Source organism: Mesorhizobium sp. M0048 (assembly GCF_040323405.1).
Lineage (GTDB): Bacteria > Pseudomonadota > Alphaproteobacteria > Rhizobiales > Rhizobiaceae > Mesorhizobium.
Genome location: NZ_JAMYUV010000010.1, coordinates 109,951 through 151,203, shown reverse-complemented (window position 1 = coordinate 151,203; position 41,253 = coordinate 109,951). Strand labels below are relative to the sequence as shown.

37 protein-coding genes and 3 pseudogenes are annotated in these 41,253 nt (G+C 59.8%); 30 read left to right on the top strand and 10 right to left on the bottom strand.

All coding sequences use genetic code 11. The features are described from left to right. The 6 genes and pseudogenes from NKJ84_RS13310 to NKJ84_RS13285 all read right to left on the bottom strand — a co-directional run. A pseudogene (locus tag NKJ84_RS13310) lies at positions 1 to 503 on the bottom strand (hypothetical protein); the annotation flags it as partial. After that, positions 496 to 780: a hypothetical protein gene (locus tag NKJ84_RS13305; RefSeq protein WP_352506808.1), complete on the bottom strand. Its 285-nt coding sequence runs from the start codon at positions 778 to 780 to the stop codon at positions 496 to 498. The pseudogene NKJ84_RS13310 and the gene NKJ84_RS13305, both read right to left, overlap by 8 nt. A gap of 177 nt (positions 781 to 957) precedes the next feature. Further along, positions 958 to 1,542, bottom strand: coding sequence for a nitrogen fixation protein NifQ (locus NKJ84_RS13300; RefSeq protein ID WP_352506811.1), 585 nt, complete (start codon positions 1,540 to 1,542; stop codon positions 958 to 960). 323 nt (positions 1,543 to 1,865) lie between these two features. Next, the gene (locus tag NKJ84_RS13295) at positions 1,866 to 2,066 is read right to left on the bottom strand and encodes a ferredoxin (protein ID WP_352491466.1); all 201 of its coding nucleotides are present in this window, start codon (positions 2,064 to 2,066) and stop codon (positions 1,866 to 1,868) included. Positions 2,067 to 2,106: 40 nt separating this feature from the next. After that, positions 2,107 to 3,324, bottom strand: coding sequence for a cytochrome P450 (locus NKJ84_RS13290; RefSeq protein WP_352506807.1), 1,218 nt, complete (start codon positions 3,322 to 3,324; stop codon positions 2,107 to 2,109). A gap of 851 nt (positions 3,325 to 4,175) precedes the next feature. Beyond that, on the bottom strand, positions 4,176 to 5,243 hold the full coding sequence (locus tag NKJ84_RS13285) for a hemin-degrading factor (RefSeq protein WP_352506806.1): 1,068 nt from the start codon (positions 5,241 to 5,243) through the stop codon (positions 4,176 to 4,178). 723 nt (positions 5,244 to 5,966) lie between these two features. Between NKJ84_RS13285 and NKJ84_RS13280 the strand changes: the two genes are divergently transcribed. From NKJ84_RS13280 to NKJ84_RS13200, 17 genes are all read left to right on the top strand, one after another. After that, on the top strand, positions 5,967 to 6,287 hold the full coding sequence (locus NKJ84_RS13280; protein WP_352506805.1) for a HesB/IscA family protein: 321 nt from the start codon (positions 5,967 to 5,969) through the stop codon (positions 6,285 to 6,287). Between the two features lie 456 nt (positions 6,288 to 6,743). Continuing rightward, on the top strand, positions 6,744 to 7,961 hold the full coding sequence (gene nifS / locus NKJ84_RS13275; RefSeq protein WP_352506804.1) for a cysteine desulfurase NifS: 1,218 nt from the start codon (positions 6,744 to 6,746) through the stop codon (positions 7,959 to 7,961). After that, positions 7,958 to 9,166: a homocitrate synthase gene (gene nifV, locus NKJ84_RS13270; RefSeq protein ID WP_352506803.1), complete on the top strand. Its 1,209-nt coding sequence runs from the start codon at positions 7,958 to 7,960 to the stop codon at positions 9,164 to 9,166. Before nifS ends, nifV begins: the two co-directional genes overlap by 4 nt. Continuing rightward, positions 9,163 to 9,543: a nitrogenase stabilizing/protective protein NifW gene (nifW, locus tag NKJ84_RS13265; protein WP_352506802.1), complete on the top strand. Its 381-nt coding sequence runs from the start codon at positions 9,163 to 9,165 to the stop codon at positions 9,541 to 9,543. The genes nifV and nifW overlap by 4 nt, the downstream gene beginning before the upstream one ends. A gap of 188 nt (positions 9,544 to 9,731) precedes the next feature. Further along, a complete protein-coding gene (locus tag NKJ84_RS13260) occupies positions 9,732 to 10,583 on the top strand; it encodes an electron transfer flavoprotein subunit beta/FixA family protein (protein WP_352506801.1) in 852 nt (283 codons plus the stop codon). An 18-nt stretch (positions 10,584 to 10,601) separates the two neighbouring features. Beyond that, the gene (locus tag NKJ84_RS13255) at positions 10,602 to 11,711 is read left to right on the top strand and encodes an electron transfer flavoprotein subunit alpha/FixB family protein (protein ID WP_352506800.1); all 1,110 of its coding nucleotides are present in this window, start codon (positions 10,602 to 10,604) and stop codon (positions 11,709 to 11,711) included. 9 nt (positions 11,712 to 11,720) lie between these two features. After that, positions 11,721 to 13,028, top strand: a complete 1,308-nt coding sequence (locus NKJ84_RS13250) for an FAD-binding protein (protein WP_023678244.1) — start codon at positions 11,721 to 11,723, stop codon at positions 13,026 to 13,028. A gap of 11 nt (positions 13,029 to 13,039) precedes the next feature. After that, the gene (locus NKJ84_RS13245; protein WP_023678245.1) at positions 13,040 to 13,339 is read left to right on the top strand and encodes a ferredoxin family protein; all 300 of its coding nucleotides are present in this window, start codon (positions 13,040 to 13,042) and stop codon (positions 13,337 to 13,339) included. 181 nt (positions 13,340 to 13,520) lie between these two features. Further along, a complete protein-coding gene (gene nifA / locus NKJ84_RS13240; protein ID WP_352506799.1) occupies positions 13,521 to 15,284 on the top strand; it encodes a nif-specific transcriptional activator NifA in 1,764 nt (587 codons plus the stop codon). A 238-nt stretch (positions 15,285 to 15,522) separates the two neighbouring features. Further along, positions 15,523 to 17,001 (top strand): nitrogenase cofactor biosynthesis protein NifB, encoded by a 1,479-nt coding sequence (gene nifB, locus NKJ84_RS13235; RefSeq protein WP_352506798.1) that lies wholly within the window; start codon positions 15,523 to 15,525, stop codon positions 16,999 to 17,001. A 32-nt stretch (positions 17,002 to 17,033) separates the two neighbouring features. Then, positions 17,034 to 17,228: a 4Fe-4S dicluster domain-containing protein gene (locus tag NKJ84_RS13230; RefSeq protein ID WP_023678248.1), complete on the top strand. Its 195-nt coding sequence runs from the start codon at positions 17,034 to 17,036 to the stop codon at positions 17,226 to 17,228. Positions 17,229 to 17,327: 99 nt separating this feature from the next. Further along, positions 17,328 to 17,648 (top strand): nitrogen fixation protein NifZ, encoded by a 321-nt coding sequence (locus tag NKJ84_RS13225; protein WP_352450751.1) that lies wholly within the window; start codon positions 17,328 to 17,330, stop codon positions 17,646 to 17,648. Then, positions 17,645 to 17,857 (top strand): putative nitrogen fixation protein NifT, encoded by a 213-nt coding sequence (gene nifT / locus NKJ84_RS13220; protein ID WP_352506796.1) that lies wholly within the window; start codon positions 17,645 to 17,647, stop codon positions 17,855 to 17,857. The genes NKJ84_RS13225 and nifT overlap by 4 nt, the downstream gene beginning before the upstream one ends. A 36-nt stretch (positions 17,858 to 17,893) precedes the next feature. Beyond that, positions 17,894 to 18,799, top strand: coding sequence for an SIR2 family NAD-dependent protein deacylase (locus NKJ84_RS13215; protein WP_352506795.1), 906 nt, complete (start codon positions 17,894 to 17,896; stop codon positions 18,797 to 18,799). Between the two features lie 73 nt (positions 18,800 to 18,872). After that, positions 18,873 to 20,741, top strand: a complete 1,869-nt coding sequence (locus tag NKJ84_RS13210) for an ABC transporter ATP-binding protein (RefSeq protein WP_352506794.1) — start codon at positions 18,873 to 18,875, stop codon at positions 20,739 to 20,741. Further along, on the top strand, positions 20,741 to 22,636 hold the full coding sequence (locus tag NKJ84_RS13205) for an ABC transporter ATP-binding protein (RefSeq protein WP_352506793.1): 1,896 nt from the start codon (positions 20,741 to 20,743) through the stop codon (positions 22,634 to 22,636). The genes NKJ84_RS13210 and NKJ84_RS13205 overlap by 1 nt, the downstream gene beginning before the upstream one ends. 159 nt (positions 22,637 to 22,795) lie before the next feature. Then, positions 22,796 to 22,999, top strand: coding sequence for a hypothetical protein (locus tag NKJ84_RS13200; protein WP_352457028.1), 204 nt, complete (start codon positions 22,796 to 22,798; stop codon positions 22,997 to 22,999). A 247-nt stretch (positions 23,000 to 23,246) separates the two neighbouring features. Here NKJ84_RS13200 and NKJ84_RS13195 read toward each other — a convergent pair whose 3' ends face one another. The 3 genes from NKJ84_RS13195 to nifA (NKJ84_RS13185) all read right to left on the bottom strand — a co-directional run bounded on the left by NKJ84_RS13195 (position 23,247) and on the right by nifA (NKJ84_RS13185) (position 27,526). Beyond that, positions 23,247 to 24,287: an LLM class flavin-dependent oxidoreductase gene (locus tag NKJ84_RS13195; protein WP_352506792.1), complete on the bottom strand. Its 1,041-nt coding sequence runs from the start codon at positions 24,285 to 24,287 to the stop codon at positions 23,247 to 23,249. A 91-nt stretch (positions 24,288 to 24,378) separates the two neighbouring features. After that, positions 24,379 to 25,518, bottom strand: coding sequence for a histidinol-phosphate transaminase (gene hisC / locus NKJ84_RS13190; protein ID WP_023678255.1), 1,140 nt, complete (start codon positions 25,516 to 25,518; stop codon positions 24,379 to 24,381). A 235-nt stretch (positions 25,519 to 25,753) separates the two neighbouring features. Then, complete coding sequence (nifA, locus tag NKJ84_RS13185) at positions 25,754 to 27,526, bottom strand: nif-specific transcriptional activator NifA (RefSeq protein WP_352506791.1); 1,773 nt, start codon at positions 27,524 to 27,526, stop codon at positions 25,754 to 25,756. A gap of 735 nt (positions 27,527 to 28,261) precedes the next feature. Here nifA (NKJ84_RS13185) and NKJ84_RS13180 point away from each other — a divergent pair. The 3 genes from NKJ84_RS13180 to NKJ84_RS13170 all read left to right on the top strand — a co-directional run bounded on the left by NKJ84_RS13180 (position 28,262) and on the right by NKJ84_RS13170 (position 31,187). After that, positions 28,262 to 28,471, top strand: a complete 210-nt coding sequence (locus NKJ84_RS13180) for a hypothetical protein (protein WP_156937379.1) — start codon at positions 28,262 to 28,264, stop codon at positions 28,469 to 28,471. Positions 28,472 to 28,525: 54 nt separating this feature from the next. After that, a complete protein-coding gene (locus NKJ84_RS13175; RefSeq protein WP_352506790.1) occupies positions 28,526 to 29,854 on the top strand; it encodes a dicarboxylate/amino acid:cation symporter in 1,329 nt (442 codons plus the stop codon). A 301-nt stretch (positions 29,855 to 30,155) separates the two neighbouring features. Further along, positions 30,156 to 31,187, top strand: a complete 1,032-nt coding sequence (locus NKJ84_RS13170; RefSeq protein ID WP_352506789.1) for a LacI family DNA-binding transcriptional regulator — start codon at positions 30,156 to 30,158, stop codon at positions 31,185 to 31,187. 578 nt (positions 31,188 to 31,765) lie between these two features. Here the strand turns inward: NKJ84_RS13170 and NKJ84_RS13165 are convergent. Beyond that, positions 31,766 to 32,695, bottom strand: a complete 930-nt coding sequence (locus NKJ84_RS13165) for a LysR family transcriptional regulator (RefSeq protein ID WP_352506788.1) — start codon at positions 32,693 to 32,695, stop codon at positions 31,766 to 31,768. Between the two features lie 266 nt (positions 32,696 to 32,961). Here NKJ84_RS13165 and NKJ84_RS13160 point away from each other — a divergent pair, with 266 nt between their 5' ends. From NKJ84_RS13160 to NKJ84_RS13115, 10 genes and pseudogenes are all read left to right on the top strand, one after another. Beyond that, positions 32,962 to 33,555, top strand: a complete 594-nt coding sequence (locus tag NKJ84_RS13160; protein ID WP_352483781.1) for a NodA family N-acyltransferase — start codon at positions 32,962 to 32,964, stop codon at positions 33,553 to 33,555. Continuing rightward, positions 33,552 to 34,211: a chitooligosaccharide deacetylase NodB gene (nodB, locus tag NKJ84_RS13155; RefSeq protein WP_352506787.1), complete on the top strand. Its 660-nt coding sequence runs from the start codon at positions 33,552 to 33,554 to the stop codon at positions 34,209 to 34,211. Before NKJ84_RS13160 ends, nodB begins: the two co-directional genes overlap by 4 nt. A gap of 14 nt (positions 34,212 to 34,225) precedes the next feature. Further along, positions 34,226 to 35,551, top strand: coding sequence for a chitooligosaccharide synthase NodC (gene nodC, locus NKJ84_RS13150; protein WP_352506786.1), 1,326 nt, complete (start codon positions 34,226 to 34,228; stop codon positions 35,549 to 35,551). Between the two features lie 80 nt (positions 35,552 to 35,631). Further along, entirely contained in the window at positions 35,632 to 36,228 is a 597-nt protein-coding gene (nodS, locus tag NKJ84_RS13145; protein ID WP_352450799.1) for a nodulation methyltransferase NodS, read from the top strand. Positions 36,229 to 36,263: 35 nt separating this feature from the next. Next, positions 36,264 to 36,509: pseudogene (locus NKJ84_RS13140) on the top strand (carbamoyltransferase N-terminal domain-containing protein); the annotation flags it as partial. Between the two features lie 43 nt (positions 36,510 to 36,552). Further along, positions 36,553 to 37,464 (top strand): nodulation factor ABC transporter ATP-binding protein NodI, encoded by a 912-nt coding sequence (nodI, locus tag NKJ84_RS13135; protein WP_023719311.1) that lies wholly within the window; start codon positions 36,553 to 36,555, stop codon positions 37,462 to 37,464. A 3-nt stretch (positions 37,465 to 37,467) separates the two neighbouring features. After that, a complete protein-coding gene (locus NKJ84_RS13130) occupies positions 37,468 to 38,256 on the top strand; it encodes an ABC transporter permease (protein WP_352483783.1) in 789 nt (262 codons plus the stop codon). A 67-nt stretch (positions 38,257 to 38,323) separates the two neighbouring features. Then, positions 38,324 to 39,286, top strand: coding sequence for a LysR family transcriptional regulator (locus NKJ84_RS13125; RefSeq protein ID WP_352506785.1), 963 nt, complete (start codon positions 38,324 to 38,326; stop codon positions 39,284 to 39,286). 8 nt (positions 39,287 to 39,294) lie between these two features. Further along, a pseudogene (locus NKJ84_RS13120) lies at positions 39,295 to 39,557 on the top strand (hypothetical protein); the annotation flags it as partial. 891 nt (positions 39,558 to 40,448) lie between these two features. Further along, the gene (locus NKJ84_RS13115; RefSeq protein WP_352483785.1) at positions 40,449 to 41,240 is read left to right on the top strand and encodes a calcium-binding protein; all 792 of its coding nucleotides are present in this window, start codon (positions 40,449 to 40,451) and stop codon (positions 41,238 to 41,240) included. Positions 41,241 to 41,253: the final 13 nt, after the last annotated feature.

Here is a 41,253-nt window from a genome sequence, read left to right as displayed (position 1 = left end):
TGTCCCAGAATCCAGCCTGGCCTCGCATCCAACGCCTCCGTGCAAATCACCAGGCGAAGTGAATCAAAATGCGGTCTCGATTGCCAGGTTTTTCGAGGTGTCCAATCGGCTATCACCTGTCGTATCGCTGGTTTCGGCGTTGCAGAGTGGTAGTGCTCAAAGTCATTCCGGAGCTTCTGGAGGCCTTTGATGTCGCCAGCAGGCCATGTGAGCTTGAAACCCTTGAAGCGCTCACGGAGTTCCGCAAGGTCAATAGTCTGCTGGCCCTTCGCTGCATATGCTACCTCGCCGTCGTCGTCCAAAATGGGGGCGAACTTCGATGCAAGGATTTCCATGGGGTCGGCGTCGTCTGGCGCAGCATTCAAAAGACACTGTTTTCCAAGAAGTAGCACCCCCGCGTAGAAATTCCGCAGCGCGCTTATCGGCCGAAGTTCGTCGTTGGATTGAAAATCCTGGATACCAAGCCTGATCGAGGCGATGGCGTTCTCGTAGATGTCACTCATCGCCTATGAATCCTTGGTCCGCGTGGACAGCCATTGCGGCCACGTGGTCGAACATCTTCTTCAGATGCTTGCTCATGAGCACTTGTACGGTCTTCGGAGCCTGTCCGCTATCGTAGACGGAGCCTTCGATAGCTTCTCGGAACTGCTTCACGGCGGCGCTGGGTGTGGTTCCCGCGAGATGGGCGTAGTTGCTTGCTGACAGCAGGGCAAGCGCATGAAAGGCGTGCTCAAGAGCCAGCAGCCTCGCCAAGTCATCTTCGCCCCAATTGATGCTCATTGTTCGCTCGCTCCGCCCTGCGCGATCTCTGACCGATTCCCCCTCGCTTCTCAATGTTGACAACGGAATCCTTGGCGCTGTACACCCTTGCGTACACCAATCAGGTGTACGTTTCTTGATTCTGGCGATTTCGGTCAACGCTATTCGCGCTTTAGAATTCAATGACTTAAGGGTGGACTACTCGCAAAGTCCCTCCGGGCCGAAGCAGCTTTCGAAATCATTGCATTCCAAGCAACTGGGCGCGCTGCAGAGCGAAAAACCTTCGGCCTCGCAGAGCTTGCGGTAAAAGTATTTCTTCCATTTCATGTTTTGGGTGTTGCCGGCCGCCAGCGTCGGAAAATGCGAGGCGAGCAGGCGGCCGAGGTCGGTTCGATTAAAAAGGCCAAGGTCCTGCCAGAGGTGGTCATTGCGCATGGCACGCCGGGCGATGATCTTGGCGAAGCGGGCGCTCGCCGGGTCGCCATGTCGGGCATGCGCCAGCAGCAGTCCATGCAGAAGTTCTTCTTCCAGATCCGGCTCGGGCTCGCTCACCTCTTTCAAGGCAAACGCGTTGATAGGAAAAGCAGGGAAACAGCGGACCAGGACATCGCGCAACTCGGCGCGCGAAAGTCCGGTTGCCTCCGTCGCCGTCGCCTCGCCGGCCTCGATCTCCTCGAGCGCACGTGAAAGCACACAGGCAAGCACATGCTGGTCGAACCTCCTCTCCAGCTCGATGTGCGGCCATTGGCCGGTGCTGAGCCGGGCATAATGTTGGGCAAATATGGTGCGTTCTCCTGGTTTCGTCCTATCAAATCATGCAGAGACCCGGCCTGCCGCAACATGGGTCGGGCAGTTCTTCGGTATGGCACTCCGGGTCGCCTCGCGTCGAGTAGTTCGGCAATTCTCGTCTGGTCCATCGGCTCTGACGCAAATTCTGTGATTGGAAGAGGTGTTCGCGAACCCCTGCCCTGCCGTTTGCGCCTCACGGGGAACACTGGCGCCGGAAATGCCCCTGCAGAGTTGGACGTGAACCGTGCGGGACAGAGGTCGCGTGCTGAGTGCGGCCACATGGTTCAAGCCCGCCAGACTCTCGGTTGAATGAGTCCTCAAAGCGCGCAGCGGGTGAGTTCCAGCGCACGTTCAGGACAGGATCGCGCGCCCCGCGATGCAGGCAGTTCCTCCCCTTCCGCAACTTCAATGTCACCAGGCAGGATGTAGCCCTCGTCATCAAGCTTGAAGATGTCCGGCGCTTGCGCCGCGCATCGCGCGTGACCCTGGCATTTGGCCTTTTGGACGATGATGCGCATGGCGCTGCCTCCATTGTCTGTGCCCCGGGTCGGGGCGGGCCTAAGACCAGTCCAGGATCAAATTTTCGATCCCGAACACATGGCCGCCAGAAGTTATCGGTGCCGTACCCTGCTTGATCCTGAAAGCCGGGATGCGCGCCAACCACTCCTCCAGGCCAATGACAATCTCCCGCCGGGCAAGGTGTGAGCCAAGGCAACGGTGGGGACCATAGCCAAACGCTGCGTGGCGGTTGTCCTCCCGCTCCAAATCGATTGTGTTGGGGCATTCGAATTCCGCCGGGTCACGATTGGCAATCATCGTGGCGCAGGAAACATAGTCCCCCTTCCGGATCGGCGCGCCTTCGAAGTCGATATCTTTCGTAGCCACGCGGATCAACTGAATGGGCGGATAGGCCCGCAGCAATTCTTCGGTTGCGAGCGGGATGCGGTCCGGTTCGCTCCGCAGCAATTGCTGATCTTTGAGGTTGCGCGCGAGGTACGCCAAGTCAAAGCCTATAGCTGCTGCGACCGTGTCGAGCCCAGCGACGAAGACAAGCACGCCGATGCCGCGGACTTGGGTGTCCGTCAGCCGGCGGCCCTCGACCTGTGCCTGCACGATAAAGGTCATGAAATCGTCAACCGCCTCCTGGCGGCGCATGGCTGCAAGTTCGTCGATGAATGCCACGATCGTCTGGGCAGCCACAGGTCGTTCCTTATCGTCGCCGTGGAGCAGATCTTTCCCCCAGCCGACGAATGTATCGAGTCGGTCATCGGGCAACCCCAGAAAGCGAAGAAAGGTGCTCACCGCGAAAGGAAAGGCAAAATCCTTCATCACGTCGCAGCTTGTGCCCGACGCGGCGATCCTTTCGATCAGCTCGACCGCCCGTTCGCGGACAGCCGGTTCCAAAGCCAACACCCGCTTTGGCGAAAGCAGCGGATTGAGCAGTGAGCGAAAGACGCCATGGGCCGGTGGATCGAGCTCAAGCGGGATCGTCGGCCAGTTTTCACCCAGTATGGAGGAGAAGATGCTGCGATGGCTGGAAAAAGTCTCTGCGTCCTGCAGCACCTTCCGCTGGTCCGCGGCACGGGTGATGACCCAGGTACCCCGGCCATCTTGCGTGTTGTAGCGGGAGTAAAAGATCGGAGGCCCGTCATGTACGCAAGCGACAGCTGCGTGTGGATCCCCGTTGGGTGTTGGTGGCATCCCTGGCGATGTAAACAGGCTGAAGTCCCTCACCATTTCGGGCGGGACATGATCTGGAACGGGGTTGGTCGCCATTTTGTTTTCTCTACATTGGCGTTCATGGCTCGATTGAGATTGCACCGCTGTTCATAAAGTCGATTTCCAGCATGGGCACGTCTCTTGTCGGGCGCCTTCTAGATTCTGTCGCCTGATACAGCCCACCTGCACCAGCGCGGATGAGATCGGTTGCGAAGTCGATCAGAAGGGGCATCTCCGCCGCGCTGCGGTCATGAAGCAAAGCCGCCGCTTATCCCCGTTAGGGTTGAGAGGCTGGTCAATCACCTCTGAGCTCCGTGACGCACTGCTGATGCCCTGCTGATCAAATTGTCGAAGCAAGTCGCGTGCCGGATAGGCGTACCCATGGCGCTGCACCAAGCAATGCCAGCCTGCACTAGGCCCGCCGCTGATGATCACCTGTCCATCATTCTTAGGACAACGTCCGACAACCGACATCCGTGGTCGGTTTTGTCGAGTCCGCGACATCGGGCTGTTCGGCTTGGCTGCTGCTGCACAGCCTTCCGGTCGACGAGCGAGGAGATCGCTCGCACGGCCCGGATTGAGCAACGACGCGATCCAGCGCAAGGTTCGGGTGCGGTCCGACAAGACCCGGCCGCGCTTCCGCTCGGTTCGGCGCTGATGGCATATGCGTTGTTGTAGCCGCTGCAAGATTTCCGGTCAGACGAGCGATGCACTCGTGCGCAGCGATCCGGCCGGCGACGAGCCTGACTGTATCGATGCGGTCAATTCCGGCGTGCACACCTGACCGTGCGTATGCGCTAACACGGCAAGCTCTATCGCACATGGACCTATATTTCCTCGCGAGCCGCTGTCGGAACGTGGTGCCGAGTCCTATGGCGGCCGGTTCAATCCGAGGGCCTGTCGGCACTCTACACATCCCGGTCGGTCGGACCGGGAACGCGTGGCAGACTCTCGGCCAGAAACCGCCAGTCGCTGCGCTCGCGTTCGCCTTCCTTGCGCGTGCCGAAGAACTGGACGATCATCTTGCCGTCGGCGCCATAGGCTTCAACGGACGTGACGTGACTGTCCCTCGTCGGCTTGCGCACGGCCCAGACCTCGCGGATGTGATGAGTCCTAAGATGGAGATGGAAGTTCTCGTCGAGCACATTGATCCGCGGCCCGATCTGCTTGACCGACTTGATCGGGCCGGAATGGATCTGGATGCAACCACGATTGCCGACAAAGCACATAATCGGCATCTCGTCTTCGGCCGCCTGTTGGAACAGGGCGCCAACGGCATCATTGTCGAGCAGCCAGGCGTAATCCTCGTCGGCCATACGCATCGCCTGGCAGCGGCTGAGCTTCAGGGTCTTCAACATATGGTAGAACTGATGCACGTCGCTCAGCCGGCTCCAGTGCTCGCGTAGGTCGTCGACCGTGGCGGCTTGGTCTGGACTCACTGCATTATCGAGCGCCCCGCTCGCCTCGACCGATATGATCGGCTCCTGGTCGGAGGATACAAGCTCTGCCGCCAGATTCTGATAGGCGTGCAGGTTCGAGGCGGGCCTGAGATGTACTTTGTGCATCGCCTCGCCGGTGGCATCAAAGAATTGCAGGCTGCGGCGGATCTCGGCTCCCTCGCGCTTCTCGACGGCGAAGCCATACGCCCACGCTTTCGGGAAGATGCGCAGGTCGATCTCGTCGCCGAGCACCATGGCATGCGGGTTGCCGGTGACCACTTTGTCGTAGACGCCGATCTTTTGGTGCACGGCACTTTGGTTGCGGGTGACCGCCATCACCTCGCCGACCGCTTCGAGGCCGGTCAGCAGATCATCGACGCGCGGCTCGATGCGCACCGCTCCGTGACCACAATGCGCCGCGACCAATTCGGCTTCCGAAATGCCCAATCGAGCGGCGAGATCATGCTCCCGGATTTTCGGATTGTCTTCGCACGCCCGCCGGATTTCGTCCGGCGACGGTTTCTCGCGCTGGTCCATGTCTTACCCCTGCTTCCACCTACGTGTGAGGATCAGCTGCCCTGCCGGTGAATCTTCAGCCGATCGGGCGCGCCGTAATGCTCGACCCTGATCTGCTGCTGGCCCGTGAACAAAGTGTCGCTGGACAGCGTGCGCACGTCGTCGCACCCGCGCGAAAACCGGGGGTGCTATCGGAGCGGCGAGACCCGAGTGACACGAGCAGGCACATGCCGATGGAATCTCATCGAGCCGGTCGGTGGCCACCGGGCGGTGGTGAGCGATTGTGGGTGTTGTCGCAATCGGCCAATCGGTCATTCGGATGCCACGGGCGGCGCTGCTTCGCCAAACAAAGCGTGTCTGACCCAGTCCTGACATGTTGCTCCCTTGCTTCGCCGCATCGATCGCGAGGGCACCCACGACACGATTGTGGATCGGCAGTCTCTTGCCACCTCGCCAGTGGAGCTTCAAAAACCGTGCCAATTGCGCCGAAGCAAGCTCAGAAGGAGTCTTCTGTAATGGTCATTGGTTTAATGTGAGTTCAGCCAACAACTCAGGCCCAACATCCCGCGTGGCGGACCCGACAAACCCGACAGTACGTGTCGGTTGGCCGACACCTTCGCAGCAATGACTCACAAGAATCACCGCAGGGTCAGAGATGCCGCGCTGTGTTGAAACGGTTTTCGCTTTGGCACGGTGCATGCAGCGTGATGCGCAAGCAGGTCCCGGACTGAGGAGAATGGAGCCATGATTACGCTCACCGACAACGCTGTTGCCGCCATCAAGACTGCTCTTTCCCGCGCCCAAGAGCCGGCGGAAGGCTTTCGCATCATGGTCCAGGCCGGCGGCTGCGCCGGCTTCAAATACTTAATGGGCCTGGAGAGCGTGTCGCGCGAGGGCGACGCGATCACCGAGACAGATGGGATCAAGCTGTTCGTGGACGCGGGCTCCCAACCGCATGTTGCCGGCATGACCGTCGACTTCCTCACCGGGCTCGAATCTTCCGGCTTTGTCTTCGATAACCCCAACGCGCGCGAGAAGTGCGGCTGCGGCAAGTCCTTCAGTTGATCGCCCGAAGCGCCTGTGCGGGTCCATGAAGCGATTGCCGCCGACGCACTCATTTGCGGCAGAGGAGGCTTATATGGCCGGCACAACAGATGTCCCTGTCCTCAAGAACAAGGCAAGGTCGAAGCCGATCTTGGGACCGGCAATCGCTTCAGGTAGGATGCAAAGAACGTCGCCTCCCGAAACAGTTCGGTTCCTGGTGGCACCCAAGCTGGCGGCCAAATCGCGCCGCTGCGCCAAATTCGGCTTATCGATAACGTTGTCGTGTTCGGGCGTCCTTACCTGCGGGCTGACGGCGGCCACTGCGGACTTGGCCATGTCGACGCCGATCCGGTCTACTCAAACTCTCGGGCGTCCGCGCCGGCTGCCAGTTCGGGCCCATCATCATCAACGGCATACGCCAGAGGCTCAATGAGGCGGTCGCGCGCTCGCGTCATTCCGGTCAACTGAGGATCGCACATGAAACCTGTCTACCTCGACAACAACGCAACCACACGGGTCGATCCTGAGGTCGTCCAAGCGATGTTGCCGTTCTTTAGGGATCAATTCGGCAACCCTTCGTCGACGCACGCTCTTGGCGCCTCAGTCAGTGCGGCGGTGAGAAAGGCGCGGAGGCAGTTGCAAGCTCTGATCGGCGCGGAGTTCGACGATGAGATCACCTTCACCTCGGGTGGGACAGAAAGCGACAATGCAGCGCTTCTTTCGGCGCTCGAGGCGGCGCCCAACCGAACCGAGATCGTGACGTCCGCGGTCGAGCATCCCGCCGTGCTGACGCTCTGCGCGCATCTTGAGAAGACCCGCCGCGTCAAGGTGCACAGGATCCCGGTGGATTGCCGTGGCCGGCTCGACCTCGACGCCTATATGGCCGCCCTCACCGCACAGGTGGCAATCGTCTCGATAATGTGGGCGAACAATGAGACTGGTGTGATCTTCCCCGTGGCCAGGCTTGCCGAGTTGGCCAAGGAAGTGGGCGCCCTTTTCCATACCGATGCTGTGCAGGCGGTCGGCAAGCTTCCGATGAACCTGAAGTCGGCCGCAATCGACATGCTGTCGCTCTCCGGCCACAAGCTGCACGGGCCGAAAGGGATCGGCGCGCTTTTCGTAAAACGTGGCGTCAATTTCCACTCGCTGATCAAGGGGGGCCACCAAGAACACAACCGGCGTGCTGGCACCGAGAATACGCCCGGCATAGTCGGGCTCGGCATGGCGGCCGAACTCGCCTTGAAATTCATGGACGACGAGACCACACGGGTAAAGTCGCTCCGCGACCGTTTAGAGGACGGGATTCTCCAGCGCATCCCAAGCACCTGTGTCACTGGTGATCCCCTGGAACGGTTGCCCAACACCGCAAACATCTCCTTCGAACATGTCGAAAGTGATGGAATTCCACTTCTCCTCAGCCGCGTGGGCATCGCGTGTTCCTCCGGCTCCGCCTGCACCTCCGGCTCGCTGGAACCGAGCCATGTCCTGAGCGCGATGAAAACGCCACACGCGGCAGTCCGCTTCTCCTTGGCGCGGGACAACGGCGAAGCGGACGTCGACCGGGTGCTCGAGGTCATGCCGGCAATCGTGGAGAAGCTGCGTGGCTTTCCCAGTTCTGGGCCGGGTAAGCGAAGCTCCGAAGACGTTCAATCCGGTCTGTGCCTGAGCGGCAGCAGAACAGGCTACCGTTCATGACCCGTCATGTCTTTCTCAACGATACGACCTTGCGCGATGGCGAGCAGGCGCCCGGCGTCGCCTTTACCACGACGGAAAAGCTGGAGATCGCCGAGTCTCTTGCGGCGGCCGGCGTCACAGAGATCGAGATCGGCACGCCGGTCATGGGCGCCGACGAGATCGAAACAATTCGCGCCGCGGTCGCGCGGCGTCTCCCGGTTCGGCTCATGGCCTGGTGCCGGATGACGTCGTTGGATCTCGATGCAGCGATCGAGAGCGGCGTCCACGCCGTCAATCTATCGCTGCCTGCGTCGGACATACAACTTGCCGCCAAGCTCGGCCTCGATAAGGCGGGAGCGCTCCAAGTCATCGAGCATATGGTCAGGCGCGCAGCCGCCGCCGGCTTCTTCGTCGCGGTGGGCTGCGAGGATGCCTCGCGGGCCAATCGGGATCATCTCGCCCGCGTCATCGAGACGGCTGCACGCGCCGGCGCAAGCCGCGTCAGGCTAGCCGACACAGTCGGCGTTCTCGACCCGTTTTCGACCTTCGAACTTGTCGCCCAGCTCGTGGCGCAGTCTCCAATCGACCTTGAAGTTCATGCGCACAACGATCTCGGACTTGCTGCCGCCAACACGCTGGCCGCGATCCGCGCAGGCGCGCGCCATGCCTCCGTCACCGTCCTGGGGCTCGGCGAGCGTGCGGGCAATGCCGCGCTGGAAGAGGTGGCCGCCGCGATGGCGGTCCTCGACGGCGCGGATACCGGCATCGAGCTGACCGCATTGCCCGACCTCGCCGCCCAGGTGGCTTGGGCCGCCCGCCGGCAGACCGCGGCCATTAAGCCGGTCGTCGGCGCCGATGTTTTCACCCACGAATCCGGCATTCACGTCGCAGGGCTGCTGAAGGACTCGCGTACTTATCAAGGGCTCGATCCGGCTCTCGTGGGCCGCTGCCGGCGTATCGTTATCGGCAAGCATTCCGGCGCCACTGCGATTGCCCATGTGCTGAGCGAAAGCGGTCGCGATCTCGACCCGGATCTGGCAGCCGCGATGGTGGCCCGCGTCCGGCGCGAGGCGGCCGAGACCAAATCGACCGTCACTGCAACTCAACTGGTCGAGCTCTACGATGGAATGTGCAGCGAGGCATCCCTCGCGGAGCTGTGCGGGTCCAGGTCAGCCGTGCGCGAGCGCACCGACACCACAGTTTTCCGACCAGGGAGAATGCAATGAATTGTTCCGCTGACAGCCGCCCCATCAATGTCACCGACATCCTAGCACGACTGAAGCGCCTGTCGGCTGCGGAGGAGTTCTTCGCAGTCCTTGGCGTCTCCTATGATCCGAAGGTGCTGAATGTCTCGCGGCTCCATATCATGAAGCGCGTGGGCCAATACCTTGCCGAAGAAGATTTCTCCGGTCTGCCCGACCAGGTGATTGCCGCGCGGGTGCGCGCGACGCTCGAACGCGCTTACGAGGACTTCGCGGTTTCCTCGCCGCTCACCCATCGGGTCTTCAAGGTGCTCAAAGACCACGATCCGAACAAACCTGCCACGCCGGGCCGCACCTTTGTCCCGTTCGACTCCGTACTGAAGCGGTTCGGACAGGAATGACCGCGACACGGGTTGCGACGCGACAATGTCGAGAAGCCGACAAATCCGGTCATCACCACGGCGCCCTCAGAAGCAACCAAGCTAAGTTCTAGGAATAGGGGGCAGCGCAAAACAGTTGGCACGAATGATGCGCACCAAAGAGATAACCGCCAAGCCCGCATCCGGACAGGAGCCTAGAGAAACCGCCAATGCACATCGTAATCTGCATCAAGCAGGTGCCGGACTCGGCACAGATAAGGGTCCATCCGGTGACGAACACGATCATGCGCCAGGGTGTTCCGACCATCATCAACCCTTACGACCTGTTCGCCCTCGAAGAAGCCCTCAGACTGCGCGACGCCTATGGTGGCGAAGTCACCGTGCTCACTATGGGTCCGCCCATGGCAGAGGACGCGCTGCGCAAGGCGCTCGGTTACGGCGCCGACCGAGCGGTGCTCTTGACCGACCGCTATTTTGCCGGCTCCGACACGCTGGCGACCTCGTTCGCCCTTTCCCAGGCAATCGCGAAGGTTGGCGAGACGTTCGGCACGCCAGACCTCGTCTTCACCGGCAAGCAGACGATCGATGGCGACACCGCCCAGGTCGGGCCCGGCATCGCCAAGCGCCTCGGACTCCTGCAACTGACCTATGTCGCGAAGATCGCCTCTATTGACCTTGCTGCACGCGAGATCAGGGTCGAGCGCCGCTCCGAAGGCGGCACACAGATGCTGAAGAGCAGGCTCCCTTGCCTCATCACCATGCTGGAAGGCACAAACGAAATCCGCCGGGGCTCGATCCAGGACGCCCTGTGCGCCGCGCGCAGCCAGGTCTTGAAATGGAGTGCGGCCGACGCCGGCATTGAGGATCTCACCAAATGCGGCCTGCGCGGTTCACCGACGGTGGTCAAGCGCGTTTTCGCGCCTCCTGCGCGAGCGGAAAAGGCGACAAAAATCGACACCGCCGAGATGGCCTTGCGCGATGTCGCTGACGAACTCATCACGGCAATCTTCACCCGCCAGCCGGCATTGGAACATGAGCTCGCCTTCAACGGCGGCGCGTGAGAGGGCAAGGAGCAGACGATGTCGACCGCGAACCGAGAAACCCCTCGCCCTGCCGCCGGCCGTGCCGGCATAAAGAAGGAGCTGCCCGCGCATTTCAAGGACTACCGGCACATTTGGGTTTTCATCGAGCTCGAACGCGGTCAGGTCCATCCCGTATCATTCGAACTGCTCGGCGAAGGCCGCAAGTTAGCAGACAAGCTTCAGGTCCAGCTTGCAGGCGTCGTGCTTGGACCGCCGGGAGAGGCCATCGGGAACGCCGTTGCCGAAGCGTTCGCTTATGGCGCCGACCTTGTCTACATCGTCGAGGCGCCGTTGCTCGCCGACTATCGGAACGAGCCATTCACCAAGGCGATGACGGATCTGGTCAATACCCACAAACCCGAGATCCTTCTTCTCGGCGCCACCACACTCGGCAGGGATCTTGCCGGTTCCGTGGCGACGACCTTGCAGACAGGGCTCACGGCCGACTGCACCGAACTTGATGTGGATACCGACGGTTCGCTCGCCGCCACCCGTCCGACTTTCGGCGGTTCCTTGCTGTGCACGATCTATACGCTCAATTTCCGCCCCCAGATGGCGACAGTGCGACCGAGGGTCATGCCCATGCCACCGCGGGCGGATAAACCGGTCGGGCGTGTCATCCGGCACAAGCTCTCGGTAGCCGAGGACGAGATCGTTACCAAAGTCCTGGGCTTCCTGCCGGATAGTCAGTCGGCAAAGGCAAATCTTGCCTATGCCGACGTCGTGGTTGCGGGAGGCCTGGGTCTAGGCGCGGCGGAGAACCTGCAGCTGGTGAAGAATCTCGCGCGGGCAATTGGTGCCGAGCATGGCTGTTCGCGCCCGTTGGTCCAGAAGAGCTGGATGCCGGCTGATCGGCAGATCGGCCAAACTGGCAAGACCATCCGGCCGAAGCTTTACATAGCGGCTGGGATTTCCGGCGCCGTCCAGCATCGGGTTGGCGTGGAGGGGGCGGATCTCATCGTGGCCATCAACACCGACCCGAACGCGCCGATTTTCGATTTCGCTCACCTCGGGATCGTCACCGACGCGATCCGCTTCCTGCCCGCACTGACGGAAGCCTTCACCCGGCGGCTGTCGCCCCACAGTCGCGATAAGCTTGCGAGCTAAGGGATGGACATGATTGAGGAACAATTCGACGCCATTGTTATTGGGGCCGGCATGTCCGGAAACGCAGCTGCTTACACCATGGCCAGCCACGGCCTGAAGGTGCTGCAGTTGGAGCGGGGTGAATATCCGGGCTCCAAGAATGTCCAGGGTGCCATCATGTACGCGAACATGCTGGAGAAGATCATCCCGGATTTCCGGGACGATGCGCCTCTCGAGCGGCATTTGGTTGAACAGCGGCTTTGGGTGATGGACGACACATCCCATACCGGGATTCACTATCGGTCGGACGACTTCAATGAGGCGAAGCCCAACCGCTACACGATCATCCGTGCCCAGTTCGATAAATGGTTTTCGCGTAAGGTGCGCGAGGCCGGCGCGACGGTTCTGTGCGAGACGACCGTGACGGAACTCATCCGTGACGCCAAGGACAGGGTGATCGGCGTCCGCACAGACCGGGCCGGCGGAGCCATCTACGCGGACGTGGTCGTCCTCGCAGAAGGTGTATGCGGACTCCTTGGCACGCGGGCCGGCCTGCGCGAGATGCCGAAGCCGCAAACCGTGGCGCTCGCCGTCAAGGAAATGCATTTCCTGCCCGAAGAGGTCATTGAGCAGCGGTTCGGCCTCAAAGGCGATGAAGGCTGCGTGATCGAGGCGGTGGGCACGACCTCCCGCAGCATGGCCGGGCTCGGCTTCCTCTACACCAACAAGGAGTCGATCTCACTGGGCATTGGCTGCCTCGTCTCCGATTTCGCCGCGATGGTCGAGAGCCCTTACGTCCTCCTCGACGCCTTAAAAACCCATCCTTCGATCCGGCCGCTGATCGCCGGCTCGGAAGTGAAAGAATATTCCGCGCATCTCATTCCCGAAGGCGGCTACAAGGCTATTCCGCAGCTCTTTGGCGACGGCTGGGTCGTGGTCGGCGATGCCGCGCAACTGAACAACGCCATTCACCGCGAGGGTTCGAACCTCGCCATGACCTCCGGCCGCATCGCGGCTGAGGCAATCATCGAGGTCAAGAGCCGCAACGGTCCTATGACCAAACGGAATCTCGCCCTTTACAAAGCCATGCTGGACAAGTCCTTCGTGGTCAAGGACCTAAGGAAATACAAAGACATGCCGGCCTTGCTCCACACCAATTCCTGCAATTACTTCACGGCTTATCCGCGGTTGATGTCGCAAGCCGCGCAGAACTTCATGCGTGTCGACGGCACGCCGAAGATCGAGAAGGAAAAGGCGACCACGGCGGCCTTCATCAAGGCGCGCTCGCGCTGGGGGCTGGTCAGCGACGCGGTTCGCCTTGCATTGGCGTGGCGCTGAGGGGAGACGAAATGACGATCGCAGTGACGAAGTCACGTGTCGAGGACAAGCTTTACCAGAACCGCTACTTGGTGGATTCCGGCCGTCCGCATATCAAAGTGCGGCCGCACGAGAGGCCAAGCGCGAACTTGCTCGCGCTGACCCACGTCTGCCCGGCGAAATGTTATGAGTTGAACGACAAAGGTCAAGTGGAGATCACTGCCGACGGCTGCATGGAGTGCGGCACCTGCCGGATTTTGTGTGAGACCAGTGGCGAGATCGAGTGGAACTATCCACGCGGCGGCTTCGGAGTCCTCTTCAAATTCGGATGAGGACGCACGCACCGTATCAAGAGGGTCAATCTTGGTACACCTGAGGTCGCGACCAACGCCAAGTCTATCTTTGCTTGAATTGCCGCGCCACGAAGAGAAGCTCGTGAATACTGTGCTTTCAGAATTCAGACTCAGACACAAAAGGAGGAGCACTCTGGACGACAACCGCTGAGGTGTTTCCATGGCTCACGTACCGCAAGATCGGGTCGACGAGGTAGCACCTCGGGATACCCGCCCTGAACCGCCCATCAAAAGCATGCCCCAAGCAGATATCGCGCTCAGGGGACTCTACGAGATATCGAAGGTGCTGACCGCCCCCAGCGTGCTGGAGATTACGCTCGCCAATGTCGTGAACATCCTGCCTTCGTTTCTGCAGATGCGTCACGGAGCAATCGTCGTCCTGGACGCTGAAGGAGAGCCGGAGATAGCCGCAACTGCCGGCAATACCCACGCACCTCAATCAGGCACTCGCCGCGTCATACCACAGGCCATAACAGATCAAATCGTCGCTACGGGGACGCCACTCTTCATACCGGACGTCCGCAAGTCCCAACTATTTCAGGCTGACCTTCAAACATCTTCGAGCAGCGGCACCATCCCAATTGCCTTTATCGGTATCCCGCTAAAGGCTGATCATAAAATCCTTGGGACATTGTCGATCGACCGCGCCGGAGACGGCGCCACCGACTTTCGCGACGACGAGGACACATACTTCCTGACGATGGTCGCCAACCTTGTCGGCCGGACGATTCGTCTCCATCGCATCCTGAGTACAGATCGTCAGCGGTCTGTCCATGAGCAATGGAGACCGGAGAAATCGCCCAACGAGGGGAGGACCAACGACCCTGCCCGGCATGCGGATGTCAAAATCGACGGGATCATCGGGGAAAGCCCCGCACTCAAGCAGGTGCTCGAAACCGTCTCGGTCGTAGCAGGGACCAATTCCACCGTGCTACTGCGGGGTGAAAGCGGCACCGGCAAGGAATTCTTTGCGCAAGCCATCCATAAGCTCTCACGTCGGAGGAAGAAGTCTTTCGTCAAATTGAACTGCGCCGCACTGTCTGAAAGCGTTCTGGAGTCAGAACTGTTTGGGCATGAAAAGGGCGCTTTCACGGGTGCTATCTCCCAGCGCGCCGGTCGTTTTGAATTGGCAAATGAGGGAACGCTGCTACTTGATGAAATCGGCGAGATTTCGCCGGCCTTTCAAGCCAAGCTGTTGCGTGTCTTGCAGGAAGGCGAGTTGGAGCGAGTCGGCGGCACCAAAACGCTACAGGTCGACGTGCGCCTCATATGCGCCACCAACAAGGACCTCGAGACGGCCGTCATAAAAGGGGAGTTCAGGGCCGACCTTTATTACCGCATCAATGTGGTGCCAATTATCCTGCCTCCGCTCAGAGAGCGACCCGGCGATATTCCACGCCTTGCGAACGCCTTCCTCAATCGATTCAACAAGGAGAACGATCGCGCACTCGCCTTCGCGCCGTCGGCGCTTGACCTGATCTCGCAATGCTACTTCCCTGGTAACGTCCGCGAGCTGGAGAACTGCGTCCAAAGGACGGCAACACTTGCGCGTTCAAGGACGATCACGCCATCCGATTTCGCCTGTAAGAAGAGCCAGTGCCTTTCCTGGCTCCTCTGGAAGCGAGCCGACCGCTCGAATGGCGGCAATACCATCGACGATCTCGCACGGGTCAACGCAGTGCCGGTCGGATTGCGGCTGCCGGCCAGTCGCATCGGTGCCTCCGCAGGCAACGTATCTCCCCTTGCGGCCGGCGATCCAAACGATCCCGCTTGTCCCCCGCGTCTGACGGAACGCGACCGGCTGATCGACGCGATGGACAAGGCCGGTTGGGTTCAGGCCAGGGCGGCTCGTATCCTCGGCCTCACGCCGCGGCAAATCGGCTACGCGCTGCGCCGATATGGCATCGAGGTGAAGAAATTCTAGACGCCGTGATGACGTCAAACGTAAGCCCGGAGTAGTCTCCCTCACACCCTTCGCGCCCAAGGCTGGTAGCCTTCGCGACCCGATTTGCTTGTCCACTGTCGGAAGCCCGACAAAGGTGTGTCGGAGCAATCCGACGGAATCCGACACGAAAGCCAATTCGTGAACCAAAACCGCTCTTTGAGCTGGCATAGCTCTTGCGGTTTGAACTGCGACATTCACCCAGCAACGGAGCCGTTCGATGTCCGCACCGGCAATTTCGCTTGAGAGCCTCAGCACGACATTCGGTGACCAGTTGCTTGCCACCGTGAAAGCCGGTGGCTGCGCGTCTTCGTCCTGCGGCTCGTCGATAAAGCCGGACGACACGGATCCGGCTATCTGGGAGAAGATCAAGGATCACCCCTGCTTTTCAGAAGAGGCGCATCACTATTTCGCGCGCATGCACGTCGCGGTCGCGCCCGGCTGCAATATCCAGTGCAACTACTGCAATCGCAAATATGACTGCGCCAACGAAAGCCGGCCTGGGGTGGTCTCCGAAAAGCTGACGCCCGACCAGGCGCTACGCAAGGTGATCGCGGTCGCCAACGAGGTGCCGCAGCTTTCCGTGCTCGGCATCGCCGGACCTGGCGATGCCTGTTACGACTGGAAGAAGACGAAGGCAACGTTCGAACGAGTCGCCAGGGAAATCCCAGACATCAAGTTTTGCATCTCCACAAATGGGCTCGCGCTGCCGGACCATGTCGATGAGCTTGCCGACATGAATGTCGATCACGTGACGATCACCATCAACATGGTCGACCCTGAGGTCGGTGCAAAGATCTATCCTTGGATCTTTTACGACCATCGCCGCTACGTCGGCATCGAAGCCGCCCGGATCCTGCACGAGCGGCAGATGTTGGGTCTGGAGATGCTGACCGCGCGCGGCATCCTCACCAAAATCAATTCGGTGATGATCCCCGGCGTGAACGATGAGCATCTGATCGAGGTGAATAGATGGGTCAAGGAGCGAGGCGCGTTCCTGCACAACCTCATGCCGCTGATTTCGGACCCGGCGCACGGCACGCACTACGGACTGAGCGGGCAACGCGGCCCAAACGCAATGGAGATGAAGGCTCTTCAGGATCGTGTCGAAGGCGGCGCCCAGTTGATGCGCCACTGCCGGCAGTGCCGGGCAGATGCCGTCGGCCTGCTCGGTGAGGATCGTGGCCAGGAATTCACACTCGACCGGATTCCCGGCGAGGTCACCTACGATGCCAGCAATCGCAAGGCCTATCGGGAGTTGGTCGTGGAGGAGCGCCGTGATCACGTGGCGGCTAGGAGAGAAGCGATCGGATTGGTCAAGGCAGCGAGCCCCGGCAAGTCCCTTCTCTTCGCGGTGGCGACCAAGGGCGGCAGCCGCGTCAATGAACATTTCGGCCATGCGAAGGAATTCCAGGTTTATCAAGCCTCGCCGAGAGGGATCAGTTTTGTCGGGCATCGGAAGGTGGAGCAGTATTGCCTCGGCGGCTGGGGCGGAGAAGCCGCCCTCGATGGCGTCATCGCAGCGCTTGAAGGCATAGATATCGTGCTGTGCGCCAAGATCGGAAACTGCCCGCAGGATCAGCTCGCCGACGCTGGAATCCAAGCCACCGACGCATATGCCCACGACTATATCGAGACCGCAATCAGCGCGATTTGCGCGGCCGCGTCTGGGACCCCCGCACTCGCGGCGACGGCCTGAGCGCGTCTCATCCATTCGGACCAGGAGTTAAAATGGCTTTCAAGATCATCGCATCCCAATGCACCCAATGCGGCGCCTGCGAATTCGAGTGTCCCTCCGGCGCGATCAAGTTCAAAGGCGAGAGCTATGTGATCGAGCCGCAAAAGTGCACCGAATGCGAGGGGGTCTTCGATGCGCAGCAATGTGCCTCGGTATGCCCGGTGCCGAAGACCTGCGTTCCTGCGTGACGGACATTGGGCCGCCGACATGGTCGGGGATGCCTTCGCAGGACGCCTGGAACGCCTTTGTTCACAATCTGCAGCCTCAAGAGAAATCAGGGAACGGACATGTCGCTCGGACGCGAAGAGGAGGTCGAAATCCGCAGGCCGCCACGATTCATGCCGGGAGAGCGGGTACGTGCCACTCGCCACATAAAAAATGACGGCACCTATCCTGGCAGGGAGATCGGCGAAAATCTCGTGCGGAAGGGCGACGAGGGATATGTGCGCGACATTGGCACCTTTCTCCAGCAGTTCTTCATCTATGCGGTCGAATGGATCGACCGTGGCACAGTCGTCGGCATGCGAGCGCGTGAACTGATGAGCCTCGACAAAGCCGAGGTGCCCTGCAGTGCTGATAGCAATACCAATGAAGGGACGGCCAGATGAAAGTCATGATCCGCAGGACCGATGCTGGCTTGTCGGCGTATGTCCCGAAGAAGGACCTCGAAGAGCCGATCATCAAGCTCGAGAAGGAAGAGTTGTGGGGCGGAACTGTGACGCTCAGGAACGGGTGGCGGCTCCTCCTACCCGATCTTCCACGGGATACGCGTCTGCCGATCACCGTCGAGGCAAGGAAGATTTCCGAAGAGGACTGATGCTGCCCCTTGATAGGTGCGTCGCGAGGAACGAGCATGAACACGATCCTGACATCGGGCCACCTCGTCATCGTGCGGGACAGTTTTGCCGAAAAGCTGCATGACCTGGCGAAGGAAGCGCTCGCCGCCGATGAGGTGATCCCCTATCTCGGTCCGGGTCTTCTTGGGTTCAACTATGCGGAACCGCCTGTGCCGCATACGCCCGAGGTCGTTGCCGCGGCACTCAATGCACGGGCGCCAGCCCCTTCCAGGATCCGCACCAATATGTGGTCGGTTGCGCAGTTCATCGAACAGCGCCGGCATCGCCGGACGCTTCAAGCTTGGATGACCGACATATTCGCAGCGCCGGTGGCGCCTACCCTCCTTCACGCCTGGCTCGCAAGGCTGCCGCTCTCCCTCATCGTCGACAGCTGGTACGACGGCGCGATGCGCACGGCTCTCGTAGAGACCGGCCGAACGGACGTCGTTGAGATACAAGGCGTCACGCGCGCGAACGAAATCGGTAACATTTGGACGAAAACCTACGATTTGTCCGGGAGGGAACTCGACCCCCGATCGGGGGCAAAGACGGTTCTCTATACACCTCACGGGAGTATTAGGCCGGCGCAAAACTTTCTCGTCGCAGATTCGGACTATGTCGAAGTCCTGACCGAAATCGATATCCAGACACCGATCCCAGACGTGGTGAAGGAACGGCGCATCACCCGTGGATTTTTCTTCGTTGGCTGCCGCTTCAACGATCAGATGCTGCGCACCTACGCCAGGCAGATCATGAAGCGCTCCCGAGGTCCACATTGCGCGGTAATGGACGCGGAAACGCTGACCAGAAACGAAGCGCGTTTCCTTGCGGCAAGCGGAATCACGGTGATCGACATGCCAGTAAGTGAAGCCGCGGCTCGGCTTATAGGAACGCGCACTGCTGCAGGTGGTGGACAGGATTAACAATGGCGCGCCCCTTTGATGATTGGTCCTTCGGCTTGCCTCGAAGGCGCAAAATGCAGTCGGGAATACACCCGTGAGCAGTGATGCTATCGGCAGCGCAACGAACGCTCTGAATTCGTTGACCCATGTGGAAGCGGCGCGCTGGGGCCGGGATTTGAGTACGCTGTTGCGCATCACGCGTATGAATTTGCGGCATCCCTGGCAGGTCGCCTTCGCCATGGGCTCGACGATCATGGCGGCAATCCTCCAGTTGCTCATTCCCCAGCTTCTCGGCCGGGCTGTCGACCAGACCCAGACAGCCATCGGGGGCGGTGTCGCGGGGACCGCGGCAGGACAAGCGCTCTGGACCCCGGCTCTCCTGCTGCTCGCCGTCAGCGCGCTACGCGGCCTTTTCACGATGGCGCAGAACTATTTTGCCGAAGCCGTCGGGCATCATGTCGCGTACGAACTGCGGCTCGCCTACTACGACAAGATCCAGCGTCTCAGCTTTTCCTTTCACGACCGGGTCCATTCAGGCGATCTGATCACCATCGGAATGCTCGATCTCCAAGGCGTGCGGATGTATTTTTCCACCGCGCTCGTTCGCGTGCTCCTGCTCACCATGCTGATCGGGATCGGCGCCTACATGATGATCTCGACCGATCCCATGCTCGGCCTGGTCGCGCTGAGCTTCGTGCCTTTTGTCGCCTGGCGCTCATCGGCCACACAGCTTAGGCTGCGCGCCACCTGGCTCGACCTGCATGAGCGGCTTTCAGTACTAAGCCGCGTGATGGAGGAAAATCTCGCAGGCATCCGCGTGGTCCGCGCTTTTGCGGCTCAAGCCTATGAGATGCTGAAGTTCGACGGCGCTTCCAAGAACGCGCTCGACCTCGCCCACGACCGAGTTGACATCTACGTGCCCAGCACGTCGGCGATGACCTTGTCCTTCTTTTTCGCAATGGGATTGGTGCTCTGGATCGGTGGCAGCAAGCTCGTCGCTGGCGAGATAAGCGTCGGAACGGTGGCGACCTTCCTGACCTTCATGACAATCCTGCAAATGCCAGTCCGCCAGATCGGCCTCATGGTCAATGCCTTTGCCCGCGCTTCTAGCTGCGGTTCGCGGCTTTTCGGTCTCCTCGACCAGGAGATCACAATCAGGGATGCTCTCGAGGCCAGACCGCTCGAGATAAGCGACGGCACTCTGCGCTTCCACAATGTCTCGTTTGCGTACCCCAGCGCCGAAAACCGCGCCATTCTGAAGAACGTCAGCTTTGAGGCCCGTAGAGGCGAGACGATCGCGATCGTCGGTCCGCCGGGTTCGGGCAAATCGACGATAGCTCATCTGGTCCCCCGCTTTTATGACGTGACCGGTGGCGCCATCACGCTGGACGGCCAGGACATACGCAATGTCACCCTCGCGACGCTTCGCAAGGCGGTCGCCGTCGTACAGCAGGATGCATTCCTATTCACCACCACGATCGAGAACAACATCGCTTATGGCGATCCCTGGGCGAAGAGACAGCGAATCGAACGCGCTGGCGAATTCGCCCAGCTCCACAACTACATCCTCGGGCTCCCAGCGGGCTACGAGACGGTCGTGGGCGAACGCGGCGTCTCTCTCTCTGGCGGCCAGCGCCAGCGTCTCACGATCGCTCGCACCATGATGCTGCGCCCCTCCGTCGTCGTTTTCGACGACTCAACGGCCGCGATCGATGCCGGCACCGAGCAGCGCATCCGCGCGGCGATGCGTCGCTTCGCCAAGGATCGGGTGACGATCATCATCGCGCACCGGCTGAGTGCGCTTGTGCATGCCGATCAGATCCTTTTTGTCGATAACGGCGAAATCGTAGAACGCGGCACGCATCAAGAGCTTTTGGCGAAGCGGGGACGCTACAGGGCCCTTTACGATCTCCAGACGCGCCCGGGTGATGACAATATGACCCAGTGTGGGGGCGCCCGCTGATGGCGCAGGGCCGCGCCGGCGAAGTCGAAGCCGAACGTGACGACGGTAGACGCCCTCCGCGCGCGGTTGTCGGCTCGCACCGCATCGAGGAGGAGATGTTCGGCCGGGCTTTCGACAAGAGCATCCTCCGGCGCATCTGGGCTTTCGTCCGTCCCTATCGGGCCAGGGTAGTCATCACGATTGCAGCAATGCTGATCTTCACCGGGACGCAGCTTCTCATCCCGTTGATCATCCGCTACGCGCTCGACCAGGGCATGAACCCGGCAAGGACCGATCGCTCAGCCCAGCTCGCGGCCGTCGGCGCGTTCGTTTTGGCGATTTTGGTCAATTTCGCTGCCGGCTACATGCAGGAAACCGTGGTTGGGAAAGTGGCCGAAACTGTCCTGTTCGATATCCGCCGCGCCATGTTTGGCCATCTGCAGAAGGTTTCGCTCTCCTTCATGGACAAGACCGAGGTCGGACGCCTCATGTCGCGCCTGCAAGGCGACGTCAACTCCATACAGGAATTCCTCGAAACCTCGGTATATTCCGTAGGCGATGTTGCGCTTCTCTTCGGCATCGTTTTCGTAATGCTGTGGCTCGACTTCCGCCTCGGCCTCTTGACGCTCTCGGTTCTGCCGGTCCTGGTGATCGTCCGCATTGTCTGGCTGCCGCGTGCCCGCGACGCCTTCATGGCCGCACACGAGACTAATTCCGTCGTCAACGGCGCGCTGGCCGAAGCCATTCACGGCGTGCGCACCGTCCAGTCAATGGACCGCCAGCAGGTGAATTTCATCCTTTTTGACGACAAGGCCCATGCCAACCTCAGGACCCACCTGATCGCTGCCAAATATGCACTGGTCATGGTGCCTATCGTCGATGGCCTCACCGGCCTCGCCATGGCCGCCGTTATTGTGGTCGGCGGCTCGATGGTCATGAATGGCCGCATAGATGTGGGCGTATTGGTTGCCTACCTATTTTACATCCAGCGCTTCTTTGACCCGATCCGCTCACTCACCCTGCAATATTCGGTCATGCAGCGCGCCATGGCCTCAGGCAAGCGCCTGACCGATGTGCTCGACGTCAAGATCGATGTTCAGGACAAACCCAATGCCGAGGTGCTTTCGCCCGAAATGGACGGCTCGGTCGAGTTCAGGGAGGTCACCTTCGGCTACAATCCGAACCGTTCGGTGCTGAAAAATGTCTCCTTCCGGGTCAATCCCGGCGAGACGGTCGCACTGGTCGGGCCGAGCGGTTCTGGCAAATCGAGCGCGATGGCCCTGGTCCACCGCTTCTATGATGTTCAGCAGGGCCAAGTGCTGGTCGGCGGACATGATGTGCGCGATCTCACCCAGGAATCGCTCGGCCGCCAGGTCGCCATGGTGCTGCAGGAGCCGTTCCTGTTCACCGGGACGGTCTTCGAGAACATTCGATACCACAAGACGGAAGCCACGCGCGACAAGGTGATCGAGGCCGCCAAGGCGGTCGGCGCCCACGACTTCATAATGAGCCTCGCCGACGGGTATGCGACCCAACTTGGCGAACGCGGCGACAACTTATCTCTCGGCCAGCGCCAGCTTATCAGTTTCGCCCGCGCCCTCGTCGCCGACGCCAAGATCCTCGTGCTCGACGAAGCTACCGCCAACATCGACAGCTACACGGAAATGCAGATTCAGAAGGCTCTGATAAAGCTGCTTGAAGGGCGCACTGGCCTCGTCATCGCCCACCGTCTTGCCACGATCCGGGGTGCCGACCGCATCATCGTGCTTCAGAATGGCCAAGTTATTGCGACTGGCAACCACGATCAGCTAATAGCCATGGGGGGCCTGTATTCCAAACTCTACAATCTCAACTACGCCTCCTTTGACGATATTCCAGAACACGATACGACCGTACAAGCCGGCTCCCAGACCTGACGTCTTGGCGGCCTTGTGGTACTGACATTGACTTCGGGCGTGCCGGCGGACACTCAGGCCGCCGCAGACGAGGAAGCAGGCAGCATTCATGCAAAGCACTCGCGCGGATCGTGAAGACCGGCTGCGAACGATTTCCTCCAGCGTCGTTATCCGACCGCGGTGCACGCCGCGACATCGGGCGAACTCGCTCCAGGTGGTGTCGCTCGGCGTAGCAAAGCCGCTCGCGAGCGCGCCCTCAACAGCGCCGTAGCGAGTGACGGCTTTGCTACCGCCGAGCCGCTGATGAAGCTGGATGCGGGAGCCGCCACCGGCGCCGCCCCGGTCGAGAAGAACCTCTTGCGGCGGGCTATGGGCAACGACTAGCGCGAGCGCGACGAGCAGATGCGTGCCGGCATCGTGACGCGCTCGGCCATCATCTCCTTAGGATCGTGCAGTCTCACACCGTGCCCAGATGCCGGCCAACGTACAAACCTGGTAATCTGTGCCGCCGGCTCGTCGTCAGTTTGGCCTCCCTCACGATTTCCCCAATCCCCACCACGTGCACGCTCGAGCAATGTGAGGGAGCGCTGTTACAACGATTTACCTTCGGATCAGACCGCGAATTTCATGGTCAGCCAAGTCGAGCCATGATTTCGGATTGAATGGTCGTCGCGGTGTATAGGGAAGCATCTAGCGGCAGATTCCCAAATGCCAGTTGACAAAGAAGGTAGTTAGCACCTGCCTCTTCCAACTGACTGAGCAGAGCTTCTCGCACAGACGCTGCTGATCCTACCACGCACAATTCACTCTCGACTGCCGCATCGAAGGTCAGCGGCAGGTTGGGTGGAGTGGGGATAGCGTTAAGCTCGTAAAGGAATTGGAAGCTCTTGAGCCATCGTTCGTAAGCAGGTGCCGCGAGCGAATAGGCATGTGTGTCACAACGCCCAACCACGACCATGCGGAGCAATCCAATAAATGGCGCTCGATTGCCCGCGCCAGTGTTGTCCTCTTGATAGGCGCGGAACGCATCAGTAGTTTTGCGAACAGAAGAGGAAGGTCCTACACACGCGATATTTGCTCCATTCGCAGCGGCCCAGGCTGCGGACTCGGGTCGATTGGCGGCGACCCATGTCGGCGGATGTGGACGCTGATGAGGTCTTAGCGTCAAAGGAACGTCATTGAGCTCAAAATGGCGGCCCTGATAGCACAGCGTGCCAACCTTCATGGCATTAACAAGTATTTCAACAAGAATTTCGCTGGCTTCCGCATAGCGGCCCGGCACCGCGTCCGCACCAATCCCGAAGTAACCCAATTCGATCGGGAGAGCACCGCGCCCTATGCCCAGTTCGAGCCTGCCACCGCTCAACTGGTCCAGCATACAGATCTCTTCGAACGCACGCAGCGGATGATAAAGCGCAAGCAGCATCACCAAGGGTCCGAGACGCAGGCGCCGGGTGCGCTGGGCGACGCTCGATAAGAACAGATTCGGCGATGGACCTCTCCCATGGGGGGTACAGTGGTGCTCTGCGAGATGATAGGCATAGAACCCTAGCTGATCGCACGCCTCTGCTAATATCAGGCGATCTTCGTACTGCCGGGCGATATCGAGGCCGTCCTCGTCCAGATGATCGAAGATGCCGAAGGCTAGGTTTGAAGGAAAGACGTTTGTCACTCGATATTGTCCCTGATTTTAAAGAAAAATGTTGTCGTGCTTGGGTGACCAAGCAAGTCTAAAGATAGCAATGTGTGATATCGGATTAGCGTCAGCGTACCGAACGAGCAGAGCCTGACGCTCCCCTGCCCGTGGTGCTTGGTATGTTTAAGCTTCCAACTATATCGCGAGCGGCAGCAAGAAATGCATCCAATTGCTCTTTTGTGCCGATGCTGACGCGGATGCAATGTTCCAAACCATTGTCCGGAAAGTAGGCAACGAGTATCTTTTGCCTTTCCAAGGCTGCTTGCCACCATGAGCCGTCCTGTCCCGCTGGCACACGGGCTAGCAGGAAATTTGCGTGGGAGGGCGTTACGGAAAATCCAAGTTGCGACAGTGCGGCTGTCACTCGCTGTCGTTCATGTCTGATGTGCTTGTGGTTCTCTGCGTAGGCGCCGCGATGCGCAAGCACGCTGATACCAACCGCATGCCCGATCACGTTCATGTTGAAGACGTTCTGGATGTTGCGCAGCCTGCCAATAATCTCAGGGTGACCGAAACCGAAACCGACGCGAATGCCGGCGGCGGCATAGCTCTTCGAAAATGTTCTCAAGATCAGAAGGTTCGAATAACGGTTGATGAGGCGCAGCCCGTGATCGGGTGCAAAGTCGACATAGGCCTCATCAAGGACGACCAGGCGATCCGATTGTGCCACGAGGCGTTCGATATTGCTTATCGAGAGGAATGTTCCGGTCGGATTGTTTGGATTGGCCACCAGAATGAACTTGGCGTCTTTTGCCGGACCGGAAAGCAATTGCTCCATTGGCAGCGAATGAGTTTGACATCCGATCTCGAGAAACTCAGCACCATGCAACATGGCAAGTTTGCGGTTGAACGAAAACCCTGGCGATATCATCGCCACCTTGTCGCCAGGGGCGAGGAAAGCTCTGTAGATGAGTCCGAGCAGTTCAGACGACCCGTTGCCTGCGATGACCTGATCCGTGGATACGCCATAGGTATTGGACGCTGCTTCCCTCAAGCTGATGTTATCGTCGTCCGGATACAGATACTGGCGATTGAGGGCCGCCACTGCACTTTGCATTATGATTGGCGGCAACGGAAACGGGTTCTCATTCGTATTCAGCTTGACAAAACTTTTGTCCGGCGCTGGTCCGTTGGACGGCAGAGCATCTAACTGTCGCGTCCCTTGCGGAAGAGACGAAAGCACAGCTTGCAGTTTTGCATCGGACATATTTTATCTCCGTTTCAGTCGCACAGGGGCATCCGTATGAGCTCGCAACGAGAGCAACATGGCGGACGGATTGACGATGGCAGCGTCGCCTTTCACAAGATGGTCGCAACGCCGGCTGCCACGGGAATTCGGCCAGGCTGTCCTCGGTCGAATCGACTTGACGCGGACGCGGATCTGCATCCCTGCGCGGGCCAAGCCGCTAAGCGGTCTCAGCTAATCCGCCTGAGTCATGCTTTCACAGACGCTTGACCTCGATGCCGTATTTCCTCAGCACGTAGCCAATCTGGCGCGGGGTCAGTCCAAGCAGGCGCGCCGCCTTTGCCTGCACCCAGCCACATCTTTCCATGGCAGCAATGACGCGCTCGGCGTCGGTGGTCCTCGCGCCCAATGAGTGGGTTGCTCCGGCAGGCGGGACTGTGGTGGCGGCCGAACGAGCGGCCGCATCCGGCGGCGTGGCCGGATTCACTGCCTCTGGGAGGATTGGCGCTGGTTGCAGCGCGGCCTTGCCCGATCTGCTCTTCCGCAGCGCCTCGGCAAAGCATTGGTCGTGGGAGCACGCAAAGTCGTTTCTCCCGATTGATCGTCCCTCCGCCAGGATCGCTGTCCGGTGCACGCAATTTTCAAGCTCGCGAATGTTGCCGGGAAATTCACATTTCATCAGTACTTCAATCGCACGCGCATCGAAGGTCAGCGTACGGCCGTTCTCATCGTTGAAATTCTTGAGAAACTCAGCTGCGAGGAGCGGAATATCGCTGCGCCTTTGGCGTAATGCCGGCACCAGCAAGGGAACCACGTTGATGCGATAATATAGGTCGGCGCGGAACTCATTCCTTGCAACCGCCTCTTCAAGGTTCCTGTTCGTGGCGGCAATCACGCGAACGTCGACCTTGATGGTCTGGTTGCTGCCGACGCGCTCAAACTCCTGCTCCTGCAGCACGCGCAGTAGCTTTGCCTGGAAGGAGGCCGAGATCTCGCCGATCTCATCCAGAAACAACGTCCCCTTGTCGGCGAGCTCAAAGCGGCCCTTGCGGGAATTGAACGCGCTTGTGAAGGCACCCTTCTCATGACCGAACAATTCGGATTCCAGGACTGTCTCTGGCAGCGCTGCACAATTGAGTTTGATGAAGGGCCGCTTGGCGCGCGGCGACAACTCGTGAATTGCCTTGGCGACCAGCTCCTTCCCGGTACCGGATTCGCCTCGCAACAGAACCGTGGTCTTTGCCTTAGCTACCACTGCGATCTTCTCGAGCAGCGCGCTTAGCGCCGGACTATCGCCAATCATTCCCTTGACGTGAACCTTCTTGCGCTGCGGTGCAGGGTGCTTGACATCAGAGAATTGCGTTTGCAGCCGATCTTCCACCTCCGTCGGTCGTTCGCGGTCGCCCGCGGAGAAGCGGTGCAACTTGACTGTCTGTCCCACCATGTTGGCTATCATGGTGAGCAGCCGGACATCATAATCGAGCCGATACATTGACCTGCTGTCCAAGGCACGGTCGATAGTCAGCGTGCCTACGGCGTTCCCATCAACACGAATGGGAACGCCGATGAAGGACACGGTGTCGGAGGCCCCAAGCACCTCTATGTCAGCGGCAGTGAAGGCCGAATGCACCGCTATGTTCTCGGCGACGAGCGGCGTGTCCGTCGTCACAATCAGGTCGATTGCCTTGCGCGGCAGGCGCATCCGGGAGCGCTCATCGCTGTTCTCGTCGCAGCCGGTGACTACGGTGATGTCCAGTGCGCCCTCAGCGTCGAAGAGAGCGATGATGCCGTGCCGCATCTGCACAAACGAGGGCAGGAGATCGACGACCTTGGCCAACGTGACTTCGAGCCGGGCGGGGTCGGTGAGTACTTTCGATATTTCGAAGATGCCGATAAGCGCGTGCTCGTGCGATGGCACAAAAGGGACCGCGGTGTTCGTCTCGGAGTTTGGGTAACCCCTTTTCGCATCCGGAAGCGAAATGCGGCACTCGCTGGCATTTTGTTCTGATTTGGGAATGTTGTGGTGCATGTGATCCTCGATCTCGCGCCATGAAATGCATGCCGGCGGCATGTGCGCCCGCGACGTCGCGGGCAAGCGCGAAAATGCTCTGACGTGAACTCGTGCCACCGCCGTGTGGTCGAGTACAAAGCGGGTCGACCCCTGACGCATCGCTTGGCTCTCCCTCCACGAAGCTTGGCCACGTTCTCGGCTTGCACGGGGGCAACCACACGTTGATTTTCAAAAGACTGGAGCGAGGCGGGATAGTCAATCGAGCTTTCTTTCATTCGTGAAAGGAAACCTCGCGGCCTATGATAGAATTCATCAGTTCTAATTTTTGTCGGCGATGTTGAACGAGAGAAATACGGCGCCGGCGATGCGGTGCCCGAGCGGCTGACCGCGCCGAGTTGCCGGGCCGTGCCAGTCACCAGCGCCTGCGAACCAGGGGCGGGAGCGATAATCACTGCCGACGACACTGGTCGGTCGCGGCAACCGCCATTTCCTCGATATTGATGACGCAGATAAGGCGGCGGCGTCGCGTGTGAAGGCGCGAAGGTGGCGGTCGAGCGCGGCTTTCTCGGCGGTGCTCGGAACTTCTGAACCGCATCGTCGCGGTCAGCACCAGCGGCGTCAATCCCTACGTCTCGACGTCGCTTTCAAGCTGTCGCTGCAGCGGGAGCGCGGCAAAGAACACGGCAATTCTGCGCCCTGGTGCCAGCGATGCGGCCCTTCCCAAAGTCGGCAAACCGAGGAGCCCGCCACGATGTGCAGCAAAACCGCAAGCCAGAGAGATCGACCGGCAATCTGCCGGAGAACATCAAGCGCGTGCTGGACGGCGGCCTTGTCATTCCCGTCTTGTGCCACCGCATTCATCCCATCATTGGCGAGCCCAACGTCAGTTCAGGTCATGCGGATCCATTTGGCATGGGTATTGCGGCGGCGTTGGTGCAGCGTTCGACCGGAGCGCCGCGATAGGGAGAAGCCCGGGAGAAGTCACGCCACCTCGATCCGGTCAGGGAGAGAGAAACAGTGTCAGCTGCACAAGTCCGCGGCGCGAGTCCCGCGCCCCGCAAACCCTTCTATGCCAAGCTTTACGCGCAGGTGCTTGCCGCCATCGCCCTAGGCGTCGCAATTGGCTATTTCTATCCAGGGACCGGCGAGAGCCTGAAGCCGCTGGGTGATGCCTTCATCAAGCTGGTCAAGATGATCATCGCGCCTGTCATCTTCCTGACAATTGCGACCGGCATTGCCGGCATGAACGATCTTCACAAGGTCGGCCGGGTCGCCGGCAAGGCAATGGTCTATTTCCTCACCTTCTCGACGCTGGCGCTGATCGTCGGCCTCATCGTCGCCAATGTCGTCCAGCCTGGCGCCGGCCTCAACATCGATCCGGCCTCGCTCGATGTCCAGGCCGTGAATACCTATGCCGCAAAGGCCCACGAGCAGTCGGTCACCGGCTTCCTGATGAACATCATCCCGCCAACGATTGTCGGTGCCTTCGCGGAAGGCGACATCCTGCAGGTGCTGTTCTTCTCGGTTCTGTTCGGCATGGCGCTCGCGATGGCCGGAGAGACGGGCAAGCCTGTCGTTTCCTTCCTTCAGGCGCTCATCGCGCCTGTCTTCAAGCTCGTTGGCATTCTGATGAAAGCCGCGCCGATCGGCGCTTTCGGCGCAATGGCCTTCACCATCGGCAGATATGGCATCGGTTCGGTCGTCAACCTCGCGATGCTGGTCGCGACGTTTTATTTCACCGCCTTCCTCTTCGTGTTCGGGGTTCTCGGCGCGGTCTGCCGCTACAACGGCTTTTCGATCTTTTCTCTCATTCGCTACATCAAGGAAGAGCTGCTGCTTGTGCTCGCAACGTCCTCCTCGGAGGCCGCGCTCCCCTCGCTCATGCAGAAGATGGAGAAGGCGGGCGCCAGGCGTTCGGTTGTGGGTCTCGTCATCCCGGCCGGATATTCGTTCAATCTGGACGGCACGAATATCTACATGACCCTGGCGGCCCTCTTCATCGCACAGGCGACGAACACGGATCTGTCAATCGGCGATCAGGTGCTGCTGCTGCTCGTTGCGATGCTTTCCTCCAAGGGCGCTGCAGGTGTAACAGGTGCGGGCTTCATCACCCTGGCTGCTACGCTCGCCGTAGTTCCGAGTGTTCCCGTTGCTGGGATGGCACTGATACTCGGCATCGACCGCTTCATGTCCGAATGCCGGGCGTTGACGAATTGCGTCGGCAACGCAGTGGCATCCCTCGTCGTTGCCCGCTGGGAAGGAGAATTGGACCGAGCGCAGATGAAAGCCGCCTTCTGCGGTCATCAGCTTGCCGAGGCATCAAACCGGCTATCCTCCGCCGAGTAAGGGCGACGCACCGCGACCGGTTTCGCCAAGCTGGTCACATGACCTGAACGATCGACTCGCAGGCTCTAAACGGCGCCTCACGGACCATGTATCAGAAGCGCTAAATGTGTGAGTGCAAATCGTCGCCGCCCTAAGCGAATGAACCTTCCGTTATACCCGGCCGGTCTACGTCTGGAGTAGTCCAATACGCTGTCGATCATTCAGTATGCGGGCGTCTTCACTTTGCCCACCCGAAACCATTGTCGAATCGCGCTAGGTGACAGAGAGCCAGCCTGCGTCAAAACCAATCAGAATAGGACCCATGACCAAGCGCCCCACAATTGCCGATCTCGCCCGCGAAGCCCGAGTCAGCGTAGCAACGGTCGATCGGGTTCTGAACGCCCGCCATCCGGTGCGCGAGGAGACCGCGCGGCGGGTCCACGACGCCGCCCACGCGATCCGCTATCATGCTGCCGGGCTCATCAAGCAGCGCTTGCGGCGAGACCTACCGTGCTACCGTCTGGGCTTCATCTTGAGAAAACCGGCCCAGCATTTCTACCAAGACTTTGCGCGCGAGGTCGAAGCGTCGGTCAATTTGGCCCAGTCCTTCCACGGCATTCCGCTCATCCAATTCGCCCCGTCACATATGCCGAGCGACCTAATCACACCGCTCAAGGATTTGGGCGCACGCTGCCATGCGATCGCGATGGTGGCACCGGACCACCCGAAAATTACGGCAGCGGTTGAGGACCTCAAGGCCAAAGGCATTCCGGTTTTCTCGCTGCTTTCCGACTTCGCCGCCGGCGTGCGACAGGGCTATATCGGCCTCAACAACCGCAAGGTGGGGCGCACGGCCGCTTGGATGGTGTCCAAGGTCGCAAAACGGCCCGGCAAGGTGGCGGTGTTTGTCGGTAGCCATCGTTTCCAGGGGCACGAGCTCCGTGACGTCGGCTTTCGCTCCTATTGCCGTGAGAACGCGCCGACGTTCGAGGTGCTCGATCCGCTTGTGAACCTGGAGAAACGGCAGGTCACCTACGAGGCAACGCTTGATCTCATGCAGCGGGAACCCGAGCTCGTCGGCTTCTATGTCGCCGGCGGCGGGATGGAGGGCGCCATCTCCGCGGTCCGGGAAGAGGGCAAAAGTCGCGATCTCGTCGCGATCGTGAATGAAATCACGCCGGAATCTCGGGCGGCACTCGCAGATAACATCATCACGATGGCGGTCGCCACGCCAATGCGCCGGCTTTCCCAGGAGCTGATAACGCTGATGACGCGGGCTATCGAGACCGGCACTGCTGAAACACCAGGACAGACATTTCTGCCCTTCGACATTCATCTGCCGGAAAATATATGAAACTGATGGCTTCTATCGTAAGCGGGGAAGTTTCCTTTCATAAATGAGAGAAAGTTGATTGATGATCCCATCCACGCGGGGTAGCCGCACCCCACAGGCCTCAGCCGCGGCCCAGGATGAAGCGCCAATTGGGTGAACGGATCGGCCACGCGTTCAGGCGGAAGCGCGAGGTAAATTGCCTACATCCGCAGCGTCAATCGCGACCGGCTTCATTGCCAACATCTCGACGTTGTCGGTGCAGGGCGGTGTCGTCAAGGATGCCTTACGCCAGTAGCCGAGCGAGGCCGGCACAGTCCATTGGGATTGACCTCGTCGACCGGCATCTCCTCGCCTGGCCGCGCGTGAAAAGCCGCGGCAAGGCCGGCAAAGTTGGCATTTGAGTGGGGCTAGACATCTTCTGGGACTTCGCACGCGAAATCGGAGGCGGCAGTCAACTCAGCACCAACCCGGGCATGTGTTCTGCTCGTTCCTGGCCCTCGTACTCCAAGGACTGCGCCGCTCTGCCGGGCCAAAGGCCTGACGCCCGAATGGCAACCGCTCCTACGCGATCGCGACCGCCTCCAGGAAGCCCGAGACGCTCAATAGCTTTCAAGCAAAGGCGCCAGGCGAGATGCCTCCTGCAACATCATTTCCCGCATCCACAGGCTTGCCGGATCAGTATTGTGAAGTGCGGGCCATTGGACGGCCTCCGTGAATGCGGGATGAGGAAGTGGCGGCGGAAGTCCGACAATCCGCAGGGGTGTTGTTTTTGCGAAATGCTGCGCCAGCCGTAAGGGCATGGTCCCGATGCGGTTGGTGCCTGATATGACGGGCGCGATCAGGCTAAAGCCCTGTACGACGACCTCGATACGTCTCTCGAAACCGTGCTCGAGCAAATACCACTCCTCCATGGTGGGCTGCCGGGTGTGCCTGAATTTGAGCACGACATGCCCCATCGACAAGTATCGCTCGAATGTAAGTGGCTCTGACAGCTGCTTGTTCGTGCCGCAGCCTACGCATACGAGCATATCTTCGAACAGGGCTGCGCGAGGATGTTTCGACATGAACACTTCCGGCATAATCAGAAAATCAACGTCGCCGCGCCGGAGAAGCTCCTCGGGGTCGTCGCAAATAGGCAGACATTCGAAGCGGACGGCGGGAGCTTCCCGCGCAGTACGCTCTACGATCCTCTTAAAAAGCACGAGCGTGAGGTAATCGGAAAGCATGATTCGGAAGAGACGATCCGATTGGGCTGGGTTAAAGGCGTCGGAGGAAATAATCGATAGCTGGATGTGCAGCAATGCGTCCCGGACTGCTGGGGCAAGCCCCTCCGCGCGCGGTGTCAAAATGAGCTCGCGGCCGTTCATCGTAAATAGCTCATTGCTGAAGTAGGCGCGTAACCGAGCGACGGCGGCGCTCATGGCCGGCTGGCTCAGGTTAATACTGTTGGCCGCGGCAGTGACTTTACGCTCCCTGATCAGAGCGTCCAGCACAACGAGGAGATTCAGATCCAGCCCCTTAAACCGCATATCCTGATCTATCCAGCGTGTGGATGGGCATCATCTAAACAATCAATTTTACGAATTTACGAACCATGCATTAGAGGAACGTAAATGACCGACGTCAAGCTCAAATCGACGGCGCCGCGACGGGCGGGAACATCGAGAGAGCTCATTGGCGAGCCCCACCGGCTGGCTCACCTTCGCTAACGACAACGGTTGAGTGCAGCCAACAACGCCGCCGCTTTGGCCGGGTAATGCGGCCCGCAAGAAACTATTTTGAAGAGAGGTCCTGAATGCGCCCTCAGGTGCAGTGGAAATTGTGCTGGGAAAACGAGTTGCAGCTCTCGGACCACGTCGAGCTCGCCCAGTTCTTTCGTAATACCTACGGGCCGACTGGGGCGTCCAACGCAGAACCGTTCGAAGGTAGTCGAAGCTGGGCGGGCGCCAGGCCTGAACTCCGCGCAATCGCCTATGATTCGAACGGTGTAGCGGCTCACATGGGCATACTGCGCCGTTTCATCAAGGTTGACGCGGTCGATCTGTTGGTGGCTGAGCTGGGCCTGTACGGGGTACGTCCGGATCTTGAGAGTCTCGGAATCGCCCATTCAATCCATGTCGTGCTTCCAATACTGCAGGAGCTTGGCGTTCCATTCGCTTTCGGAACCGTCCGGCACGCGCTGCGGAATCATGTTGAGAGGTTCGGGCGGCGATACAGCCCTTTGGCCGTCTTGTCGGGAATTCGCGTGCGCTCCACCCGACCAGAGGCGCGCCTCGACCTGCCGCCCACACGCATTGATGACGCACTCACCATTGTTCTGCCAGTTGGACGGCCGATCAGCGAATGGCCCACGGGCACGATGATCGATCGGAACGGACCAGAGCTATGAGCCGTCCCGATTGCTTGTACGAAGTGCGCCGTGAGTGCTCTGACGGCACCGGCCGTCGCAGCGTTTATCTGACGTTTGACGACGGTCCCAATCCACTTTTCACACCGGAGATTCTGGATGTGTTGGCAGAGCAGCGGGTGCCGGCGACTTTCTTCGTCATCGGCGCCTACGCCTTAGAGCACCCGGATCTAATCCAACGAATGTTTGCAGAAGGGCACGAGCTAGGCAACCACACGATGACTCATCCGGATCTGTACAAATGCGGCTTCGGCGAAGTGCAACGTGAGATCTTTGAAGGGAACGGCGCCATCATGAGGGCGTGCCCTCAGGCCTCGGTGCGCTATATTCGCGCGCCCTACGGCGCCTGGAGCGAAGAAGTCTTCACAGCGTCACAGATCGCCGGGCTGACGGCCCTCCATTGGTCCGTCGACCCTCGAGATTGGTCTCGCCCTGGGGTCGACGCGATTATCGATACCGTGCTCGCCTCTGTCCGGCCGGGCGCAATCGTACTCTTGCACGACGGATGCCCTCCCGGCGAGTTGAGCCAGGGCGCTCACGCCGGTCTGCGCGACCAGACGGTCACGGCGCTGTCCCGTCTGATTCCAGCACTTCATGAGCGCGGATTTGTAATCCGCTCACTTCCTCAACATCACTGAACAAACGAGATCCCATGACTCTTCTTGGTACAACCAGCACTGTGGCCATTTCGCTTTATGCACTGCTCTCGACTGCTTATAAGAGCATGCAGGGGATTTATGCTCTGCCGACAAACGACTCATCGGCGTTGGAGGATCTCGTCGGCTCCGATCAACTGCCCAGCGTGGATGTCATCGTCCCCTGCTTCAACGAGGATCCGCGCACGCTTTCAGAGTGCCTGGCTTCCATTGCAGACCAAGAATACGCCGGAAGACTTCGGGTCTATGTGGTTGATGACGGTTCTGGAAATCGCGAAGCCGTAGGAACTGTCCACGAAACCTACGCGCGCGACCCTAGGTTCGACATCATTTTGCTTCCCGAGAATGTTGGAAAGCGCAAGGCGCAGATCGCCGCGATACGCCGCTCATCCGGGGATTTGGTGCTTAACGTTGATTCAGACACGATACTCGCGTCCGACGTCATCACCAAGCTTGTACCGAAGATGCGAGATCCAGCGGTCGGCGCAGTCATGGGTCAGTTGATTGCCAGTAACCGGAGCGAGAGCTGGCTGACCAGGCTGATAGACATGGAGTACTGGCTGGCTTGCAACGAGGAGCGCGCGGCACAGGCTCGCTTCGGTGCCGTTATGTGCTGTTGCGGCCCATGTGCCATGTACCGCCGGTCTGCGCTCCTTTTGTTACTGGACCAGTACGAGTCGCAATTTTTTCGGGGCAAGCCAAGCGACTTCGGGGAGGATCGCCATCTCACTATCCTCATGCTGAAAGCAGGCTTTCGAACCGAGTACGTTCCGGGCGCCATCGCGGCCACAGTCGTTCCGAACAGACTCGGACCGTATCTGCGCCAACAACTCCGTTGGGCACGAAGCACATTCCGGGACACGCTGCTTGGGCTGCGCTTGCTGCCCGGCCTCAATAGCTATCTCACGTTGGACGTGGTCGGACAGAATCTCGGGCCGCTACTCCTCGCCCTATCGGTACTAACGGGCCTCGCATATTTCGCACTGACAGGCACTGTGCCTTGGTGGACAGGACTGATGATTGTGTCCATGACCATGGTCCGATGCAGCGTGGTAGCAGTTCGTGCTCGACAGTTTCGATTTCTCGGCTTTTCCCTGCACACGTTCATCAACATCTTTCTCTTACTTCCCTTGAAGGCCTACGCGCTGTGTACATTGAGCAATAGCGATTGGCTGTCGCGAAGCTCTGCTGTCGCTACATCGAACACTGGGGGAAAACAGGCCCCCACCCAAACTCCGATCACTGGATCAAGCAGGGCAGAATTCTCACCGCATGCGGCTCCGCTTCGCAGGCTCAATCTTGCGCGGATTCTTCGGGATTAGCGCTGTCGAGCAACATCTGCGGCGACGAGTGATCGCTAATTACCTAGGTGGACGAGAGGTGGACGAGTTTGACCCAGAACATGAATCATCAGTTGCTCGATCGGGAATTGGCCGCAGACGATCCGTGGCGCCTCGACGGCAATCCGTTCGAGCGGGAGCGCCACACGCAAATGCTCCAGCTGGCGCTTGCCCAAGGCTCCATTACAAATGCCCTCGAAGTCGGGTGCGCTGCCGGCGCATTCACGGAAAAACTAGCCCCCTACTGCCAAGGGCTCACCGTCATCGATGTCGTGGCGCAAGCGATTGCTCGAGCACGTCAACGGATAAAGGAGCCGTCGCGCATCAACTGGATAGTCTCCGATGTTCAACAGTTTTCGACCGACGAGTTGTTTGACCTGATCGTTGTGGCGGAGGTCCTATACTACCTCGAAGACATAGCCGAGATGCGCGCGGCCGTCAAAAACCTGGTGCGGGTGCTTGCGCCAGGCGGGCATCTGATCTTCGGATCGGCAAGGGATGCTAATTGCCGTCGCTGGGGTCACGCCGCTGGTGCTGAGCCGGTCATCGCCATGCTGAACGAAACGTTGATCGAGGTAGAGCGTCTTGAGTGTCGGGGCGAGTCGGTCAACGAAGACTGCTTGCTCGTCCGTTTCCGGAACCCGCTTTCCGCTTCCTGATCAATCGAATCTATCGCCGTTAACGTGGAGACACTATGCGCATCTGTGGTACCAAGCTGACCCATGATGGGGCGATCGCCCTTGTCGAGGATGGACGGCTCGTCTTCTGCGTTGAGCAGGAAAAGCGGCACAACAATCCGCGTTATCAAACCATCGATAATCTCGACGCAATTGTCGCCGCTTTGGCGGAACAGGGGCTAAATCCTTGTGATGTCGATCAGTTCGTTATCGACGGCTGGGATGGCGAAGACGAGTCACAGTTTCAGGTCCGGCAGGCAACCAAGCAACCGCCAGTCTTGGCGTCCCTCTCGGTAAAATGAACCCATGTCCATGGTAGCGATCGATCTTACTGACGTAAGCAAAACTTATGACAAGCTCGTTGTCGACAGACTGTCGTTCCGCGTTGCGGCGGGGGAATGCTTCGGGCTCCTGGGACCGAACGGTGCGGGCAAAAGCACGATTGCGCGTATGGTCCTCGGCATGACATCGCCTGATGCGGGGAAGATTACTGTGCTCGGCGCTCCAGTGCCGGCGCGCGCGCGTTTGGCACGTATGCGCATCGGCGTGGTCCCGCAGTTCGACAATCTTGATACCGCGTTCACTGTACGCGAGAACCTGTTGGTGTTCGGGCGCTACTTCCGGATGAGCAGACGCCAGATCGAAGCGGTCATACCGTCGCTGCTTGAGTTCGCCCGCCTCGAGAACAAAGCGGATGCGCGCGTCGCCGAACTGTCCGGCGGCATGAAGCGGCGCCTGACGCTCGCGCGTGCGCTGATCAATGACCCGCACTTGCTGGTGATGGACGAGCCGACCACCGGCCTCGATCCGCAGGCCCGCCACCTGATCTGGGAACGGCTGCGATCGCTGCTGGCGCGGGGCAAGACTATTCTTTTGACTACCCATTTCATGGAAGAGGCCGAGCGGCTGTGCGATCGGCTGTGCGTTATGGAGGAGGGGCGCAAGATCGCCGAAGGCCGCCCGTCCGCACTCATTGACGAGCAGATCGGCTGTGACGTGGTCGAGGTCTACGGCGGCAATCCGCATGAACTGGGTGCGCTGATCCGGCCGTACGCACAGCGCATCGAGGTGAGCGGTGAGACGCTTTTTTGCTATGCACCCGATCCGGAGCAGGTGCTGGTGCAGCTACGCGGGCGCGCCGGTCTGCGCCTTCTGCAGCGTCCCCCCAATCTCGAGGATGTGTTCTTGCGGCTAACCGGGCGCGAGATGGAGGACTGAACAATGGGCGAACGTTATGCGGCGGCCATGCCCGCCAATGCGTGGAATTGGGTCGCGGTTTGGCGCCGCAACTATCTTGGATGGAAGAAAATCGGGCTTGCATCGGTTCTCGGCAACCTCGCCGATCCGATGATCTATCTGTTCGGTCTCGGCTTTGGCATCGGAACAATGATAGGTCCTGTTGAGGGCACTTCGTACATTGCGTTTCTCGCGGCTGGCATGGTTGCCACAAGCGCGATGGCATCGGCGACTGCTGAAACGGTTTACGGGAGTTTCGGCCGCATGGACAACCAGCGCACCTGGGAAGGAATGCTATGCACTCAGCTGACGCTCGGCGATATCTTACTCGGCGAATTGGCGTGGGCAGCCACCAAGGCCCTGATGGCGGGCACAGCAATCACTATTGTTGCCACCACGCTCGGCTACACATCGTGGCCATCCATCCTCTGCTTGCTGCCAGTCATCGCTCTCAGTGGCCTCGCCTTCGCGAGTCTAGCGATGGTCGTCACGGCGCTTGCGCCCAGTTATGAATATTTCATATTTTATAATACGCTTGTTGTAACACCCATGCTGTTCCTTTGCGGCGCGATGTTTCCGGTCAACCAATTGCCCGGCGCTTTTCAGGACGTCGCCTCCTTGTTGCCGCTCGCACATGCAATTGACCTCATTCGTCCGGCGATGCTTGGCCGTCCGGCCGGCAGCATGGGCCTGCATATCGGCGCGCTTTGCATATACACGGTTTTGCCGTTCTTCCTATCGGTTGCTCTATTTCGTCGTCGGCTGATGCGTTGACGCTACTCACCATTCGTAAAATTGATTCTTTGGGCGATACCCATCCACGCGTCGGATAGGTCAATACATGCGTTTTAAGGGACTCGATCTAAATCTCCTGGTTGTGCTGGACGCTTTGATCAGGGAGCGTAAAGTCACCGCCGCGGCCCGCAGTATTAACCTGAGTCAGCCGGCCATGAGCGCCGCCGTCGGTCGGTTACGCGCCTATTTCAGCGATGAGCTATTTACGATGAACGGCCGCGAACTCATTTTGACACCGCGCGCGGAGGGGCTCGCCACAGCAGTCCGGGAGGCATTGCTGCACATCCAGCTGTCGATTATTTCCTGGGACGCCTTTAACCCGGCCCGATCGGATCGTCGCTTCCGCATCATCCTTTCCGATTACCTCACGCTCGTATTTTTTAAGAAGATCGTAAAGCGTGCTGCGCGGGAAGCTCCCGCCGTCCGCTTCGAATGTCTGCTTATTTCCGACGACCCCGAGGAGCTTCTCCGGCGCGGCGACGTTGATTTTCTGATTATGCCGGAAGTGTTCATGTCGAAACATCCTCGCGCAGCCCTGTTCGAAGATATGCTCGTATGCGTAGGCTGCGGCACGAACAAGCAGCTGTCAGAGCCACTTACATTCGACCGATACTTGTCGATGGGGCAGGTTGTGCTTAAATTCGGGGACACCCGGCAGCCCTCCATCGAGGAATGGTATTTGCTCGAGAACGGTTTCGAGAGACGTATCGAGGTCGTCGTACAGGGCTTTAGCATGATCCCGCCCCTTCTATCAGGCACCAACCGCATCGGGACAATGCCCTTACGGCTGGCGCAGCATTTCGCAAAAACAACACCCCTGCGGATTGTCGAACTTCCGCCGCCACTTCCTGCCGCATTCACGGAGGCCGTCCAATGGCCTGCGCTTCACAATAATGATCCGGCAAGCCTATGGATGCGGGAAATGATGTTGCAGGAGGCATCTCGTATGATTACCCCGCCTAAGAGCACCGGACGTCTCAGTTGTCGGCCGACGACCCCTCGGTTATGAGAGGAGGCATGGATGGCGATTGGGATTGGGCGATTCCTGCATTGTCGAGAACGATGCAGGGAGAGCAGATCCTTCAGCCTGAAGAGGTGGCAGCGATGCTGCCGCTGCATGAGCTTGGCTGGGGAACCGACGGGCGAACGAATTCGGGTGCGCTCGCAACACGGTGCCTCGGTATCTAAGCGAGGGCGGGACTGTTCCGTTTCGCAAGCCTGTGCGGCCGACCGCGTTTGACGGACTGGACGATTGGCTGCGGGAGCGCTTCTTCCCCCATGGCTCGGTCTGGATGACGATCTCGACCCGCTCCAGATGCGCCGGGAACGCCTTGCGCGGTCGCGCAGCACGTCGCGGCTCGCCTGTCGGTCTTGCGGCCTCGAGCTCGGACTCAATCGCGCCGAGCCCGGTCTGGATTTCGAAGCCGAAGGCCTGCTAGGCACGTTCGAGCTTCTCGGAGCTGCGACCGAAGCGGCGCGCTCCAGCTGCTTGACGATCCCATGAAGGTCGGCGATCCTCACCTGGGCACGCTCGTTGAGTGTCGCCATCCGGACGATCTCGGCCTTGAGTGTTTCGCTCCGGAGTTGTTGCAGTTCGGCCTTCTCCGCCGCCATGGCGACGAACATCGCCTTGAGCGTATCGATTTCGTGGGGACGGGCCGAAGCGCTTCTCATCATGACGCCGACAGAAGCTTATTGTGCACGGCCTGAAGCCCGCCTTTTGCGCCTGAGTCACTTCGCCACCGCCTTCCGGCCGGACGCCGTCGCCGTTCGGCTCGAACGCGTGTCCAGTCCATGCCTTCGACGAGCGCCATCAGTTTCGGCGCGGCAAGCCGATCACGCCGTTCTCCGCCAGCGGAACTTGTCCTCGTCCAGCGCTCACGGTGCGGGTATGCCGGCGTCGAGCAAACAGAGAGAAGTTTGGGGCCCAACCAGGACGGCCCCGTTACGAAGTTCGTCCTAGTCCCGGTTTGAGTGTCGAATCTTCATCGATTGCTTGGGCGACCAGCGTCCCCGCCGCCAGCGAGCCCGCAACTGCTCAGCAGAAGGGCGAAGTGAACGTGAATGCATCCATTTCGTAAATGTGTGTCAATCCAAGCAATCGATTTCTCTAATTATCCGATGAGCAATATGAACGCGTCAGGCAGGGTGCATCATTAGGAGTATTTTCGATGGCAAAGATTATCGAGGGTGGCCCGGGTGCCGAAACACTCATCGGCACCGAGCTTGACGATTGGATGGAGGGTTTCCAGGGCGGTGACTGGATTGACGGTCGCGGCGGCAACGACGAGATCTCGGGTGGCCCGGACAGTGACCGACTCATCGGCGGCAAGGGTAACGACCGCATCTTCGGCGGAGATGGCTGGGACGATCTCTCCGGCGACAACGGCCGCTTCAACCCGCGCGTCTCCGGTGAGGACAATGACAGGCTCAGCGGCGGTCCCGGCCAGGATGTCCTCTACGTGGGTGACGGCCAGGACACGTTGACCGGGGGCACCGACAGTGACACGTTCGTGTTCCAGTTCCACAATCCGGTGCCTGGGGTTGTCGGGTCGAAGTCGGACATTACCACTATCACCGATTTCAACCCGGCGGAGGACAAGTTCGCCTTCGATGCGGTGGGCCTCTACAATGACGGTTTTGGCGCGAACTTCGTCAACAACGCCAGCATACAGTCCGGCTACCCGGTGAGCAGCTTCTACAGTGGTGCGGCCTCAGGTGCGAACGGCGAACACGTCGTGGTAATCACTGGCGAATCTTTCAACTCTGCTTCTGAAGCCGCGAGTGCGATCTCCGGCGAGCACGCCGGCGACATCATTGTCTACCAAAGCAGCTACACCGACAGAGTCGCAACTCTGGCCTATGTCACCGCCGACAACAACGCGCATGAATTCGTCCACCTGGGCGGTGTGGTCACCGTGGCCGACCTAGGCCTGACCGCGTCGGACTTCACCTTCGTTTGATCCAGAAAACCCA

Coding starts and splice junctions, on each gene's coding strand:
- NKJ84_RS13305 (WP_352506808.1), bottom strand. CDS start 780: ATGAGCATCAATTGGGGCGAAGATGACTTGGCGAGGCTGCTGGCTCTT.
- NKJ84_RS13295 (WP_352491466.1), bottom strand. CDS start 2,066: ATGCGCATCATCGTCCAAAAGGCCAAATGCCAGGGTCACGCGCGATGC.
- NKJ84_RS13290 (WP_352506807.1), bottom strand. CDS start 3,324: ATGGCGACCAACCCCGTTCCAGATCATGTCCCGCCCGAAATGGTGAGG.
- NKJ84_RS13285 (WP_352506806.1), bottom strand. CDS start 5,243: ATGGACCAGCGCGAGAAACCGTCGCCGGACGAAATCCGGCGGGCGTGC.
- NKJ84_RS13280 (WP_352506805.1), top strand. CDS start 5,967: ATGATTACGCTCACCGACAACGCTGTTGCCGCCATCAAGACTGCTCTT.
- nifS (WP_352506804.1), top strand. CDS start 6,744: ATGAAACCTGTCTACCTCGACAACAACGCAACCACACGGGTCGATCCT.
- nifV (WP_352506803.1), top strand. CDS start 7,958: ATGACCCGTCATGTCTTTCTCAACGATACGACCTTGCGCGATGGCGAG.
- nifW (WP_352506802.1), top strand. CDS start 9,163: ATGAATTGTTCCGCTGACAGCCGCCCCATCAATGTCACCGACATCCTA.
- NKJ84_RS13260 (WP_352506801.1), top strand. CDS start 9,732: ATGCACATCGTAATCTGCATCAAGCAGGTGCCGGACTCGGCACAGATA.
- NKJ84_RS13255 (WP_352506800.1), top strand. CDS start 10,602: ATGTCGACCGCGAACCGAGAAACCCCTCGCCCTGCCGCCGGCCGTGCC.
- NKJ84_RS13250 (WP_023678244.1), top strand. CDS start 11,721: ATGATTGAGGAACAATTCGACGCCATTGTTATTGGGGCCGGCATGTCC.
- NKJ84_RS13245 (WP_023678245.1), top strand. CDS start 13,040: ATGACGATCGCAGTGACGAAGTCACGTGTCGAGGACAAGCTTTACCAG.
- nifA (WP_352506799.1), top strand. CDS start 13,521: ATGGCTCACGTACCGCAAGATCGGGTCGACGAGGTAGCACCTCGGGAT.
- nifB (WP_352506798.1), top strand. CDS start 15,523: ATGTCCGCACCGGCAATTTCGCTTGAGAGCCTCAGCACGACATTCGGT.
- NKJ84_RS13230 (WP_023678248.1), top strand. CDS start 17,034: ATGGCTTTCAAGATCATCGCATCCCAATGCACCCAATGCGGCGCCTGC.
- NKJ84_RS13225 (WP_352450751.1), top strand. CDS start 17,328: ATGTCGCTCGGACGCGAAGAGGAGGTCGAAATCCGCAGGCCGCCACGA.
- nifT (WP_352506796.1), top strand. CDS start 17,645: ATGAAAGTCATGATCCGCAGGACCGATGCTGGCTTGTCGGCGTATGTC.
- NKJ84_RS13215 (WP_352506795.1), top strand. CDS start 17,894: ATGAACACGATCCTGACATCGGGCCACCTCGTCATCGTGCGGGACAGT.
- NKJ84_RS13205 (WP_352506793.1), top strand. CDS start 20,741: ATGGCGCAGGGCCGCGCCGGCGAAGTCGAAGCCGAACGTGACGACGGT.
- hisC (WP_023678255.1), bottom strand. CDS start 25,518: ATGTCCGATGCAAAACTGCAAGCTGTGCTTTCGTCTCTTCCGCAAGGG.
- nifA (WP_352506791.1), bottom strand. CDS start 27,526: ATGCACCACAACATTCCCAAATCAGAACAAAATGCCAGCGAGTGCCGC.
- NKJ84_RS13170 (WP_352506789.1), top strand. CDS start 30,156: ATGACCAAGCGCCCCACAATTGCCGATCTCGCCCGCGAAGCCCGAGTC.
- NKJ84_RS13165 (WP_352506788.1), bottom strand. CDS start 32,695: ATGCGGTTTAAGGGGCTGGATCTGAATCTCCTCGTTGTGCTGGACGCT.
- NKJ84_RS13160 (WP_352483781.1), top strand. CDS start 32,962: ATGCGCCCTCAGGTGCAGTGGAAATTGTGCTGGGAAAACGAGTTGCAG.
- nodB (WP_352506787.1), top strand. CDS start 33,552: ATGAGCCGTCCCGATTGCTTGTACGAAGTGCGCCGTGAGTGCTCTGAC.
- nodC (WP_352506786.1), top strand. CDS start 34,226: ATGACTCTTCTTGGTACAACCAGCACTGTGGCCATTTCGCTTTATGCA.
- nodS (WP_352450799.1), top strand. CDS start 35,632: ATGAATCATCAGTTGCTCGATCGGGAATTGGCCGCAGACGATCCGTGG.
- nodI (WP_023719311.1), top strand. CDS start 36,553: ATGTCCATGGTAGCGATCGATCTTACTGACGTAAGCAAAACTTATGAC.
- NKJ84_RS13130 (WP_352483783.1), top strand. CDS start 37,468: ATGGGCGAACGTTATGCGGCGGCCATGCCCGCCAATGCGTGGAATTGG.
- NKJ84_RS13125 (WP_352506785.1), top strand. CDS start 38,324: ATGCGTTTTAAGGGACTCGATCTAAATCTCCTGGTTGTGCTGGACGCT.
- NKJ84_RS13115 (WP_352483785.1), top strand. CDS start 40,449: ATGGCAAAGATTATCGAGGGTGGCCCGGGTGCCGAAACACTCATCGGC.